The sequence below is a fragment of the Janthinobacterium sp. KBS0711 genome, from assembly GCF_000988085.1.
GTDB lineage: Bacteria > Pseudomonadota > Gammaproteobacteria > Burkholderiales > Burkholderiaceae_D > Janthinobacterium > Janthinobacterium lividum_E.
Map to the genome: position 1 here is coordinate 825,374 of NZ_LBCO01000033.1, position 57,671 is coordinate 883,044.

Here is a 57,671-nt window from a genome sequence, read left to right on the forward strand (position 1 = left end):
TGTTGTTTGCCGCGCCCGCCACCAGCGTCGCCGCCGCCCAGACGCAACTGGCCACGTTGGAACAGGCCGCAGGCGGACGCCTCGGCGTTGCCGCCTGGCGCCAGGGCAGCGAGCTGCGCGTTGCCTATCGCGCCGACGAACGCTTCCCCCTGGCCAGCACCTTCAAGGCCATGCTCGCGGGTGCCGTGCTGGCGCGCAGCGTCAGCCAGCCGGGCTTGCTGGACCAGCACGTGCGTTACGAGAAAAAAGAACTGGTCACCTACTCGCCCATCACGGAAAAGCATCTGGCCGACGGCATGAGCGTGGCCGACCTGTGCGCCGCCACCTTGCAGTACAGCGACAATAGCGCGGCAAATTTCTTGATGACATTATTAGGCGGGCCGCAAGCCGTGACGGCGTTTGCGCGCAGCATCGGCAATACGGTATTCCAGCTGGAACGCTGGGAAACGGAATTGAACAGCGCCATCCCCGGCGAAGTGCGCGACACGGCCAGCCCCGCGTCGATGGCGCACAGCTTGCAGCAATTGTTATTGGAAAATAGCTTGCCGGCACCGCAGCGCCAGCAACTGGACGCCTGGATGCGCGGCAACACGACGGGCGACAAGCGCATCCGTGCCGGCGTGCCTGCCGGCTGGCAGGTGGCCGATAAAACGGGCTCGGGCGCGTATGGCAGCGTCAACGATATTGGCGTGGCCTACCCGGCCAGCGGCGCGCCGCTGGTCATCGCCGTGTACTACACGCGCGAACAGAAAAAAGCGGACACGAATCAGGACATCATCACGGCCGCCACGCGCATCGTGACGGCCGCGCTGGTGTAATTACTTCGGCAGTGCTGCCATGAAGCCGGCATACGTGGACCAGGCGGGGTCGGCGGCGCTGCGGATTTCGATCGGGAACTTTGGACGCGGCGCCAGCGCCGTGTTCAGGCGATTGAAAAACTCTTCACCCGACTGCGTGTAATAAATCCATTCACGCAAGTTTTCACCGGTGGACACCAGCGCCAGGGTGGCGAAGCCGTCTTCTTCCACCACGGGCGCCAGCGCCGCTTCCAGCTCTTCCATGTGCTCGCGCTCGTTCGGCGCGGGCATGCCCGTTTCGTCCTCGTAACGCCAGGCGATGATGATGCGGTCGGGCTGCGACGACAGGTCCCAGTCGTCATGGAAAGTATCGACATAGCGATAGATGATGGCCATCTCGTCGCTATGCGTGACGATGGTGCCCCAGCTGCGGGCGGAAGTGGAATTTTCGTTCATGGTTGCAACAGTCAAAAAAATAAATCGAGGGTGCGCAGCTTACAGCACTGGCGGGCAAGTCACATTCCACGCATCATATTGGGCACCGCTCTTGCGCAGCCAGACACGGGCGTAGCTGTCGCGATCGCTCTTGAACACGAGCGCATAGCGCTCTTCGGCACGCGGTGCGGCGGCACCCACGTCGACGGCCGCCAGCGAAAATTTCAGCGCCCGCAACGGGGCGCACGCCGTATTGCCAGCCATCAGCAAGCGCGCCCGTTCCAGCAGCGACTTTTGATAAAGCAACACACCTTCCAGTTCCCCATCAGGGACACGCTGCAGCATGCGCACGGGTTCGGCCACCGCGCGGCAGGCACCACGGTCGAGCCAGGCGTAATACTCCATCCCTGCTTCCTGCCAGCGCGCCTGCTTGCCTTCGCCATGCAGCACGAACTTGGTGCGCTGCGTCCGGCACAGCGCGCCATGGCCGCGATACGGCGACGTTTCGACGCTGCCCACCACTTCGCTGCCACGGCCCCCCACCACGGGCACGCTCTCGAACACGGTGCGCGCCGCCGGCTCGCCCGGATATTGCTGCGCATAAAATTCCAGCAGAGACGCGCGCTGCTGCGCATCGACCGCCACCGCCTCGGCGGCACTGGCAGAGAGGCACACGGCCGACACTACACACAGCGCCAAGGGGCGCACGAAATAAGCTGGCATGGATCCTGGCATGGCATTCCTTCATCGACGTTCAAGGGCGGGTATCGCCCAAGCGCAGATTATATAGTTACCAGGAAATGGCAGGCGGACGCGGCGTCAGGAGGTACGGAAGTTGACACCGCCAGCGAGCAACCTGGCGCCGCAAGTGGTGGTGTCGCCTTCGAAGGCGATGGCGATGCCGTTGATGCTGTGCCGGGACGAGCCGCTGGCAATCTTGCAGCCCTGATGCCCCTTGACGGGGCAGCTGCACAGGTCCCCAACGCAGGCGACGGCAATGCCATTGACCGTAAAGTGTGTGGCGGCACAACTGAGTACCTTGCCGCCGTGCGACGTGGCGTCCCCCAAACGGATGACTTTTCGCATGCTGCCTCCCGAGTTATTGTCCCGCCTGGCTTTCCAGGATGGCTTCCACCGATGGCGCCGCGTAGTTGGCCGGATCGACGGACGGCGTGACGCGGCTGCGGAAGATATCGCCATTGGCGTCCTGCTGCTGGCGTTTGGCATCCGATGGCGGCGTAATGAAGATGATGCTGGCCTCATTGCTGTCGCGCAAATTAATCGCCGCACTCGCGCCGCCATCACGATAGCTGCCCATCACGCCAATGGCCATCTGCATGAACCAGGTGGCCGCACCGGTATTACCCAGGCGATGATCGGTATTGATGAATTGCGTGCTCTTGCTGCTCTCGATTTCCGGCCCGCCCTGTGACGCATAGTCATGCAACATACCTTCGAGCATCAGCAACTGCTCGGGCTGCTTGCCTGTGCCCGCCACGATGCGCGCGGGTCCCTTGCCGCGCTCCGCTGCAGGCAAGGTCTGCAGCGCCTGCTGCCAACCCGCATTGAACATCTTCTGGCGCTGCTCACGCCGCGTGACAGGCTTGCCCTCTTCATCTGCGAATTTGACGAATACGGGCCGATGCACGAAACCGAACGAGGGCAAACGGTCGAAGGTTTTCATCTGTTCCCGGTTCCACGGAATGGGAAACCACGGCGTCGGCTTCCAGTCACGCGGAGGGCGATTTTCCCAGGGATTGAGTTTATCAAAGGTATGCAAGCCCACGCCGCGGATATCGGGCCGCTGGGCGAAGGCAGCGGCAGCAGCGAGCCATTCGGCGACGGTGGGTTGACGAAGTATTGGAGGAAATTCCGCGCCTAATTCCTTATCTGGTTTTGCCAGAGATTCCATCAATTGATAATACATCGCTCTGAATTGCTCTTGTACGAACTTATTTTCCGGGTCGTCCCATATCGCTGACCGCAAAAGTTCAACACGTTCGCGCCGTGCCAGTACAAATGCCACGGTGGTATCAGGCATATCGGGTATGTAATACCCATCCTGCAGCATTTTTGCATCCCCTTTCGCGCGGATACCATCTCTCGTCCCTGCACTATCATCGGCCATCAGAACCACATACGGCACATCAGGATGGGTATCAAAAAACTCAAAGATGTTGAGCAGCAATTTATCAGGATGTTCAGCCAGACTCCAGGGAGCTATCGAAAACAAATGCCATGCCATGCCGGAAGTCCCCGCGCCGGCAATCAATCCAGCCGTAGGTACCCCAGCTTCAGGCTGTTGCTTAAAATCACGAATTGGTGGGCCAGCATAAAATGACGGCACTCCCCAGTACAGCGGTGTAAAGTTAATTCCATTCTCCATCGCATCGTATGCACGCCCTCCGCTGACCCCATTTTTATCCAAGGCACTCCACGCGTACTTGCTCTTGTCCTGTTCTCGGATAGAAGTAAAAGCACTACCTTTTTGTAAGGCATCCCATAGTCTGGCTTGCCGATACCGATCAAAGGTCACTCCAAGTCCTATCACTTCCAAGACATATTCGTCCCGCGATGTAGAACCATCGACACTCTCTTTCTGAACCTGCGCTGCTCTCTTTTTCGATGCCGACTCTCGTTCATTTGCTTGTGCCGACACACTGATCCACCTAACAAATAGGACAAGAAACAGTACTAGCAATGGAATGCCCATCCAACGAACGACGGTCATAATGACCTCCTATTCCAACTATTGAAAGGTATCGCTCCCAGTTAATCGCAGAGCGAGCAGAAAACCATAAAAATCTAAAGTCATTCAAGTTTTCGACTGCTTGATGTCAGAGGTCCTTTTGCCGCTTTTGGTCTCTGATATGACGATTTTCCACAAAGACCCGGTCAGCAACGGTAGATCAGCGGGTAAAACACCTGAGTTGTAATAAGATATGTTCCCTTTGATTACATTTTTTCTCCAACTATCTTCCGTATCAAAATACATACGAAAAGTCTCAAGAAACTCCGGCCATAAAAGGATTCCTGGCCGTCGCTTCCCACTTTCGTACGATATCTTCACCCGCCAATCCGCCACAGCACATAAATACGCATAGAACTGCGGATCAGAACTAGCCTTGCCGCTGCCAATCGCCACGTCATACGCAGTTACCTGGCTGTGATTTTTAGCGCTTCCGATAATCGAACTGTGGAAGGACTTGGCACTGACCTCACGTTGCCAGCGCAACCGCGCCTCATTCGGGCTTTCCTCGATGGTTGCCAAGACATTTCCTTCCGTGTAGCGGGTGGCGGCAATGACCTTGCGTTGATCGAGCGGTCCTTTGCCATCGAGTTTCTTTTCCTTGTTATAGGCTGTCGTCATCAAGACCAGTTCGGCCCCGCGTATGGCTTCGTCGCGCTCTGGGAAGCGGCGATAGCCGGCCGGATCAGGGCGATCCTCGGCGGTTGTGTGCAGGCCGCTTCCACTGGTAAGCGCCACTGACGCATCGCAGGGATCGACTTCTTCCGTAGGTCCCTGATCTTCAGGTTTGCGGTTTCGCATCATCGAGGTTTTTGGAATATTGAGCGGATCGATTTGCGAAGTGCCGCGCAAATCAGCCGGCACCGGATGTTTCAACGCCTCGCCATTGATGGTGCGTATGCCATTACGCTGTTCCGTCTTGCTCAATCTGGTATTGATAGGCCAGGCCACTGCTTTATGTTGCGCACGGTATTTTCGTAATGAAACATCGACGTGTGCCTGTTCGCTTTCTGTCATGAGGCGCAGTGGAAAATCAAATGGCGGCGGCTTGCCTACCAACGACATCGTGGTCTTTCCAGTAGCCGGATCCAGCCTGGTCTTGTTGCTGAATATCCGCTGATAAAATCTGCCACCCAGTTCCGCCAGCGCGCCACGTACCTGCTCGCGCTCCACCATCTTGGTATGTCCTGAGGAGACGCTAACCCCATCAAGACTGAGAGTCTCCTCCTCTTCCACCAATTCGCTTCCCGACGCATAATCGGGCACGCCATCCCAGCCTATGCCCTGGATGTTATCCAGTGCCACCGTCATGTCTTCAGGGCAGAAATATAGATAAACCTTGCGACGGTTGTCGCGGTCGTCAGCGCTCTGCCAGTGACTGCCGACCATGCCGCGATGCTCATCCTTTTTCAAGTTGGCAAACTGCGGCTGGCAAGCCTGGCCGTTGCCTTTCGCCACCCCGGCCACGATATTCACCAAAGTCTTCAGGCGCGCACCCAGAGTCTGCGCACCACTGAGCAAATGGTAATAGGGCTTCATCGCCGCATCCTCGCCGCCATCGAACCAGGCGGCCCCTCGCATCAACAGAGGCAGGCTGTCCACCAGGCTGTACGGCGGATGCGTGAGTATCAGATTATCGGCCGGTGCCAGCCCCTTTTCCATCAGCATGGCTTGCGCCAGCAGCGACAGCAGACAGCCCTGGCTGTGCGCAACGATGCTGACGGTATCATCCGCGTCGTAATCGCGGATCATGGAAATGAGCGCAGCCAATCGCTGGGCCGCCAATACCATGTACATGCGCCCGGGCGCCGTCTTCAGTGGCCGCAAAGCATCTCCCATGGGATCGCCAGGCGCATAGATACCCGGACGCCACATGTCGGGCAAGCTGCTGGTGGCGTTGCCGAAAGGACCTCCTTCCTTGGACAGATCCTTGTCCAGGCGATTGCCGTAGCGGTCGACGAACTGGCCGTTGATGGTTTTGCATTTCACTGCCACTTCACGGTAGCCCCAGTAAAACGGAATCACGGGGCTGTTGGTATCCTTGGTGATCGTGCGCTTGAAGAAGACGGCGTCGGGATCGTCTTCCAACTTGTCCTTGTCCGCCGCCACGGGCATGCGGTAGGTGGCCGGCGTAAATGGCCGTCCCAGCCTGGCGGCCAAACCGGTGCACAAGCCGTCTTCCACCGCCTTGTAGCTGACACCCACGTCGTTGACGCCATGGATGACGATGATATTGCCTGGCAGGTTGCGGCGTATCTTGACCTTCTTGCACACGCTGCGTTCGCAATGCAGGATCGCCACGTCCTCGCCGACGACGTACGGTATTTTCGGATAGCTGCCCATCGCACGCTCCTGGCGTCATCAATCCTTGTTGTTGAACACTTCGATGGCGGCCAGGTGCATCGCTGCGCGCTCCAGCACATCCGTCTTGCCGCCTCCATCACTGCGTCCATCTGCCGACGAGCCGTCGCCCAGCTTCACGGCAAAGTGCGCCTGCGGCGCCAGTTGCGGTGCTGGCGGCACGCCATCAGCGGGACTGTCATCGCCCTCATATTGAAAGATAAACTGCTGATCGGCCTTGCCCTCGGCAAAGCTTGGCAATTGCACCTCCATGCTCTGCGGGTCATGGAACACAAAGTTGGGTGCATTGAAGTTCAGCGGCGACTTGCTGCCAAAGGTAATGCCATCGGCGATGCGGATGAATGCGCCGTGCTTGGAAATCAACACAATTTCATCGGCCATCCCCGTCAACTTGCCCTCGCTGGCCGTCAGCTTCAGGTTTTTCCCCGCATTGAGCTCCATGTCGTCATGCTGGCTTTGCAGCAGGAACTTGCCATGGTGCGCGATGGCGCGGATGCCGTCGGCATGAGAAAACAGCGAGATGCCCTTGCCTGCGTTCACGCTGTAGCGCTGGCCTGCCACCGCTTGCAGGTGCTGCTGCGCCACCGTATCAATATTGCTGACGGCATAGCTGACGATAGCTTTCGAGCTGGCAAAGCTGATGCCGGCAGGCGCCGTCACGGTGATCGCCGCCGCACCGCCCGATTCGGCACGCGGTTCCGTATTGCTGCCGCCTTCCCAGCCTTTCAAGCTGTGCTGCAATTCCTGCTGCGCCTGGTCTTCCTGCTCCAGTGCCTGATGCGTCGCGGCATAGCTGCCCAGCGAGCGAAACAGTTCCAGGCAGTTTTCCATCAGGCCCAGATATTCGCTGCGCGCCATGTGCCCGCCGTCGCCGTTCAGGCGCTTCCAGGCCGAGATCAGCATGCCCTTGCCCGCCCGCATGGCCAACTGTTCGTCGGTGCGCAGTTCAGCACCCTCGCCACGTGCTGTCCCCTGGCCGTTGCGCCGGTCCTGCGTCAGCCAGCCCAGGTTGAGCTGGGTGGAACCATGATCGCTGGCAAGCTGGGCATTGATTTGTCCATGGACATCATCAAAGCGTAATTGGTTGCCACGCGAGCCTTTGATCTCGCGGCTCTTGATACCGGACAAATAACGGTTGCCCGGCAAGTCGCCAGCCTTGCTCAAGGCAACTGGCTGCGCGCTATGGTTGTACAGCTGTCCCACGATAATGGGCCGGTCAGGATCGCCCCCGAGGAAGGCCAGCAAGACTTCGCTGCCCACACGGGGCAAGCCAAGATAGCCGCATTGCAGCATGCTGCCGGGACCGTTTCCCGCCCAACTCGACGCGACTCTTACCCAGGCCGAATCGGCATCGGTGTCGGAGGCGCCCGTGCCGCCGGCATGCTCGTGGTCCACCTTGCGCGTGGCTGGAAAGCGCACCTTGACCCGGCCCATCGCATCGCAATGGACTTCCTCATTGGCCGGCCCCACCACCACGGCGCTTTGCATCGGAACTGGCGGCAGGTCGATGCGTGTGTCGTAGGCCGGAACGATGGGCACGCCGCGCCGCACGACAGACACTTCAATACGCATGCGCAAGGGGCCGCCGTCCACTTCGGCCGCCAGCTCGCGCTGCTGCAGCACACCCTCACCGTCCAGCCAACGGTTGCGCGCGAACAGGCGTGCCACTCTGGCGGCCAGCTCCCTGGGCAAGTTATTTTGCGCCGCCACCTGCAGCGACGTGACGACAAAATCGCGCTCTGCCGCTGGCAAGGTGTCAATGTCGGGGTGCTCGGCCAGAGTAAAATATTCGCCGGGGCACAGGTCGCGTACGCTGCCTTCGGCGTGAAAGCAATGGCTCTCGTAATCGTGCTGCTGCATGGCCAGCATGCCAAGCTGGCACAACGCCTCATGATCCACGCCCGCACGCGGCGGCAGCACGTGGTAATCATCGAGGGTGGCGGCAATGGCATTGCCATGCATGCCTTGCAAACCCTGGCCTAATGCATCGGCAGTCATGAACGGCCGCGCGCGCGGGTGTTCTTCATTCCAGCTATGGCGCGTCACCTTGCCCGACTGCAGCTTGCGCACTTCGCTCCACGAGGTGAGCGTGTCGCGTTCTTCCGTTGCCCGGTCCGCGTGATAGCGCACGGTGCCCGCCATGTTTTTTCGCAAGCCGTCGGCATGATTGAACAGCACCAAGATATGCGCCGGCTCGGCATGTGCATCCGTATTGCCCTCCGCACGGAAAAACCAGGCGACGCCGCTGCGTTTGAGCAGACGCCGTACAAAGGCAGCATCGGACTCATTGTGCTGCATGACAAACTCGCGCTGCGGATACGCTTGCGCCTCGAAGAAATCGGCAAACGCATACTGGAAGGCGTGTGCCAGCACGGTATTGCTGCGTATCCATTCATCGAGCAAGGTCTTGACGATCTCGATATCCGTCAGGCGCCGGAAGACGCGCGTATTGCAGCGTTTTTCCATGATGGCGAAGGCGTCCGTCAGCACCAGCTGGTAGCTGGCCAGCGCACCGTCACTATCACCGACGCTCGCTTGCGTGACGATGCCGCAGATACTACGCAGCTGGCCCTGGTCGGTGACGATATCGAGCGCGACGGGCAAGGCAATCAAACTGCTCAGCGGCAAGTCGGCATGCGTCGAGACGCACAGCACGCGGTACTCGACGCCGCCACAGATGGCCTCTCTGCCGGCAATGCGCTGCGGTATCAGCACGCCTGCCGGCACCTTGGGCGAAACACCCAGGCGCAGGCGCAAGGGACGCTGGGCACCCGATATCGACTCGTCACTGTCCATGGCGTTCTCCTCGTTCACACTTGCCTCTAGTCAAGCTGGAGAACCGACAATGCCATGGGATGACAGAGAAATACTTGATATTTAGTAAGAACCCGTCAAGGTTCCCAGTACTTCCATCAAGCCTTACCGCTTGGTTAACAGGGCGAGCCTTGAGCAGCACCATGGGGCGCAATCGCTGCGCCCCATGGTCCAAGCTGCCAGTTCCTCACGCCATCAGCGCTGGTAATTCTTGAAGAAATTCCAGCTGATTACGGTCGCGTCCGGGCCCAGTTCATCGCTGAAGGGCCAGCCGGGAGGGCCGCCGCTCCAAGCATGGTTCATGCCTTCGACCGTGTACTTTTGCGCGATGACGGCGCCGTTGCGCAGGTACGTGTCGATGGAGTAGCTGCGGCCGTACGGCACCGTCTGGCGCACGATGCTGTCGGCACGGTAGCGCACGCTGTCATTGTCGAGGCCATCGTCGCCATAATCGCTGGTTTGCAGGAATTGCTCGATGGTTTGCTCGCCATTGACGGGATTGACGACGATGTCGGACGTGCCGTGGAATACCATCGCCGGCATCAGGCGGCGCGGCGAGCCGGAGCAGCGCCACGCATCCTTGCCGCGTACTTTCGGGTCGAACGAACTGCCATTGAAGAGGGAATCGGCGGCCGTGACCAGGCCGGTGGCGCCCTTGTACATGCCGCCCGAATGCACCATCACGGCGGCGAACACGTCCGAATAACAGGCGGCCATGATGGAAGCCATGGCGCCGCCGGCCGAGATGCCCGTCACATACACGCGGCTATCCTGCACCGCATATTGGTTCTTGACCTTGTTCAAGATGCCCATCAGCACGGCTGGCTCGCCCGTGCCCCGCTCCTGGTTCAGCGGCAACATGAAATTCCAGCAGCGCATGGGATTGGCCGTGACGTTCTGGCGCGGGTAGACGACGATGAAGTTTTCGCTGTCGGCCAGCTGGTTGTAGCGGCTGACGGCGGCCATGCTGTTGGGCTCGGAACCACAGCCGTGCAGCATCAGCACGACGGGCAGCGGCGTGTTGGCGTTGTAATTGCTCGGTAGCCAGACCTGGTATTCGCGCGATCCCCACAGGCTCGCATACAGGCCGAAGTCCCACTGCCCGGCGGCAGCCGGCAGCGCGGCCAGCAAGCCGCAGGCGGCGATGAGTGCGGATACGAAGTGACGCAGTTGGTGATGCAGATGTGCCATGCCAGTCTCCTGATTGTTATTAAGGACGAAAACAGCGACAACAAACCAGCCTGGCGCTAACCAGACTGGCACTTCAACAACCTTTTAGAACTTGTAGCCAACCTTGGCGATGATCTGGCGCGGCGGACCATAGAAACCGTCGAGAATGAACACGGCCGGAATGTTGTAGCCATCCGTGCGATAGCGTTTATTACCCAGGTTGCTGCCGTGCAAGCTGAAGGTCCAGTTCTTCGGCGCTTCCCACACGACGCCAGCCGTCCAGATGCTGTAGCCGCCCTGTGCCAGGGTTTCGCTCAAGTCCGTGGTCGGGTAGACCTTGCTGCGGTAGCCATAGCCGACCATGCTGCGCAAGGCGCCGCCGAAGACGTCGCGGTCCGTGCGCGTCAGGTTCAAGCCCACTTGGCGGGCTGGCGTGTTGCTGAACTTTTGCGTATCCGCGATGTTCTTGCCGCCGCTCATGTACTCGTCATAGCTGGCATTGAGCAGGGCGAGGAAACCGTTGACTTCCCACTGGCGGTTGGGCCGCCACGAGAATTCGAACTCGGCGCCTTTCACGGTGGCCTTGCCCGCATTCGTGAAGTCGCCATAGAAGCCCGGCACGCCGCCCGGCTGCACGTAGCTGGTAAATACGGACAACTGGATATCCTTGTAACGGTTGTAGAACAAGGCCACGTTGGCGTCGAACGTATCGTCCGGCGCCGCATATTTCATACCCACCTCCAGCGCGTCGAGTTTTTCATCCTTGTACGGCCGCGCCGAGTCCGGCACCACCAGGTTGTTGGCGCGCACGTTGTAGCCGCCCGACTTGAAACCGCGCGACAGGTTGCTGTAGAAATTCGTCGTCTTCGACGCTTCGTAGCGCACGGACAATTTCGGCGAGGTATTGCTGACGGATAGCGACTTGTCGAAATCGGCCGCCGTCTGGATGGGCCGCGTAAAGCCCACGTCAGCAAAAGCGCGGTTGAGCACGATGGCGCGCTTTTCCTCGCGCGTGTGGCGCAAGCCCGCATTGATGCTCCACACCTTGCCCAGCGGCCAGGTCCAGTCCGTGTACAGCGCCGTGCTGTCCGTCTCCACCGTGCTGACGGCGGCCGTGAACTGGCGCCCCAGGAAATTGTTGTAGATGCCGCCGCCGGCCGTGCCTTCGAAGCGGTACAGGCCGATCACGCCGGCGCCGTAGTCGCTGCTGTATGAGGCCTGCAATTCCAGGCTCTTCTGCTCGTCGCGCGAGTCGCCAAACACGTCGGCAATCGGCTGCGGCAAGCCGTCGAAATCGATGGTTTGCTCGGACGTGCTGCGCCGCTTGGCGCCGATCACTTTCACGGACCAGTCGTTCGACAAGGTGTAGTTGGCCACCAGCGAGCCGCCCCGGTTGTGCGTGAAGTTGTTGCCAGGCATGCCGCTCTGGATGTCGTACGCATCCGTGCTGGCCGGCCGCTTGAGCGGGTCGAACGCGCTCACGCCCATGCGCTGGAAGCCGCGCACGCCGGACTTATCATCCGTGGCGTCCAGGCTCAGCACGACGGTCAAGGGGATGTCTTGCGGAAAGTAGCCGACGGACAGGCGCGCGGCCGTGCTGTCCTGGTCGCTGACCTGTTCGCCATTGAAGGTGTTGCGGCCGAAACCGTCGCGGTCCAGCTTGGCGGCCGCCAGGCGCGCGCGCCAGGTGCCGCTCTCGTTGGCCAGGTTGAAGGCGGCCTTGAAGTTGCGCTGGTTGTAGTTGCCGATGCCCACTTCCGCCGACGCGCCGTTTTCCTTCGCCAGCGGACGCGAGATGTATTTGATGGCGCCGCCGATGGTGTTCTTGCCGTACAGGGTGCCTTGCGGGCCGCGCAGCACTTCGATGCGCTGCACGTCGAACACGTCGAGCAGCGCGCCTTGCGGCCTAGCCATATAGACGTCGTCAAAATAAATGCCCACGCCCGGGTCCACGCCCCAGACGGGGTCAGCCTGCCCCACGCCGCGGATAAACGCCGTCAGGGTGGTGTTCGTGCCGCGCGAGGCGTATACGGTCAGGTTCGGCACGCGCTCCTGCAAGTCGGCCAGGTTCTGGATATTCGCCCGTTCCAGGGCCTTGGCGGAAAACGCCGTGACGGCCAGCGGCACGTCCTGCAGGCGCTCGTCGCGGCGGCGGGCAGAGACCGTCACGGTTTCCATGCGCTCTTTCGCCTCGCTGGCTTCCTGGGCAGTGGCGGCGGTGGCCGGGCTGCCATCCTGCGCCTGCGCATGAGTGGCAAAGGCGCCGGCAACGGCAAGGGCGGCGGGCATCAATTTCAAAGCAAGTTTCATAGCGTCTCCAATGTCAGGCTTGCCTGCCGCCAGGGAAGACGGCCGGATGCCAGGATCGCAAGACGTAACGGTACCCGCGCGCGCAATGCGAGCACCTGCCCTGCGATGACTGTTTCCCGGCCCTCGGCCCGTGCGGCGAGTGGCCTGTTTATTTTGAATTTATGGTAAGGAAGGACTGCAACAAGGTATTCACACGCTGCGCCTGGTCCAGAGGCGTGGCGTGGCGCGAGTTCGCGATGATCTCGATCTCGCACTGCTGAAACTGTGCGGCAAAGGCCCGCTTGCTGGCGACGGGCGTGTAATCCTGGTCGGCCGCCATGATGAAGACGGGCATGGCCAGGGTCTGGAAGTGAATGTCAATATCCCAGTGGAAAATGGCGTCCAGCGCGGCCAGATAGGCGCGCTTGTCCATGCCCGCCATCTGCGTGGCGAAGCGCTCCACGAGCGCCTGCTGGGCAGGATCGGGAAACAGCTTCTTGCCGATGATCTTGCCCATGGTTTTCAGGCCGAAGGTGGCGATCACGGTGCGGCGCAGCCAGTAGGCAAACAGCAGCGAGGCCGGTTTGCTGCCTTGGAACGGCTGGGAATTGATCAGGCACAAACTGGCCACCCTGCCCGGTGCGCGGTTGGCCATTTCCAGGCCCACCATGCCGCCCAGGGAAAAGCCGACGATGTGCGCGCGCGGCACATCGAGCTGGTCCATCAGGTTGAAAAGGTCGTTGGCGAAGTCGCCGATCTGCCAGTCGCCGTTGGGCGCGGGACTGGCGCCATGGCCGCGCAGGTCAGGCACGATCAGGCGATAGGTGCTGCCGAGGGCGTCGATCTGCGGGCGCCAGTCTTCGGCGCAGGAACCGAGGCCGTGCAACAGAAAAACGGGCTCTGACTGCGCGGGCTCGCCCTGCCCCGTCTCAGTTCCGAGACCCAGGTCGAGGTAATGCAATGGAACATCGGATGTCGTGTGACGCCGCATTCTGTCTCCTTGCTGTTGAACATGCTTTGTGTTCAGGTGCAGGAATATGTTTTCCCGCTGTTGGAAAACATAATACGGAATCCGAATTCCGATTTCAAGTTAAATCGCTAAATAGTTCAAGTCAGGTAATTTAAAGCAACACGCACCAGTTCATCCTCGAGCGCGGCGCCCGACAAAAAGGACAGCGAACCCGTCAGGGTGTGCTGGTTCAGGATGCCCAGCAGCACGGGCGGCACCACCATCATCGCCTGCGTGGGATTCGGGTGGCGGATGCTGGACGACTTGCTGGCCAGCACGGCCACCGTGCGTTGCGAGATCAAATGATTGATCTGGTGCACCCTGTCGCGAAATTGCGCATCCTGCGACGCGCGCGTGATCAAGGCCCGCAAGACGCCGCTGCGCCCGCCATTCACGGCCACGAACATGGCCACCATGGCGCGGATGAACTCTTCCAGGCTGCGCCCTTCCCACTGGCGCAGCTCCGTCAGGGTTTCGACCTTTTCCACCATGTCGGAAAAAAAGCGCTGCAGCAGCAAACGGCTCAAAGTGTCCTTGTCGCCCAGCAGACGGTAAAACGTGCCCACCGACGTTTCCGCCAGTTTCGCCAGGTCGGCCACGCCGATTTCATCGAAACGGTTTTCCGCGAGCAACTGTTCACCGACCTGCAGCAGGCGCTCGAACGCCTGCTTGCTGCGCGCCTGGGTGGGCTCGGGGGGAACGATCATTTGCGGGAAGGGCATCGGAAAGGAAGGCATGCGGCGTCGGCGTCTCTCGATAGTGGAACCGTGGTTCCGTTATGGGTGCGCGTATTGTAACGCGGGAGACGGCCGATGGGTGCGTTCAAGTGTGCTACCTGCCCTGCCACTCCATGTAGACGTCGGCGCGCTGGTAATGGGCGTCGCCGGCCGGCCGCGCCACGTGGGTAAAACCGCTGCTTTCATACAGGCGGATGGCGGGCGCCAGCTTGCTGTTCGACTCCAGGAACAGCAGTCGCGCGCCGGTGGCCTCGAAGGCATCGAAAGCCCGTTCGATCAGTCGGCGCGCGATGCCCAGGCCCTGGCACTCCGGTGTGACGGCCATCTTCGACAGCTCGATACTGCCATCGCCGGCGCGGATCAGAGCGCAGGTACCGACGATCCTGCCATCGAGGCGCGCGAGGAAAATCTGCCCGCCAGCGTCGAGGATCGAGCTTTGCGGATCGGACAGCACCTTGTCATCGAGCGCCTCGACATAGAAATAACGTTCCAGCCATGCGATATTCAGGCGCTTGAAGTCGGCAGCATAGGGCGCCGCGTAATCGATGATCTCCACGGCGGCCCGCTCGCGCTGGCGCCGGCAGGCGGCGATGGTTTCGCCGAAACCTTGCGCCTGCAAGCGCGCTTCGGCCCGGTCCAGGCTGGCCATCAGCTGCGGCGTACCGTGCTCGAACACGGTGTCGACGGCCGCGCGCACGTCGTCCCACAGCGGTGCCATCTCGCGCAGCAAGGCTTGCCCGGCGTCGGACAGCGCCAGCAGGCGGCGGCGTTCATCCTTGGCGTCCGGCATCTCCACCACCATGCCCGCATCGAGCAGCTTGCGTCCCAGCTGCACCACCACCGGATGCGTCTGCCCGATCTGTGCCGCCAGTGCCGTGATCGAAGTGGGGCCGTTGTCGCGCAGCAACAATAACAAAGGGAAACAGCGCGACGTCAGTTCGACGCCGGCCGCCAGATAGCTGGTATCGACGCCGGCATACAGTTGATCGGAAAGACGGCGAAGGCGGCTGGCCAGCATCAGGGAGCCGTAGGTTTGCAAGGTGGAGGACATGTTAGCCAGCATATATGTAAGTAGTTACGTATACTCTAACGCAAACCGCTTTCCCCGGTTAAGAAGAAGTAGCCACCGCACAACAGGCCACGCTGAAGTCAGAACACGCCAGCCTCGCCCGCATCAAACGCTTCCTTCCACAGATGGTAGCCCTCCAGCTCGCTTTCATGAACGGGTTCATGGCCAATCAATGACTGCCCCGCCGCCGCGCCCGGACTGCGATTAGGAGCGTGGCCAATACGGACCGTCCAGCTGCCGTCCAGCGCAGCGGCCTGCGCCTCCTCGGCCGTGTCGAACTCGTATTCGCCGTACGCACAGCCGATGATCAGCAGGTAATCGTCCTCCGTTGCCACGATGTCCTTGCCACCCATGTAAATCGCCTCGCCGCGCCCGACTTCGATCGCATCGATCGTCAATACCTTGGAAACAGAGAGCTTGCCGTCCTCGCCTTGGGAAAGCAGCAGATCTCCTTGTTTGAAAGGAAAAGTTTTATAGTCGGAAGGGAAGAAATTTCCTGCAATCATTTGCATTCCTGTCAATTTATATTTACATTAATCTTCATTGGCCAACGCCGCTTGCAGCCTGGCCCGGAACACGGCCCCGGCCATCTCCCCCAAGCCCGGCCACACCTGCGTCAGCCAGCGCCTGCCCTCCTCGCTCGGCTTCACATACGGCGCGTCGCGCGTGGCGCAGTCCAGGCCGATTGCGATGACCTGCCCCGCATCTTCCAGGCCCCCCGCAATCATGGCGTCGATGGGCAAGGCGATCAGCTCGGCGGTCAAATGCGGACGCAGCAGGCAGGCGGGCGCGATGATGGCGAACGACGCTTCCACATAATTCCAGCAGTTGGTGGGCCAGTGGGCATTTTTCACGTTTTCCAGGAAGACAGCATCACTGAACGTTTCAGGATGGGCTTGCGCCTGTGCATAAAAGGCGGCCAGGGCGACGAGTTGGGGTGGGGAAGTCCAGGTGGGCATGGGAACACAGACAAGAAGGGCTGGCGAATGCGGGACCGAAGCCCCGCGTTCGCCATATTACATCACTTAGTTTGATGTGAAGTCTGCGTTATAAACGAAAGACTGGCCCGTTTCCGCCACAAAGAACTTGTACGTCAGTTTGGCAGTTGCGCCATTCGTCTTGGGCGACACCAGCGAGAAGGTGACGCTGCTGCTGGCAGGAATGACCTGACCCGACACCAAACCGACTATGGCTGGAACGACACGGCCCGTACTATCGACGGCCGTCACATTGGTAATCATGAAGCTCATCCCTGCAGCGGCCACCTTGAATGTATCGACCGTAAAGTTGGGAGCACACGAACCTGAGCACGATTTCTGTACCGTCGCATTGGTGATGTAAGGCAAACCGGCCTTCGTTTCAACCGGACCAGTCCCATTGTCTTGCACTTGGTACAAATTGAGCAGATTCGGCGTCGCCGTCACCGTGACATTATCTTCGCTACTATTCACCGAGCCATCGTTGACGATTAATGTCGCGACATAATCACCGGCCATATCCGCGACAAATGTCGGCTGCGCGGCAGTCAGCGATGACAGCACGGCCGTGCTGCCAGTAGGCTTGCTCTTCAATTGCCATCGATATGTCAAGACATCACGTTCTATATCTCCACTGCCAAGTCCCGTCAAACGCACGGTCGTTCCCGGAGAGACAACCTGGTCTATGCCCGCATTGGACATCGGCGGCGCATTGTTCAAGCCGGCAGTGGCAATAATGGTGGCGGTCGATGGTGCACTGTCGACCGTACCGTCATTGACGACAAGGCTGACGACATAGGTTCCCGGTACATTCGCCCAAAAGCTGCTGACTGCCTGGCTGCGGTCCCATGCGCCAGGAAATGGTTGCAACATGCTATTTGCAGGCACGGAGATGAAGGTCCACTTATAACTGAGATTGTCGCCGTCCGCATCCGAACTTCCCCTGCCATCGAGGGTCACGATATCCGCGCCGGCCCTTACATGCAGATTCACGCCGGCATTCGCCACCGGGGCGGCATTCGTGGACGTCGCCGTTATCGTGACGTTCATTGGATTGCTCGTTACCTTTCCATCGTCCACACGCAAGGTGGCGACATACGTACCAGCCCTGTCCGCGATAAATGAGGGCTTCACCAGAGTGGTGGACGACAGCGTGGCAGTACTCATGGGCGGACGGGAAGTCAAGGTCCAGTAGTATGTCAGGGTATCGCCATTCGCATCGGAACTTGCGCTGCCGTCGAGAATGACGGTACTCCCTTTGAGGACGTTCTGCACCACGCCCGCATTCGCCACTGGTGGGGCATTGGCGGCAACCGCCGTCGTCGTCACGAAAGCTGGCACACTAGCGACCTTGCCGTCGTTGACCACCAGGCTCGCCTCGTACGCACCAGGCACATCCGCACGCAGGAACGGGCGAGCCGAGTTAACGTCCGCCAGCTGCGCAATACTGCCGGCCGGTTTTGATACCAGGGTCCATTGATAAGTCAGGCTATCGCCATTCGCATCGCTGCTTTCGCTACCGTCCAACATGATGCCCATGTTCACAACGACGGTCATTGCAAGGCCTGCGTGAGCGACCGGCGGGGCATTGGCTACCGACACGGTAATCGTGACCGAAGACAGCTCGCTACTGATCTTGCCATCGCTGACCTGCAAGGTGGCTACGTAAGTGCCAGCCACATCAGCGGTGAAAGTCGGTTTCACGGCGGATAAGGAATCCAAGACGGCGGCGCTGGAGACGGGTTTGGAGCTCATGACCCATTTGTAGGTCAAGGCATCGCCATTGGCGTCGGAACTGGTACTCGCGTCCAGGGTCACGACGCTGCCAACCACCACACTCTGGGCTGGCCCAGCTTGCGCGACTGGCTGCGTATTAACCACGGTAACTGGGGGAGTAACGGGTGGCGTCACTGCGCCGCCATTGTCCGCCGTGTCATTACTCCCGCCACCACAGGCCGACAAAGCAGCAAAAACCAGCGCACAAAATAAAATTCTACTATTCACGTGATATTCCGATCAGGTTAATGACATTTCACTCGACCCGAATTATTCACGATAACTAAAAAATATGATAGGCAACAACTGATTTGAACAGCAGAAAAATATTCTAATTCCAGTGCCGTTTTTCATTCGCCATTCCAGGCAAGGAAAAACAACCGCTTTGAAACCATCGGCCAACTTTAAATTGTAACGATGAGTCAACGCTGGCAGCCAAATTGATAAATGCGAGAAAAATAATGATTCTTTTTCGTCGAAAGAAATTTTTCATCATTATAAATTACAGACGACACAAGTCATAATGACAGCCACATCGCAATTATTCATTCCACGCTCCCCCATTTGAACGCTGGAAAGCGGACCTTTTAAATCTAGGCGCCTGAGCCCATGGCCGCATGCTAAGCTTCGCGCCGTTTTATGCAAGATCCCGCGCGCCTTTCTACTCTTTGTCAGCATAACTGCTTGAGGAACTCCATGTCGGTCTACGCCATTACCATCCCCTGCTTTGCACAGATGCTGCGCTCCCTGACGACGCTATTAGCAAAAGGCGAAGAGCGCGCCCAGGCACTGGGTTTCGATCCGCAAAACCTGCTCGACGCGCGCCTGGCGCCCGACATGCACACCTTGGCGCGCCAAGTGGAATTCACGTGCACCCAGGCGCAGGAAGCCGTGTGCCGGCTGACGCGGCAAGCGCTGCCCCAGCTTGCCACGCCCGCCAACATGCGAGAAGCCAAAGCGCTGATCGAAGATACCCTGGCGATACTCGCCTCGGCGGACCGTGCAGACATCGACGCTGGCGCAGAGCGGCAAGTGTCGATCACCCTGGCCGGCGGCTTGACCTTCGACATGACGGGCCAGGAATACGCGGTGAACTGGGCCACGCCGCAATTCTATTTTCATCTGGTGACGGCCTACAACATCCTGCGCCATAACGGCGTGCCACTTGGCAAGGCCGAGTATGTACAACATATGTTTGCCTATGCACGCCCGGCATAAGACCGAGGGCGCCATCGCGGGCGAGCGCTATGCCGGCGTCATGCCTGGCCACGATGGCGGCGCCAGCTCCCAGCTGTTCCTGCTGCCCGGCGAAGCGGACGCCCTGTCCTGGCAAGCCGCACTCGACTGGGCCGCGGCGCGCGGCGCCTGTCTGCCGACGCGCAGCGAACTGGCCTTGCTGCACGCAAACTTGCCCCACGCCTTCCCGGATGCATGGTACTGGTCGTCGGAAGCGGACGCCATCCTGCCCCGCATGGCCTGGAGCCACGATTTCGATAACGGCACCCAGTACAACTTTCGCAAGACCTATTCAGGCCGCGCCTGCGCCGTGCGCCAGGTCGACGTGGCGCCATCGGCCGCTGCGCCCATTCCCCTGCAGCAGGGCGAACGCTATGCCGGGCTGATTCTTGGCACGGATCGCGCGCCCGATTACCACTTGCTGCTGCAGCCAGGCGAGTTCGAACTGGAATGTCAGACGTGGCAAGCCGCATCGGCCTGGGCTGCCAGCCTCGGCCACAGCCTGCCGGATCGGCGCGAGCAGACCTTGCTGTACGCGACATTGAAAGATGCGTTCCGCCCCAACTGGTACTGGTCGTGCGAGCCGGGCGACATCGAAGATGAAGCGTGGTGCAAGGATTTTGACACGGGCGTCAGCTACCAGAATGCGCGCGAGTTTGACGGCTATGCGCGCTGCGTGCGCCGGGTGTTTGCCTGAAGTCTACGACGCAGACGCGTAAAACCTAAAAGCGCTCGTCGCGCAGCGCCGGCATCACCAGTTCGCGCACGAACGAAGCATTTGACAGGCTCAGCAGCATGCGCACGACGGCGACAACGTCATGCACAGGGATCAGCTCGCCTTCGCCCCGCGCGGCGGCCTCCGCCAGCGGCACGGACAAGCCATCGTAGGTATTCAGGTAACCCAGCTGCAGCGCCGTCACGGCCAGCCCCTGTTCGCGGAAACCTTCGCGCAAGGCGTCGGCGATGCCGTTCAGCGCGAATTTCGACGCGCTGAACGTCACTTCCGGACGGCCGCTCTGGCGCAGGCCGGACGTGGACCCCGTGAGTATCAGATGCGGCTTGCTGCTGGTCAGCAAACGGGGCACCAGACGCTTGAGCAGCAATATCGTCGCCGTAATGTTGGTATTGACCATATCGACGATGGCATCGTCCGCATCGCCGAGGAAAGCATAGTCATCGCTGAAGGCCTTTTCTTCCCACACGCCCAGGTTGTAGATCACGGCGTCCAGCGCGGCGGGCGCTTCGTGCGCGATGCATTCGACGGCTTCCGCAGGTGCGGCCAGGTCCGCCGCAATCCATTGCAGCTGCGTGCCCTGGCCGGCGGGCAAGTCGGCGGGTTGCTGGCGCGATACGCCGATGACGGCATGGCCGTCCGCGAGCAAACCGTCGACCAGTGCGCGTCCCAGGCCCCGGCTGGCGCCCACGATCATGATGTTCATGCAGTATCCTTTCCAATGAAGCCAACGCTGATGATAGCGACGTTGTATTAAGCACAGCTGAGGCTGCTCCCCCTACGCGCCGCGTTTACTCATGCGGCGGAAATGCGTATGCTAGCTCTGGCAATCTCCGATAACACACAAGAACGAGACACATGCCTACTTCCAACACCGCCGCAATCAACGCCGCAAGCCGCCCCCTCACCAAACAAGACTACAAAACCCTGTCGCTGGCCGCCTTGGGCGGCGCGCTGGAATTCTACGACTTCATCATCTTCGTCTTCTTTGCCAACGCCATCGGCCAGCTTTTCTTCCCGCCGGAAATGCCGGAATGGCTGCGCTTGCTGCAAACCTTCGGCATCTTTGCCGCCGGCTACGTCGTGCGTCCGCTGGGCGGCATTGTCATGGCCCACTTCGGCGACTTGCTCGGCCGCAAGCGCATGTTTACTCTCTCCATCCTGATGATGGCCGTGCCGACATTGCTGATCGGCCTGCTGCCCACCTACGCCACCATCGGCCTGGCCGCCCCGCTCCTGCTGCTGTTGATGCGCATCTTCCAGGGCGCGGCCGTCGGTGGTGAAGTGCCGGGCGCCTGGGTGTTTGTGTCCGAACACGTGCCGAGCCGTTTCACGGGCTTTGCCTGCGGCGTGCTGACGGCGGGCCTGACGGTCGGCATCTTGCTCGGTTCGCTCGTCGCGACGGGCCTGAACACCGTCTACACGCCTGCGGAAATCACCGATGGCGCCTGGCGCTATCCATTCCTGCTGGGCGGCATCTTCGGCTTCGGCGCCATGTATCTGCGCCGCTGGCTGCATGAAACGCCCGTGTTTGCGGAAATGCAGCAGCGCAAGGCCCTGGCCACGGAAATGCCCTTGAAATCCGTGCTGCGCAGCCACCGAGGCGCCGTCGTCGTGTCCATGCTGCTGACGTGGATGCTGTCGGCCGGCATCGTCGTCGTCATCCTCATGACGCCTGCCCTGCTGCAAAAGATCCACCACATCGCGCCGCGCACCACCCTGGTCGCCAATACCGTGGCAACGCTGTGCCTGGCTTTCGGCTGCATCATCGCCGGCATGCTGGCTGACCGCCTGGGCGGCAAGCGCGTGATCTTCGTCGGTTCCGTGCTGCTGGCCATTTCCACATATATCTTCTACACCACCGTCGGCAGCCGCCCCGACCTGCTGCTGCCCCTGTACGCGATGACGGGCCTGTTCGTCGGCGTCGTCGGCGCCGTACCCTACGTGCTGGTGCAAGCGTTCCCGGCCCAGGTGCGCTTCTCCGGGCTGTCGTTTTCCTATAACTTGTCGTATGCGATTTTCGGCGGCCTGACGCCCGTGGTCGTGACCCTGATGTTGAAGAACAACGTGCTCGGTCCCGCCTATTACGTGATCGGCGTGTGCGTGGTTGGCATGCTGACGGCGCTGTTCATTAAGGATCAGCGGCAGACAGTAGGCCGTTAAATCAGCCACCTGCCGGCCAAGCCACCTTCGGGTGGCTTTTTTTCGTCCCGATTTGTCGCGCTGCACCAAAATCTGAAAAGGCGTTTCACATCGCGGGATTTCCGACAGCGGACTCATCCAGAAACTCTCTCACTTTTTGAAAATTCATTTCACATCATGAAAAATATTAATTAATACCATTAAAAACAAATACTTAATTTAAGTTATATGTCTTATATAAGACTTGAACATCGACACGGATAAGCCTACTATTTAGTCATGCAGTTCGCATCGACACAGCGGCGCACTCGACGATTTTCTCAAACTTAGTTTTTCTTTAGGAGATACACATGTCCCAATATCAAGACGACATCAAGGCTGTTGCCGGTTTGAAAGACCAACAAGGTAGCGCCTGGAACGCCATCAATCCCGAGTCCGCCGCCCGCATGCGCGCCCAGAACAAATTCAAGACGGGCCTGGACATCGCCAAGTACACGGCGAAGATCATGCGCAACGACATGGCCGCCTACGATGCGGACCCATCCAAGTACACCCAGTCGCTCGGCTGCTGGCATGGTTTCATCGGTCAACAGAAGATGATCTCGATCAAGAAGCACTTCAACAGCACCGACCGCCGCTACCTCTACCTGTCCGGCTGGATGGTCGCCGCGCTGCGCTCCGAGTTCGGCCCGCTGCCAGACCAGTCGATGCATGAAAAAACCGCCGTCACCAGCTTGATCCGCGAGCTGTACACCTTCCTGCGCCAAGCCGATGCCCGCGAACTGGGCGGCCTGTTCCGCCAGCTGGACGCTGCACAAGGTGCTGAGAAGCAAGCCATCCAGGCCAAGATCGACGGCCACGTCACCCACGTCGTACCCATCATCGCCGACATCGACGCCGGTTTCGGCAATGCCGAAGCAACCTATTTGCTGGCAAAACAGTTCATTGAAGCGGGCGCCTGCTGCATCCAGATCGAAAACCAGGTGTCCGACGAGAAACAATGTGGGCACCAGGACGGTAAAGTCACGGTGCCGCACGAAGACTTCCTGGCCAAGATCCGCGCCATCCGCTACGCCTTCCTGGAACTGGGCGTGGACGACGGCATCATCGTCGCCCGCACCGATTCGCTGGGCGCCGGCCTGACCAAGCAGATCGCCGTCACCAATGAACCAGGCGACCTGGGCGACCAATACAACTCCTTCCTCGACTGCGAAGAAGTGTCGGCCGACGCGCTGGGCAATGGCGACGTCATCATCAAGCGCGAAGGCAAGCTGCTGCGTCCTAAACGCCTGCCGAGCAACCTGTTCCAGTTCCGCGCCGGTTCCGGCGAAGAGCGTTGCGTGCTCGACTGCATCACCTCCTTGCAAAACGGCGCCGACCTGCTGTGGATCGAAACGGAAAAACCGCATATCGCGCAAATCGGCGGCATGGTCAGCGAAATCCGCAAGGTCATCCCGAACGCCAAGCTGGTGTACAACAACAGCCCGTCGTTCAACTGGACCCTGAACTTCCGCCAGCAAATCTTCGACGGCATGAAAGCGGCAGGCAAGGACGTGTCCGCCTACGACCGCGCCCAGCTGATGAGCGTGGAATACGACCAGACGGAACTGGCGATCGCCGCCGACGAGAAGATCCGCACCTTCCAGGCCGACTCGGCCCGCGAAGCCGGCATCTTCCACCACCTGATCACCCTGCCGACCTATCACACGGCAGCCTTGTCGACCGACAACCTGGCCAAGGAATACTTCGGCGACCAGGGCATGCTGGGCTACGTGGCCGGCGTGCAGCGCAAGGAAATCCGCCAGGGCATCGCCTGCGTGAAACATCAAAACATGTCCGGCTCGGACATCGGCGACGATCACAAGGATTACTTCAGCGGCGAAGCGGCGCTGAAGGCGGCTGGTAAAGACAACACCATGAACCAGTTCTGAGATTTTGGCTTGGCTGTAAAGTGAAAAACCCGCTTCGGCGGGTTTTTTTTCGTTAACCGAACGGCAATCCCGCTTGCTGATGGATGTTAATGCTTGATAGGCATACCGCGAATCGATAGCGCCGATGCTAACGGCAATCGATATCGTTCTACCCGGCCGTGCTGCCATTCCTGTCATTAAATTCGTAAAAATTAATTAATACTGTCGTTTATCCAGCTCGACAATGTTACTTCACCGCTGCATTGCCGCCCCTTCCTGCATTTCCTCTATTTGCCGATGGCAAAGCCTTAAAAAATTCTCGATCATTTATTTCTCCGCAAGGTCTGGTCTGGCGCAGCCGAAGATACGGTGGAGGGCGGGCATTGCCTGCCGGCCCAGAAGGAGTTTATTGGGACGCCATGGCCGGCTGGAAGCGGGTCTCCCTTATCCAGTGCCCGCCTCCCTGCTGCCGGGTTTATGCAAGCGGCTGGCTGAAAATTGGCCGCACCGGAAAGTATCGAGGATTTTCCCCGAAACTTTATGTGAAATATCGGCTTGACCGCCCTTGATAGGGTCTCATCCTTCAAGATATGATGACAAAAAAATTAATTTTGGGAAATATTACACAATACACCGACATTTCGCTCCCGCACTTAAGGAAGCGCTGATCAATTCGGTTTTCTGGCGAGGCTGGCGCGCCAAATGCTCGACCGGTGAGCCGTCCAAGCCCGTTTTTCTTTCAATTTGACGCGATGTTGCGCGTCTTTCTGCAATCAAGACGGACTACGGGATTCAGTGATCGTAAAGCGCCGTCCAGCCAGCACCAGATTGGCAAAGGCGAACAAGGTAAAAATCTGTGCAGTGTTCTTGGCCAAGCCGCGATAGCGCGTCTTGCGATGACGGAACAGGTTCTTGATGACATGAAACGGATGCTCGACTTTTGCCCGCACGCTGGCTTTCAGATGCTCCAACTTTTCCGTCAGGCGCCCCAGTTTGTTATTGGGCAGCGCCTTGCGTTTGGAGCGCTTCATGGCCACGTGCCATGTCACCGATTTGCCGATGTTTTCGGGCCGCTTTTCCACGCCCTGATAGCCGGCGTCGCCGAGCGCGGCGGTCTCGTCGCCATGCAGCAGCGCGTGCGCCTGGGTCACATCGGCGACATTGCCGGCCGTGCCGATGACCGTATGCACCAGGCCAGAAGCGGCATCGACGCCGACGTGGGCCTTCATGCCAAAGTGCCAGTCGTTGCCTTTCTTCGACTGGTGCATTTCCGGATCACGTTTGCCGTCCTTGTTCTTGGTCGACGGCGGCGCGGCGATCAGCGTGGCGTCGACGATGGTGCCTTCGCGCATCATCAAGCCTTTCTCGGCCAAGTGCCCGTTGATCGTGTCGAAGATCTGGCGCGTCAGCCCGTTGGCCTCAAGCAGGTGGCGGAACTTCAGCAAGGTCGTCGCGTCCGGCGCCGATTCGCGGCCCAGGTCGATGCCGACGAAAGCACGAATGGACTGGCTGTCATAGATCGCGTCTTCGATACCGTCGTCCGACAAGCCAAAGCATTGCTGGGCTACGTACATGCGCAGCATGCGCGCCAGTCCAATCGGTGGCCGGCCGGCACCTTCGACCTTCGGATAGAACGGCTCGACGGCTTTATGCAGCTTGCCCCACGGCGTTACGCTGTCGATCTCGGCCAGGAATCGGTCGCGCCGCGTCAGTTTCTTCTTGGCAGCATATTCAAGGTCAGAAAAGCTCTTTTGCATGGTCGATGGCGGACGGTGGCGATACCGTTATTGTCTCAGGTCGGACCACAGCAGGGAACGGTGCCAGATGAATAAATCAGTGCTTCCTTAAAAAGCGAAAGCGAAATATTTTGCAACCGAGCGAGAGACGCTCAATAAGAAACACTCAATACAAAGGATTTTCAAGCATGGCAAATGATTTGGACGAAGTAACTGGCCCGATAAATGAGCAGGGGCGCGACATCAACGTCATCAGCAAGCAGATTTCCGTCCAAGTCGGCACCGGGTCGCTAATATTTGAAATCGCCCTGTGGACCGTCCTTCCGCTGATCGGAGGCTTGGCGCTGCTGACCGGTGCGTTGCCGCAAACGTACAGCTTGGCACTCCTGGTGCTGGGGGCACTGCCAGGCCTGGTCTTTCTGTTCATGAAGATCTCCGCCCTGGCGTATCTGCGCAAGCTGCAGCAGAAAATCCAGGCCGATGCTTCACAGATCGACAATTACCTGGAACAGCGCGTCGTCGTCCTGAACAACGTGGTTGGCCTGGTCGCAAAAGCGATCGACCTCGACAAGGACGTGATGAAGTCGGTAGCGGCTTACCGGAGCGGACAAAACCCCGATGCCGAACGCAATCAGGCATCCCAGAAAATCGACGGGATTTTTTCCCGCATCAGCCTGGCGTGCGAAGCCTATCCGGATCTGAAGGCACAAGCCGTCATCGCCGATGCCATGCGCCAGAACAGTTATCTGCAAAAGGAAGTGACCGCCGCGCGCACGCTGTATAACGATACCGTCGGCATGTGGAACCAGGACGTCTTTGCCTGGCCGACCAAGCAGATCGTTGCGGCGCGGCAAGGTTATACCACGCGCATTCCTTTCACTGCCTCCGCCGAAACCAAGGCTGCCGCCCGGAGCGTCTTCTTTTGATCAACGACGTCCATGAACCATTGGAGCAGTATTCTTTCCACTTCAAAAATGCTCACGCCAGCAATACGTCGGACTTTTTCGAAGACCTCGTGCACCAGTCCGGCGTGGACGAGAACGCCAACATCACGACGGTGCAGGAACTACGCGTGCTCGAAAAGCAGGCCGCGGGCGCCAGTTCCAGCAACAAATGGTGGCGTATCCTGCGCGGCGCCAGCATCGTGGCCGCGCTACTGGCGGCACTCTATATCTACGCCTATCACGCATGGCCATGGCTCATGGTCCCGGCGATTGCGCTTGCCGCTGCGATTCATACGCTCAACCGCATCATCAACGATTCCGACGCGCAGTTAAAGCGGCTGCAGGAAGCCTGCGACGAAAAGCGTGCCGTGGCCTGGGGCCAGATGGTGCCGCTGAACCGCCTGTACGACTGGGATATCGTGGCGAAGCTGATGCAACAAACAGTGCCTCGCATCGCATTCGACCCGTATTTCAGCAACGGCCGCATGGAAGAGCTGCGCAACAGCTTTGGCTGGTATGGCAATCTTGGTGAGAACCACTCGATCGAGTTCTCGCACAGCGGCGTACTGAACGGCAACCCGTTCATTCTCGCACGCACCTTGTCACACTCGATGGGCAGCAAGACATACAACGGCTCGCTGGCTATCAGCTGGACGGAACAGTACCGCAATTCGCAAGGCAAATCGGAAACCAGAACCCGCCACGAAACTCTGCGGGCATCGATCGAGCGTCCGATGCCCGAGTACGAAAACCAGACGTTTATCGTCTACGGCAACGAAGCGGCGCCGGATCTCGTGTTCAGCCGCCACCCGTCAAAACTCTCCGGCCTGGAAGACGGCTTCCTCGACAAATGGCGGAAGAATCGCGCCATCAAGAAGCTGGAAGAAAAGTCCCGCGATGTCGACGAGGGGCATACTTTTACGGTGATGGCCAACCGCGAATTCGACGCCTTGTTCGATGCCACGGACCGCAACCATGAAGTACAGTTCCGGCTGTTGTTCACGCCACTGGCGCAACAGGAAATGCTCAAGCTGCTCAAGGATAGTCAAACAGGTTTTGGCGACACCTTCGTATTCGAAAAAACCCGCATGATCAACGTCCTGGAATCGGCACACATGCGTGCTACCGATATCAGCGGCGCCCCGGAGAAATTTCTTGCCTACGAACTCGCCCAGGCGCGCATGTTTTTCAACGCCTATCACAACGATTTCTTCAAGTCGTTCTACTTCGGGATCGCCCCGCTGCTTGCCATCCCCTTGTACCAACAGCATCGACCGCACTCGGACATCTATAAAGACACGTATTCGCACAAACCCTGTTTCTGGGAGCATGAAGCGATTGCCAATTACCACGGCGAGGCGATGTTCAAGCATCCCGAGTGCGTCACGCGAAGTATCCTGAAGACATCCATGCAACAGGAGGCCGACGGATCGCAGAAAGTGCATGTAACGGCCAGCGGCTTCCGCAGCATCGCGCGAACCCACTACGTCTCGGTGAGAGGCGGAGATGGCCGCTCCCATCAAGTTCCAGTGCATTGGGACGAGTACTTCGAGGTCGAGAATAGCGCCAACATGCTGGTAAAGGAAACGGCTTCGCCAGGCAACACTGCTGCGGATGAAGTCGCGTTACCACCGGCGTTTTCACAGCGTGGCATCGATGCCGAGAAGACAGTGCTTCGCCGCTCGATTGTTTCGGCGGTTTTGGCTGGTTAGGGCAGCTTCGCGGATTACAGTGGCAGAAGTTGGCCGCTTTAGTATGCAATCATAAAGCTGTGTGCCGGCATAGACGCGGGTCAGGTCCACCATTTGGACACGAACTGTTGCACTAGGCGCCGTAAAAGCATGCTCATTCATAAAGCTGATTAGAACCACGAACGCGCGCCACAGGCGCGCGGGGCTGCCGCGCAGCGGTAGCAGTTGGTCGATTCGGAAAGGGCCGGTAGGCCCGATCCTTCGAATCTCCCGCGCAGAGCGCGCAGGGTGAAGCAGGAAATTCGCAGGGCATCGCCCTGCGCCTGCGGAACGAAGTGCTTCTCTCCGCGTACAGATGAAAAAAAGCTACCCGAGGGTAGCTTTATGTTTTTTGAGAGGGGGATTCAAATCCTAGCCCGGAACCCGTATATATTCCGGATTTTGGCAATTTGAAATTTCAACATAACCCAAAACATACCCCTTCTGGCAATATACGTTAGCCGCTCGGGAATCTTCGTCAGTGTTTTTAAAGCATTCCTACCTCCTTACTTACCTGCTGCGACGGCACTCCAGGGCGATGCAGGCCAAACAGCTTCTAATATATGAGAGTAAATGCTACTCATTTCCTGTCCTCTGAAGGCACATCCCAGCGCTCACGATACGCCTAACTCACCACAACTGTACTGTTCGTGATAATTTGTGATTTTTCTAGTCATTAGGACATGCTAATATGCAACATCCGAGTGTCTTCGATAATACTTAGGTCCGCCATGCAGCCACGGCTTTACGTCGCAATTTTTGTCTATCTCGGATCATATCTCCCATTGAGTCTTATTCTTCTGGTCCAGGAATACGATTTCGATGCGCCAAGTCTCCCGTTTTGCAAAATATGGCAGAACGCCTCATCCTGCTACATACCATTCAGCAACAGCAAAGCCGCTCTTTCTTTCGTAATCCTTTGTTTTTCTGCATTCCTCGTGACTTTATTCATCCTAATGACGATTAAAGGCAGCAATAAAATAAAGATTATTGAAAGCAAACACATTCCTGCCGATTTAATTAATTACGTTTTCCCTTACGTAGTCTCATTTATGAGTCTAGATTATAAGGGAACTGGAAAAATGATTGGTTTTTTAATATTTTTAATCTGGATGTTTTTGGTCACTTACAAATCGGGCCAACTCATGTTAAATCCACTTCTTATAATATTTGGCTGGCGTTTGTACGAAATAAAGTATCAATACTTAGGTGGCACCAATATTCACTCTGGACGAGCTCTTTCAGATGACGAACTACAACCCAATGTCACCTACAGCAAAAACGATATTCAAGACATATTAACTATAAAACAAAGGAGTGTATAGATGCCGACTGCTCTTGAAACCCTTCTCGCATTCGATGTCGAAAATTCCGAGATCATATTATGGACGTTCAAAAAGACGTTGTACACTGGTGTAGATGCACCGGTCTACACCGGTCATTGGGTTGAGATAAGCGAAAATCTAAAAGACGCTATTCGAGATGCACTTGTATACGAAATAGTTCGTATAACAGAGGTGTTGGAGTATGGGATACTTGCTCAAAACAACGAAGGAAGCGCCCTTTCAATTGAGGCAGATGAAACGTATGCCGGATTGATTTTGGAGAAAATTGGCGATGAAGTGCTCAACAAAAAAATAAAAAATTTAAAGGAAATAAATAATTCTGCTTTTTATGTGTTGAAGGTTGTTGCGCCAGATCGCACAAAATTTTATGCAGCGAGAAAAACGGACGACTCTTGGCATTCAAGAAAAAGCAATGGTACGATATCTGCCCTCTTTGGTGATGATAGTCTTGATATAAATTATCAAAGAAATTTCAATATTTCTAATCACGTAGATTTTTTCATCGTAGAGGACAAGTTAATTATTTCAGGAAAAGCAAATTTCGAATCTGTTCTCAGCTATAAGCAAGCTCATCTTGAAGATTTTACTGCGTTAACCCAGCAAGTTGATTTTTCAAATATTTTTTCCAATGTGGCGCCGGTTGTCGAATATGTTGGAAAAAATAAAATCAGACTCAGACGTGCCCTAGCCATACACCAAAAAGGACATTATAAGGATCCAGCTTTCATGGGTCACTTGCGCATTAACTACACCGATTATGGTTTAGCACTACAATTCGATCAAAATCTTAAATTAGTCGTTACGGAAATAAATTGCCGCGACGTATTTACAGCCTTACTTGACCACAGATTAAAATCACCGTTTTCGCAAAATGTTTATGACGTCCAAGATACAAACAACGTGGTTATTTAGTCAGGACGCGATGTGTTTTATTTTCAGGTGGAGTAGCTTTCATTGGCTATGACAATTCCACTAATAGAAAGGTATTTATAAAATACCTGATCGGTTATCGTGGAGAGCCTGAACTTGCGAAGTTCCTTATGGAAAAAGATGCGCTTGAGCACTTTTAAACATTTCGCGGCACGAAGGTTGCGCCAAATTTGCTACATTTCGAATGTATTTCCAGAATACTACACATCGTAAAACAAGCATCGTAAAAGCTTACGTGTACAAGAAAAAAACAATATCCTTCCAAAAAAGATCTTTTTAATAATAACGTTAAGAGTGAAAAATGATTGAGTATGCTTTCACGAGAAGAAATCTAACGTCAACGATCCTGTATAAGGATATAGCATCAAATATTAACCTTGAAGACAAGCAACATCGAAGATGCTTGGGTGAGAAAGCCATGTCGAAAATCGCAGACGACACGATTTTTAACTCACCGTTAAAGAAAATTCTTGTAGCTGGAAAATCCGCGTATCGATTCGGGGAACTTGAGTCAGAATTAGTATGCCGATTGATTTCAAAGAACATTCGAGCAAATTATCGAATTCGGCCAGAAAATCGCCACTCCATAATAAATAATACATTAACCTTCCTAAAAGAAGGATCACCCTACAACCTTTACAGATTTGATGTGCAAAATTTTTTCGAAGAAATTTCTACAAAAGACATAATAAAAAAGCTTTTAAATGATGGAAAATGTCCACGTCACACTATCGTTCTACTGAATAATTTCTTTAATTCCTTAGACGCACAAACTATTTCTGGGCTACCACGGGGCATCGGACTCAGTTCCACGCTTGCTGAGTTTGTCCTTTTAGAATTTGATAGTTTTTTTAAGACGCGACCGGAAATTTTCTATTTTGCGCGTTTCGTAGACGATATTCTTATTATTACATCACCGAGTCAGACCTCATCAAACTTAAATACCCTAGTAGATCAAAAACTAGCCCCCCTAAAAGCGCATAAAATTGGAAAAAAATCAGCGGCAATTCATATTGGAAAAATTAGTACCGATAGCAAAGATCAAGAAAATTTTGATTACCTAGGCTACAAATTCAAAGTATATGGAAAACCCTCATCTACGGACAAGGTTATGGGTACTATGCGTAGAAAAATTGATGTGGAAATTTCACCAACAAAAATACTAAAGATTAAAAATCGAATAATTGATTCATTTATTGAATACATTAAAAACCCTCCAACCGCGAAAAACTACGACCTCCTCATCAATCGAATAAAGACATTAACCGGAAACTATTACATCACGGATGCAACAACCGGTATTCCGATAAAAACAGGAATCTTCTTTAACTACGCAGCCAAGAATTCTTTCGAATCATGCAGTCTTAGCAATTTAGACGCTTTTCTGCGTGGCTTGCTTTATTCGAAACGACATAAACTTTCTTTACGAATAAGCAGTCATCTCAAGCCAGCTCAGGTTAGCCAACTGATTGGATTAACATTCTCGAGAGGTTTTCATAAACGAATTTTTCATTCGTTCACTCATCCGCAACTGCGCGAAATTAAAGAAGGTTGGAAAAGATGAAAAGAACCCGCCGTAGGGTCGAGAAGGAAGATTTCAGCAGAATATTGCTTACTGAGACCTCCACATATGATGCACCTATAATTTTCTCAAATCTCGGATTTTACTGGCATTGGAAAAAGCATAGCGAAGGCAAAAGCTTTTTTCCAAAATTAATGGAAACCTTATTCTCAAATCCAAACTTATCGAATTACACCATTCCTTATACCTATAAGGTTCGGAAAAACTCAGACAGTTTTCGGTTAGTTTCGTTAATTCATCCGCGCAGTCAGTTGCCTTTCATTCATTTTTACCAATCATTTGACAGTCAAATTCTCCTTGCTTGCGAAAAAAGCCGTTTCAGCATTCGCTACCCAGAGAAAATTGGTAGCAAATATTACGTAAAAAACCAGGATGAAAATAGAGACAAGTATAAGAATCGTGCTACGTCAAATGTCGAATTCGAATCAAGAAGCAAACATCTGAGTTCATATTTTTCTTATCGAACACATACACGGCTTCACAATTTCTTCGATTCAATTGACTTCCTCAAACTGGAAAAACAATTCAACGTTTTCTGGACTCTTGATGTCGCTAGGTGCTTTGACAGCATTTATACCCACTCAATAACTTGGGCGATTAAAAATAAACCATTCTCAAAAATTCACAGAAGTGTAAACAATAGCTTTGGTTCTATTTTTGACAGGCTTATGCAAAGCACAAATTATAATGAAACCGCTGGCATCGTAATTGGCTCTGAGGTTAGCCGACTTTTTGCAGAAGTAATATTTCAACAAATCGACAAGAATATTTTCGACAATCTCTTAGAATTAAAACTTGTCAACGAAAAACATTACACGATCAGACGTTATGTGGACGATATATTTATTTTTTCGACTTCTGAAGAAAATGCAAAAATAGTCCAAACTGTAGTTATCGATTGCCTAAATGAGTACAAACTTAGCATAAATTCCAATAAGACAACAAAAACAACTAGGCCATTCATAACAGAGCAGTCAAAAGCTATAAGGTTAGTAAAAAATAGCTTCACTCGTTTTCTGGATCAAATACTTGAATATGATTCAATCGATGGAAAAAATCGTCGCGTCCCTAAATCTATATATAACAGAAAACGTCTACTAGTAGCTTTCATGCAAGAGGTTAAACTGGCGTGCTTCGATTCGCTAGTAAGTTACTCCCTAGTATCTGGATATTTAGTTTCAGCATTTTCAAATCTACTAATTGAATTTATTGAAAAAAATAAGGACATGTGTCCTATAGGGAAAGAAAGGTCAAAATTCATCACATTCATTTTCACCATTATTGAAATCATATATACACTTTACACTGTCAATCCAGGTCAAAATGGATCAATTAAAATTGCAATAATTATCGACTTAACCTCGAAGTACTTTGATTCACATATTCCAGATGAGTCAAATGCCATCCGAAGTCTTCTATATACACTTTCAAACGATTTTTTTGATAGCGCTGCCTTTAGCGAGACTTCTAAAGATGACAACAATGTTGCAACCATAGAGACTCTTAATATCCTCTCTGCAGTCAGAACACTTGGAAGTAACTTTCTTTTATCTAAGGAAGTTTTAGAACGAATTGTAGTTTTTTCCGATGATAGAAAAGCGACTTATTTTGAAATAGTGGCACTCTTATTTTACATTCGCGATGATAAGGAAGGCTCTTATTTCTCCCTATCAAAGAAAATCAAGTGCTCAATAAATTCAATGTTAGACGACCTTACCGACTTAAAAGAAAACTCGGAGAAAATATATTTGCTTTTAGATATTTTAGCCTGCCCCTATCTTGATAGTGTTTTCCGGAAAAAGATCGCACGTCGTTTATACAAAATAGTTGAAGCTAAAGAGCCTACCGATGTTGAAGCAATTGCTTTTGCTGAAGCCCTTTCTCGCTTTCCTTGGTTCACATCGTGGGATAGCGCAGCGATGATTAATTCTCTTGAAAAGAAAACTTTACTTAAGAGCTACTAATGATGTAATATTAAGTTGCAAGATACACCGGTGATTTTACATTTCAGCTTATCGAAATGGCTAATTGATAGTTGAAGAGGTGCTTTAAGATCTCCACGTTGTCAATATCGCCGTATAGCTATGCTTTGTGGTTAGGCGGTGGCAAAAAATAGAGTTGGTAGCTAAATTTTGCACACACTATATTTGCTGGGTATCTTGCACTACATAGTAATGTCTATGATTGCTCCCGTTCATCCTGAGAAGACGCGAATAATTTCCATAGAGATAACTCTCTAAATATTCGCTTTGCTGTGCAATTTTTCGTACACCATTTCCGCTTATACCTACCGATTCATTAGCTATCATCAAGAAGGTCGCCAGGGTCAGGTCCGCCATTCGGACACAGACTGATGCATTGGATGCCGTAAAAGCATGCTCAGTCGATACCTAATTAGAACCACGAACGTGCGGGGCTGCCACGTAGCGCCAGCAGTTGGACGATTCGGAGAAGGCCGATAGGCCCGCCCCGTGACGTCTTACGAGGTGGGGCGCTCCTATCCAGCCACTAAACTCCCACTCAAGCGACTCCACGCCTAGCGTCAATACAGCGCTGTTGCCATTGAGCGATCTCCTCTGCATCCCAAGCGATGGACTTGGGGCCGATGTGAATAGGCGCTGGCAACACACCTGCCTTCACCTTGCGCCAGATTGTGGCGCGGGACCAGCCGGTGGCCTCGATGACCGCAGGCAAGCGGAGGAATTTTTTGGTCGTTGTCATAAGATTCTCCTTCGATTGATGAACAGCAAACAATGGAGAGTCATGCAGCCTCTCCGCGATAGTTCCGGCAGCGCCAGGGCTGCCCCCTTGCATATCTTCTGTTCCATGAACTTCGGACCTGATACAGGCGGGCCGTCATCTGCCCAGATAGATGGACGTAACCTGCTCACGCCCATGCCCCATCTCCGCCGAAATCTTCAGTCGCGCGGCGTGATCTACCAATTTTTGTGAAGCATCCAGTTGTTTGGACGTCGCGCCGCCACAAGCTGGACAAGGTCGGCCAGTCAACTCGGCATAGCGCCGCTGCGCATACTCATGGCGCAGACCATGCACGCCATGGATGCCAGCCTTGTCGCACTGCGCCCGAAAGCGGTTCAACTGGTCCCGATACCGCAACTGCGCCGGAATCAAGCTGCCTTTTCCCGACAGCGCCTTGGCCGCTTCCAGCACGGCGCGCTGCTGCATGGTCGCAATCGGCACCTCCCGGTATTTGCCACCCTTGGTCCAGCTATCCTGCAGCCGCAGGATGTTCCCGCCATCGGCCCATCCCGGCTTGATCTTGATGCTTTCCTCGCGCCGCAAACCAAACGCCGCCTGCAACTGCAGGGACATGCGCGTATACGGATCATTCACGCGGGCCAGCGTGTCGGCGTCCAGCACCTTCGCCTTCGAGACGTTGGTGACAAACACCCGCTCCGCGATGCCATATTCGCCGTTGGTGCGCGCAATGATGTTCTCCTTGCCGATCTTCTCGGCCCACCAGCGCAAGGCGCTCATGCGATTCTTGATCGTGCCGGTACTGACACCATCCTGCTTCCACTTGTCTAGCAGCGCCGCCACATGCTTCGGTTTCAGACTGTCCACGCTCATATGCTGGAAGCCCCGTTCCGCCAGGTCGTTAGCGCACAGGTTTAATAGGCGCTCGCGGTCAGCCTGCGTCGCAAAGCTGCCATCCCGGTTGCGGTGACACAGTTGCTTGAGCTGGTAGTTCAAGTCGCGCATGGCAAAGTCATCCCTTCGATCTTGGGTTTGCACGTCGATGTTGCGTGGTGTAATCCTGTCTGGTAAGTGTTTCTGGCCACCCTCACTGCCTCGGCAGAAAAGGTTGAATCAAGGGCCTCGGGACACCACTCCCGTGTATGCGGTTGCTGTTACTGCCTGCCCGCGCCGCATGCGCGTGTGGCACCGCTGCGCGCTCCCGGGGGAAGCTGCCGCAGCGGGGACCAATCACCCAGGGTCCATGGAGTGCACATCGTGCACGGATCAACTTCTACTAATCAGCCCGTAGCGGGCAAAGGACATCGCAGGGCTTGCCTGCGATGCGGGGCGCCTGGCCCCGTCACTGAACAACATCACGCGGTGGAATTCCGCTTGCCGCCTGGGCCTATGCCGTTGGCGGCGCGTCGTCACTGGCAGCACGCCGCCAGTAACGACGCGCGCACGTAGCCATGGCATGTGACGGCATACATGCCAGCATCGCACTCACGGTGACGATACTGGCGACTCTGAAGCACACGCGCTGGCGGCAGCCGCGATGGCATCGCATCGCAGGCATTTCTGCTAACGGTGCGGCTTGCGGCAAAGCCATGCTGTGCTTCATACGGTGCGCTACCTCGCGGGGCATGCGAACCAATCGGGGCAGGAGTCTTGCTCCTGTTTGAAGAAGCGCCCACCGGGCGCAATCATCCAGGCAATCCGTCTTGCGGACTGTGGGATATGTAGACGCTGAAGGCAGCGCTTTATCGTGCCGAGATGTGCATGCTTCTGCATGGCCCGGCGATATATCTAGCAGAAACTGCTATGTATCATGGTGGCGGGTGACGACCGCAACGCCTATGCCGCTAAGCATAGGGACATGCTCGATGCATGCCCTCGTGGGAGCGATTCCCACATAAGAGAGCTTCATTCTATGCCTGATATCGACGTTTGCAAGTGGTTCGTTTCGTCAAGTGCGCTTTTCGTACTACGCAGAATTGGGACCCGGTCAAAGACTCCGATAGCTACTGCATGTTGTCGCCCTGGCGACGTACCCGCCTCCTTGACTCCTTCATCGCACTAACCAATTGGTCCATGCTCATACCGTTACGTAAATAACTGGCAGCGAGCGCCGTCGCGACACCCTCCAGCTGACGGGAGACGACCTGCAAACCAGCCTGTTCAATTTGCCGAATGGCTGCTTGCTGGATACTGTGCTGTGCTTCACTGATGGAAATGCGCTGCAATGCCGGAAATAAGGCGGTTTCGAGGTGACGGATAGCGAGCAGGGTCGCCCGCCGAATACTGGTCTGCACATGGCCCCACTCCGGCTCATCGAATATTTCGTCGATTGGAATAGGCTTTGGCAGTGGATGCAATTTTTCTCGATTGAATTCTGTGTGCGGGTCCTGCTGCTGCTCCAGCAGCTGATGCGCTGCAAGCCTGTGTTCTCTCGCTTTGGCAATGGAAACTTCAGGGTACCGGCCAAAAGTCAGAACGCTTTCGCCACCGCTTTGCTGGAGATACTTCATGCGCCAGACCTTGCTGCCGCTGGGCTGCACTGCGATGTACAGACCAGCCCCATCGAATAGTTTATATATTTTGTCCTTCGGAGCAGCTTGCTTGATAAGCTCATCCGTGAGGCGCAATACATACTTAGACATGGTGCCCTCCTGTTCCGCCATCCCGGCTGAATTCGCCACTGACCAGCGTTAATCTTGGCGTCTGCGGCGGCGCTCCCTTGCCGCTGACGGCATCGATATAGTCGGCCCAATCCTGCATCATCCGGCGCCGCTCCGCCAGGAACTGGGCGCGGTCATAGGCGCTGGCCACCTTATCCTTCGGTGCATGTGCCAGCTGCCGGTCCACGACTTCATGCCGGTAGCCCAGGCGCTCCTTGATGGTGCTCATGGCCAGCGCCCGGAAGCCATGGCCGGTCATCTTGCCCTTGTATCCCATGCGTCCAAGCGCCACCAGTATCGTGTTATTGCTGATCGGCTTTTCGTGGTCGCGCTGATTCGGGAACAGGTACTTGCTGCGGCCCGTGATCGCGTGCAGTTCGCGCAGCAGCTCCAGCGCCTGGCGCGACAGGCATACGTGATGGTTGGTCATATCCGGATTGACGGTCAGCTTGCCGCGCTTCATGCGCTGCCATGGAATGATCCACTCGCCGCGCTCCAGGTCAATTTCACTCCAGGGCGTTTCAATCAACTCGCTGGTACGCACAAAGCACAGCAGCATCAGCCGCAGCGCAATGCGGGTCGGCGCGAACATACGTGCTTCGTTGCGGTCCAGAATGGCCAGGAACTGCGGTAGCTCGTCGGCGTTGATGGCGGCGAAGTGTCCGGCGCGGACGGTCTTCAGCACATCCTTCATATCGGTGACCAGATTGCGCTCTGTGAATCCGCACTGAATCGCGTAGCTGAAAATTGACGCACATACCGCTCTCTGGCGATGGGCGACCTCGCTTGCGCCGCGCTCCTCGATCTTGCGCAGTGCGGCGATCACATCGAGGTGCTTGAGTTCATCGATGGGCTTGCGGCCAATGGCAGGAAAGATATCTGCCTCCAGCCGTTGCAGGACGTTCTTGGCGGTGCGCTCGCTCCAGGTCGGAACCCTGTTGGCATGCCACTCGCGGGCGATTTTTTCAAAAGTATTGGCGGCGCGCTCTTTCAACAGTCGTTTGGCGTCGTCGCGATGCTTGGCCGGGTCGATCCCTTGCAGCATCAGGCGCCGCGCTGCCAAGCGCTTTTCACGCGCATCCTGCAACGTAATTTCCGGATAAGGACCAAACGTCAGTGCGTTCTCCTTACCGTTGGCCTGGCGAAACTTCCAGCGCCAGATGCGAGACCCGCTCGGCATGACTTCTACGAACAGGCCGCCGCCGTCGGATAACTTGTATGGTTTATCCTTTGGTTTGGCGTTTTTGACCTGAAGTTCGGACAGCGGTACGATGAGCTTTGCCATGGTGGCCTCCTTCGCAAATGCGTCTGAAACCACTATAGGACAGTTATGCGGGAATGGTAGTCAAGGATGGGGGAATCCGGCCCGGCGCTTTCCCTCAAAAAAGTTAGACGTACTGAAACGTCTTGGCACATTTCGAGACGCCGAAAAACGAAAAAACCGCTTAGAATCAATGATCTAAGCGGTTTTTGAGGGACTTCCTGAGACGTCCTGATCTTACTTAATTACTATCCGTGGCGGAGAGAGGGGGATTCGAACCCCCGATAGGCTATGAACCTATACACGCTTTCCAGGCGTGCGACTTCAACCACTCATCCACCTCTCCTGCAGGCAACGTGTCTTACTTACATTGCGTACTATTTCTCGCTTGTCGCGAAGCCGCAGATTATAGCAAAGAATCTACGGACTGCCAAAGTTATTTACCGTGGGGTAAAAGTAGCGCTTCTACAGTAACCCCGTAAGGGCTGGGGTCGGACCCGGCGGGTCCGACCCCGGATGTTGGTTTGGGTTTTGGCTACCCAAGCAACATCAGGACGCTTCCTTCAACTGATCCAGAATCGCCGGATTCTCCAAGGTCGACACATCCTGCGTAATCGTCTCGCCCTTGGCCAGCACGCGCAGCAGGCGGCGCATGATTTTGCCGGAGCGGGTTTTTGGCAGATTGTCGCCGAAACGGATTTCCTTCGGTTTCGCGATCGGGCCGATTTCCTTGCCGACCCAGTTGCGCAGCTCCAGGGCCAGCTTCTTCGCTTCCTCGCCTGTCGGACGGGCTTGCTTCAGCACCACGAAGGCGCAGATCGACTCGCCTGTCGTATCGTCCGGACGGCCCACCACGGCGGCTTCGGCCACCAGCGGGTTGGCGACCAGGGCCGATTCGATTTCCATCGTGCCCATGCGGTGGCCCGACACGTTCAAGACGTCATCGATGCGGCCCGTGATCGTGAAGTAGCCGGTGTCCTTGTTGCGGATGGCGCCGTCGCCTGCCAGGTACATCTTGCCGCCCAGTTCTTCCGGGAAATAGCTGGACTTGAAACGCTCGGGGTTGTTCCAGATCGTGCGGATCATCGATGGCCATGGGCGCTTCACGACCAAGATGCCGCCCTGGCCGTTCGGCACGTCCTGGCCCGCCTCGTCGACGATGGCGGCCATGATGCCTGGCAATGGCAGGGTGCAGGAACCGGGAACCATTGGCGTGGCGCCAGGCAGCGGGGTGATCATGTGGCCGCCCGTTTCCGTTTGCCAGAATGTATCGACAATCGGGCATTTCTCGCCGCCGATGTTTTTGTAGTACCACATCCACGCTTCCGGATTGATCGGCTCGCCGACCGTGCCCAGCAGGCGCAAGCTCGTCAGGTCGTAGTTGCTTGGATGTACTTTCGGGTCCACGTCGGCCGCCTTGATCAGCGAACGGATGGCCGTGGGGGCTGTGTAGAAAATGCTGACGTTGTGTTTTTTGATGGTTTCCCAGAAACGGCCCGCGTTCGGGTAGGTCGGGATGCCTTCGAACACCACTTGCGTGGCGCCCACGGCCATCGGGCCATACGCGATGTAGCTGTGGCCCGTCACCCAGCCGATGTCGGCCGTGCACCAGAACACGTCGTCGGGCTTGATGTCGAAACTCCACTTCATCGTCAGCGCGGCCCACAGCAGGTAGCCGCCGCTCGAGTGCTGCACGCCCTTCGGCGTGCCCGTCGAGCCGGACGTGTAGAGAATAAACAGTGGATGCTCGGCATCGACCCATTCCGGCTCGCATTGCGCGCTCTGGCCTTCGACCAGCTCGTGCAGCCACGTGTCGCGGCCGGCCACCATCGGCAGGTCGCTGCCCGTGCGTTTGTACACGATGACGTTTTTCACGCAGTCGCAGCCGCCCAGCGCCAGCGCTTCATCGACGATGGATTTCAATGGCAGCTTCTTGCCGCCGCGCAATTGCTCGTCGCCCGTGATGACGGCCACGGCGCCTGCGTCGATGATGCGTTCCTGCAAGGATTTCGCCGAGAAGCCGCCGAAGACGACGGAGTGGGTGGCGCCGATGCGCGCGCACGCTTGCATGGCGGCTACGCCTTCGACGGACATCGACATATAGATGATGACGCGGTCGCCCTTGGCGATGCCCTTGGATTTCAGGCCGTTGGCGAACTTGCAGACTTTTTCGTGCAGTTCTTTATAGCTTGCCTTGGTAACGGTGCCGTCGTCCGCCTCGAAGATGATGGCCGTCTTGTCACCCAGGCCGTTCTCGATGTTGCGGTCCAGGCAGTTGTACGACACGTTCAGCTGGCCGTCTTCGAACCATTTGTAGAATGGGGCGTTGTCTTCGTTCAGGGTGCGGGTAAACGGCTTTTTCCAGCTCAGGTTTTCGCGCGCCAACTTGGCCCAGAAGCCTTCGTAGTCGCGTTCGGCCTCGGCCACCATGGCGCGGTAAGCGTCCATGCCGGAAATCGTTGCCTGTGCGGCAAACGCTGCCGACGGCTCAAATACGCGTGACTCTTCTGGTCCCTGCTGCTGTGTGCCCTGCCCTTGGTTCTCTGTAGCGCTCATGCTTGTCTCCAGTGTAGTAATTGTTTGCTAACACGATAGGCCCCATGTCTTACGGACGCCTTACATGTCGCGTTTATGCAGCGTTTACCCCTATCAAGGCTAACCATAAGCGCCTTCAGCAATAGGAGTCAAGGGGACGCCGTACAGTATTTTCGCTGGGAAAATACGCGGTGCGCCGAAGGTTCAATACCACTTTGTGTTTCATCAAACCTAATAATCAGGAGCAAGGCCATGCGCAGTAATCAACAGCAAGTGTAAAATGTCGGGCATGCCAAAAATTGGTATTTACTCCCCCAGGAAACCCCACATGATCGACCACCTACCACCGACTACCAAGCATACCAAGCTGCATCCGCTGTCCGCCTTCATCTTCATGTCGCGCTGGCTGCAGTTGCCGCTGTACCTGGGCCTGATCCTCGCACAATGCGTGTATGTATTTCATTTCTGGGTGGAATTGTCCGACCTGATCGGCGCCGTGTTCGGCAATGATGCGGCCCTGCAGCACGTCATCAGCGCCGTGACCGTGCCCGGCGTGCCGCCTCCCGTGAAGCTGAACGAAGCGACCATCATGCTGGTGGTATTAGGCCTGATCGATGTGGTGATGATTTCGAACCTGCTGATCATGGTCATTATCGGCGGCTACGAAACCTTCGTTTCGCGCATGCACCTCGATGACCACCCAGACCAGCCGGAATGGTTGTCGCACGTAAATGCTTCCGTGCTGAAGACGAAATTGGCGATGGCCATCATCGGCATCTCGTCCATCCACCTGCTGAAGACCTTCATCAACGCCACCGCGTATGCCAAGGAACCGAACGTGGTCATCGCGCAAACGGTGATCCACATGGTCTTCATCCTGTCAGCCATGGCGATTGCCTACACGGACCGCATCATGACGGTGACACAGAACCAAGCCAGAGCACCACACTAAAGAAACAAGCCCATGGCTGCCAGCGGCGGCCATGGGCTTTCAGCAAAGAGTCCTACCCTTCTTATCCACCGCGAGAACACCATGACTGTCATAAAGCAAGAAGACCTGATCGAATCCGTCGCCGCAGCGTTGCAGTACATTAGCTACTACCACCCTGCTGATTACATCGAGCACCTGGCGCGCGCCTACGCGGCCGAGCAAAGCCCGGCGGCAAAAGATGCGATCGCGCAAATCCTGACCAACTCGCGCATGTGCGCGGAAGGCAAGCGTCCTATCTGCCAGGACACGGGTATCGTCAACGTCTTCCTGAAAATCGGCATGGGCGTGCGCTTCGAAGGCTTCTCCGGCACGGTCACCGACGCCGTCAACGAAGGGGTGCGCCGCGCGTACAACTTCGACGACAACAAGCTGCGCGCTTCCATCGTGGCCGACCCGCATTTCGACCGCAAGAACACCAAGGACAACACGCCAGCCGTCGTGCACATGGAACTGGTCGAAGGCAATACCGTCGACGTGAAAGTCGCTGCCAAGGGCGGCGGTTCGGAAAACAAGTCGAAGATGATCATGATGAACCCGTCCGACTCGCTGGTCGACTGGGTCATGAAGACCGTGCCCACCATGGGCGCCGGCTGGTGCCCGCCAGGCATGCTGGGCATCGGCATCGGCGGCACGGCCGAAAAAGCCATGCTGATGGCAAAAGAAGTGTTGATGGAAGACATCGACATGTTTGAGCTGAAACAACGCGGCCCGCAAAACAAGCTGGAAGAACTGCGTATCGAGCTGTGCGACAAGATCAACTCGCTGGGCATCGGCGCGCAGGGCCTGGGCGGCCTGACGACCGTGCTCGACGTGAAAATCATGATGCACCCGACGCACGCCGCGTCGAAGCCTGTCGCCATGATCCCGAACTGCGCCGCCACGCGCCACGGCCACTTCGTGCTGGACGGTTCGGGCCCTGCCTACATGGAACCGCCATCGCTGTCGTCGTGGCCGGAAGTGCACTGGACGCCGGATACGGAAAAGTCCAAGCGCGTCGACCTGAACACCCTGACGAAAGAAGAAGTCGCTTCGTGGACGCCGGGCCAGACCTTGCTGTTGAATGGCAAGATGCTGACCGGCCGCGACGCCGCGCACAAGCGCATCCAGGACATGCTGGCCAAGGGCGAAGAATTGCCAGTCGATTTTAAAAACCGCGTGATCTACTACGTCGGCCCGGTCGACCCGGTGCGCGACGAAGCCGTCGGCCCGGCCGGTCCGACGACCGCCACGCGCATGGACAAGTTCACCGACATGATGCTGGAAAAAACCGGCTTGATCGCCATGATCGGCAAGGCCGAACGTGGCCCGGTCGCCATCGAATCGATCCAGAAGCACCAGTCAGCCTATTTGATGGCCGTCGGCGGCGCCGCCTACCTGGTGTCGAAAGCCATCAAGCACGCCAAGGTGCTGGGCTTTGCCGACATGGGCATGGAAGCGATCTACGAATTCGACGTCGTCGACATGCCGGTCACGGTGGCCGTGGATGCGAAAGGCACCTCGGTGCACAACACGGGCCCGAAAGAGTGGCAGGCGAAGATCGAGCAACTCAATAGCGTGAGCAAGATTCCCGTGACGGTTGTTTAAACAAGCTCTACCATTAACGCCGCGCGGCAATCAGCGCGGCGTTTTTTTATCTACTCCGGTTTCCCATGACTTCTATTGCAAGCAATGCTCACCCTGACGCGCCCATCGGCATTTTTGACTCCGGCGTGGGCGGCCTGTCGGTGCTGCGCCATATCCGCGCGCAGCTGCCGCAGGAAGACCTGATTTACTTTGCCGATTCCGGCCATGCGCCGTATGGCGACAAGACGGAACAGCAAGTGATCGACCGTTCACTGGCAGTGGCCAGCTATCTGCTGCAGCAAGGCGCGAAAGCACTGGTCGTCGCCTGCAACACGGCCACGATCGCCGCCATCAAGGCGCTGCGCGCGCGCTACCCGGAGCTGCCCATCGTCGGCGTCGAACCGGGCCTGAAGCCGGCTGCCGCGATCAGCCGCAACGGCAAGATCGGCGTGCTGGCCACCGAGCGCACCTTGCGCGGCGACAAACTGCTGGCCTTGCGCGAACAAGTCAGCAGCGCGACGGGCGCCACGTTCATCTTGCAGCCCTGCGTCGGCCTGGTCGAACGCATCGAACAGTCCGCGATGGGCAGCGACCCGCTCGACGCCACCAGCGTCATGCTCGAGCGCTATATCGCGCCCCTGCTCGCGCAAGGCGTCGATACCCTCGTGCTCGGCTGCACCCACTACCCTTTCGTGCAGGACGCCATCGCACGCACGGTGCGCGCGCATACGCAGGAACAGATCACCCTGGTCGACACCGGGGAAGCCGTGGCGCGCCAGCTGACCCGCCTGCTCGACGCTGCCAGCCTGCGCCGCAGCGGCAACGATGCGCCGCAACTGCAGGGCTACACGACGGCCAAGGTCGAAGCCCTGGCGCAAGCCTTCGCCGGTTTGCTGGACTTGCACCCGCCCGTCGAACACCTGTCCGTGTAAGCAGTGTGAGAGCAAAAGCGACCGTTTTCATGCAATCTTTCGATTCTTTAAAAAAGACTGCATTTAGATTTGCCACTTTGCCGAGTTCTTTGTATAATTCGGCACCTGTTCAGCAAAACAGCTAAACAGGTAAGTAAGACAGTGGTGGCTGTAGCTCAGTTGGTAGAGTCCAGGATTGTGATTCCTGTTGTCGTGGGTTCGAGCCCCATCAGCCACCCCACAGAATAAAGAAGAGCCCGGTTTTCGAACCGGGCTTTTTCTATTCCAGGCCAGCTTTTTTCTTTTTCAGATACCCGCCCCGGTATCGCTTCCTGTAAAAAATTCATTAGTGCAAATTTGACCATCACCCTACTCTGGGGTGCGGCCTGGACCGCCCCATAAAAACAGTACGGAGACAACGATGAAGCAAATCCTGGCAGCACTGTGCCTGATGTTCTGCGCCCATGCGGCGCAAGCGGTCAACCTGACGGGCGTGCCCAACGCGCACGACCCCGGCACCCTCACGCGCGACGGCGACACGTATTTCAATTTCACGACGGGCGATGGCATCTGGTATTCCACCTCGACGGACCTACTGAAATGGTCGGCCGGCCCCGCGCCCGTGTTCAGCACGCCGCCGGCATGGATCGCCAATAAAATCCCCAACTTCAGCGGCTCGTACTGGGCGCCGGACGTGATCCACATGAACGGCTATTACTATTTGTATTACTCGGTGTCCACCTTCGGCACGTCCGTGTCGGCCATCGGCGTGGCCCGCTCGGCCTCGCTGAAAAATCCCAGCTGGACGGACCTGGGCATCGTCGTGCAATCATATGGGGGCGGCGCGGAAATCAATGCCATCGATCCAGCCCTGTTCCGCGATTACGACGGCAAGGTTTACATGTCGTATGGCTCGTTTTTCGGCGGCATCGGCGTGACGGAAATCAACCAGGCCACGGGCAAAACCACGGGCAACGTCACCACCATCCTCGGTGGCGGCGGCAAGGATATCGAAGCGCCCTACATCACGCGCGATGGCGACAATTACTATCTGTTCGTCAACCGCGGCAAATGCTGCCAGGGCGCCGCCAGCACGTATTACGTGGAAGTGCAGCGCGCCAGCAGCGTGACGGGGCCGTACAGCGGCACGCGCACGGTGCTGCCCAACCTCGACGGCAGATACAAGGGCCCGGGACATATCGGCGTGCTCAAGCAGGATGGCTGCAACTACACGTCGATCCACTACTACGACGTCAACGACAATGGCGCGGCCAAGCTCGATATCTTAAAAATGACGTATGAGGGCGGCTGGCCCAGCCTGACGCGCAATTTCTCCATCGCCAGCTGCGGCGGCATCTCGGACGGCCCCACGGTGCTGCGCTCACGCCTGAGCGGCAAGGCGCTGGCCGTGGCGGGCGCCGGCACGGCGAATGGCGCGCTGGTGCAGCAGCAAACGTATACGGGGGCAAAACACCAGCAATGGTATGTGGTGGGACATGGCGACGGCTACTATAGCCTGATCAATGCGAACAGCCTGCTGGGCCTGGACGACTACAACAACTCGACCACGGCCGGCACGAATATCGCACAATGGAGCTATTGGGGCGGACTGGGCCAGCAATGGCATTTCGCCAGCCCCGTTGCCGGCTACCAGACGATCAACAACCGCTACAGCAACCTGACCCTGGATGTCTTAAATCTGAGCACGGCGGAAAACGCGCAGATCATCCAGTGGAATCTGACCAACGCGAACAACCAGCAGTGGTCGCTGAGCCGGCCGTAGGTCAGCGAACTACCCCGCCAGCACCGACTGCACCGTCGTCGCCAGGTCTTCCAGGCGCACGGGCTTGACGAGGAAGTGGCGGAAGCCAACGGCCAGCGCGTCGTCCATGTACATGGGCAGGCTGTGGCCGGTGACGGCGATCAGCACGGCGTTGGCCGTCTCGGGATTGTGGTGCAGGCGGCGGCCGATTTCGATGCCGCTGATGCCGGGCATTTCGATGTCGAGGTAGACGGCGTCGGGCACGCACAGCTTGACTTGCTCGACGGCCATCTGCCAGTTGCGCACCACCACGGCGTGGTGGCCCAGCGCTTCGAGCAGCATGGCCAGCGATTCGCCCACTTCCTGGTTGTCGTCGACCACCAGCAGATTCAATTTGCGCGCAGCACTTGCCGGCTGGTCGCCCTGGCGGCGTTCCACGGAGGAAATGCCTGGTGTCGTTTCAGTTGTCTGGCTCATTGTACGTTCACGTCTGACGGCTGCAAAAGCGGGAGTATACAAGAAGCGCACGCAATGCCGCCGCACCCGAGCAATGGTGCCAAGCGGCAATCCGGGCGACTCGCTGTACCGGATCAACAACACTTGCTTGCTACTCACAGGGAAAGCCGGCACTACGCAGTGTTCGCAATTGACGGATAAAATGAGAATCATTATCATTCTTATCCCCTTGCGCCGGATGTCCACGCCACGATGTTGTCGCGCCGCCCGATTGCCCGCGCAAACATTGTCATTACGGAGATCCATGCATGGCCGCCACATTTTCCACACTGCCCTTTTCGCTGCGCCCGTGCGCGCTGGCCATCGCCCTCGCCTGCCTGAACGCGCCCATCGTCGCGCAGGCACAGCAAGCCAATACGGCTGATAACGCCGGTCCCATCCTGGAATCGATCCAGGTCAGCAGCAATCTGCTGGGCACCAGCATGGCCGCCAGCACGAAGAATTTCGCGGGTGCCCGCACGGTAGTGCAAAAGGATGACATCGAGAACTCGGGCGCAACCAGCCTCAGCGACGTGATGCGCCGCATTCCCGGCGTGCAGATCAGCGACAACTCGGGCAGCGCCGGCAGCGCCATCTCGCTCAATATAGGCGTGCGCGGCCTGGCCGGGCGCTATTCGCCGCGCAGCACGGTCTTGCTGGACGGCATCCCGATGTCGGTGGCGCCGTATGGCCAGCCGCAACTGTCGTTCGCGCCCGTCAGCCTGGCCAATGTCGAGGCGGTCGACGTGGTGCGCGGTGGCGGCGCCGTGCGCTTCGGCCCGCAAAACGTGGGCGGCATCATCAACTTCAAGACGCGCCGCGTGCCCACCACGCCAGGCATCACGGGCGACGCCACCGTACGCTACAACTCGTACAGCGAAGTGGGCCACAACACGCAGGCCAGCGTCTTTGCCGGCACCCAGCTCGACAGCGGCCTGGGCCTGGCCGTGCTGTATTCCGGCATCCGCGGCAGCGACTGGCGCGTGGGCAGCGATGAGAAGGTCAACGACTTCGCCCTCAAGTTCCGCTACGACCTGAGCCCGACGGCCGAGGTGTACGCCAAGCTGTCCTACTACGACGTGACGTCGCGCACGCCGGGCGGCCTGACCGCCGCGCAATACAAGCAGGACCCGTTCCAGAACACGCGCCCGACCGACTTCTGGAGCGGCGAGCGCAAGGCCTTCGACATCGGCTACCTGAACGCGCTGTCAGGCACGCAGGAATTCGAGGTGCGCGCCTATTACAACAAAAGTTCGCGTGAAAGCACCCTGATCAGCGGAAAAAACCTGGGCCGCCAGCCGCGCAACTATGAAACGACGGCCATCGAGCCGCGCTACACGCAGCGCTTTACGACCGGCAAGGTGTCGCAGGATGTCACCGTCGGCTACCGCTACCTGGCCGAACGGGCCGACGAGAGCATCTATAATGTCGTCATCGCCAGCGGCGTGCGGCAGGCGCCGACGCGCTTCGCCGACAACTCGACCGATGCGCAAGCCGTGTATATCGACGACAAGATCGCCATCGACGCGTGGCGCATCACGCCGGGCGTGCGCTACGAGCACATCAAGACGGAACGCTTCAACCACTTGCCGACCGACCAGAAGATCGATCTGCTCAACAACAAGGCCCTGCCCTCGCTGAACGTGGCCTACTTGCTCAACAACAACGTGACCTTGTTCGGCAATTACAACAGCTCGTTTGGCGCCGTGCAAAATACGCAGCTCAATGCGCAATCGAGCAAGAACCCGCTGCAGCCGGAGCTGGCGAAAACGGCCGAACTGGGCGCGCGCTGGAAGAGCGGCCAGCTGTCGGCCGAAGCAACCTTGTTCAACATCAAGTTCGACAACCAGATCCAGTCCGTCGGCAGCGGCGAAAATGTCGTCTTCTACAACGTGGGCGCCACGCACCACCGGGGCCTGGAATCGGCCGTCGACTACCACTTCGACAAGTCCGGCCCGCTGGCCGGCTTGAACGCCTACGCCACCTATACCTATACCAAGGCGACCTTGCAGGATGGCGTGAACGCGGGCAACGACGTGCCCTTCTATTCGCGCACCACGGACACCATCGGCGCCCACTACCAGCTGAGCGCCTGGGGCTTCGACCTGTCGAGCAGCCACCAGAGCCGCCAGTTCGCCGACGAAGCCAATACCATGGCGGAAAACGCGGCTGGTAACTTGGGCGTGATTCCCGGCTTCCGTACCTGGAATACGCAAATGAAATGGAAAGTGCCAGGCCAGAACGGCCTGGAACTGGTTGCCGGCGTCAACAACCTCGCCGACAAGCGCTACTTCACGCGCACCTCGGATGGCAACCTAGGCAAGCTGGTGGGCGCGCCGCGCATGGTCTACCTGCAGGGCCGCCTGGCCTTCTGACCTAATCCGACGCCCCGCCTATCGCATCGATAGGCGGGGACGCACGCTTGCGGCAGACAACAGCCTGCACCATTGTTGTAATGGTGCAGGCTTTTTTTTACGCACTCGATGTCACAAAAATTCTTTGCTGCAAGCACGCTCAAGGCCGTGTTCGCTCTGGAGCAAAATTGCAATTAGTTCATCATGGAAATCAATTGCAGTACAGACACAAATGATTTCACAGTTACAAATATTTTCAGCGAGCGAATGTTCTTTATGTGATTTTTGGTGATATTCTTTAAATGTCATTTAAGAAATTGAATGATCTTTTAATCAACTAAAACGAGAGCTCACATGAACACGCCTGCCACCTTGCTGAAAATTGCCGCACTGGCCACCCTGGTCACCGCCGGCGCCGCCAACGCCGCGACCGAACTGGTGGTCAACGGTAGTTTTGAAAGCAACGCCATTTCCTCGTCCTACGCCCAGCTGAGCGCCGTCACGGGCTGGAGCTCATCCGTCAGCGGCAACACGGCGTTTGAAATCCAGAAGGGCGCAACGCAAGGCGGCCAGGGCGGCTTCAACCCTGTCGCCGCCGATGGCATCCAATATCTGGAACTGAACACGGAAAGCCTGTCGTCCACCTACCAGAGCATCGCTACCACGGCCGGTGGCACCTACGCGTTGTCGTTCGCCTATTCGGGCCGTCCCGACACGCCAGGCGGCGCCAGCAGCCTGATGAATGTCTACTGGGGCTCGACCCTGCTGACGCCAACGGCACTGGTCGGCAACACGGGCGGCACCTGGCAAACCTACAGCCAGAACCTGACGGCGCTAGGTTCGTCCACCGTACTGCGCTTCGAATCGATCGGCCCGGTCTCCGCACCGACCTATGGTTCCTACCTGGACAGCGTTTCGGTGACGGCCGCCGTGCCGGAACCGGAAACCTACGCCATGATGCTGCTGGGCCTGGGCTTGCTGGGCTTCATGGCACGCCGCAAGACTGCCGCCTGAGTCCCGGCAGTCGCTGCGCAACAGCCGTCCCGCCGTTTGGCCGGACGGCTTTTTCACGTTTGAAAAAGCATGCACAGCCGCATTAAATGTTGCCAAAAAGAATTAAATTAGCGCTACAATAGCGGGGTATCAAGCAATGCCAAGCATCGCTCCGCCAGGGCCCCTACCCCGCCCTGATCATCAGCACGCATTTTTTGAACAGGATGACTGGCGCTGCCGGGCCCGATCGCGCTCCCGGCACGGCCACCACACACGCACCATGTCTGCAGAAAAAACCATTACCGAAACGAGTTCCTACGGCAAGGAAACGCCCGTGGGACGTCCCGACATCGATGGCCGCGCCGGCATTTTCGTGCCCACGGCGGAATTCGACATCAGCAACACCACCACCATCCGCAAGGGCGCGGGCATTGTCGGCTTCGGCAACCTCGATGGCACCCTGACCGTGTATTTCGAAGCGAACCGCTTCGACGAAAGCAATCTGCACAAATGGGAACACAAGGCGCGCAAGGCGTATGACCGCATGGTCATGGGCGCGCCCACGGTGTCGAAAGCGAAAATCGATGCGCGCATGCTGGAGCAGGTGGGCATCATCGATGGCATGGGCATCAACCTCAAGCATCCGGAACGCCTGACGCACTGGCTGGCGATTTCGAACGTGCCGGACACGGCGCCCGAAGAGCCGGTAGTGCGCTGGAAAAACCGCTAAGTAATCCTCAGGAAATTATTGTGAAGTTATGACAAACAGAACCTGATGCTATGCAAGGCGCCCGCTGCGACGCAGTGCGAGCACTGCTAGCAGTGGGCAACGCCGCAGAGCGCAGGTTATGGAAGTCAGAAATCGCAATAATTTATTGGGGGTTACTCAGACGCCGGAGAGCGAGGCGGGGCGCCAGGCGCGAGGTGTTGTCCTACAAGGTGGCGGACATTCATCCGATGCCCAAAGGCATCAACTCATCCTATGATGAAAGCCTGACAACACACCTCATCCCACTCAGGAGTACGACATGTCCCGCCTCATCCCGATCAGCTTTGGCGCCTTGCAAATAGGTCTGGCAGCGGCGGCGATGTACATCCTGTGCTCGGCGGACGTGCTGCACCAGGGCTCGGTGTATTTCCACTAGTAAAATGACAAAGCCGGACAAGCAGCGCTTGTCCGGCTTTGTCCTGCACGCCACCGCAATAGACTAGCGGCGGCCGTGGTAGCGGCCATGCCCGCCCCAGCCGCCGCGGTGTCCACCGTAGCGCCCAAAGCCAAACATGAAGTCCAGCCCGATCGTCACAGGTGGATTGTAATAATACGGTTGCGGCGCATACACGGGCGCCGGCACATACACGGGCTGCTGCACGTAGACAGGCTGTTGCTGCACATATACGGGCTCATTCGTGTATTCCACGCGAGGCGCGCTCATCACGCGGCCCGACTGCACCGGCTCGGACGAGACCGTATGCCATTCATAGGGATTGTAGGCCCCCTGTGGCGCGCGCGAACCGTAATACGCGGGGCCGGGCGGCGCCACGGCACAGCCACCCAGGGCGGCCAGCGAAATTACTGCCAACAGGGTTTTCATCGCAATTCTCCTAATGTGTACTACTTAATTAAGTACTATAAGAAATTACGTGGTGCTTTGCTGCGCTTTTACCGATTGTTACACCCCGACGCACGCCGCAACATAAAATGTGGCAAAGCCGCCACAAGCGGCCCACGCCGCATGTTTCCTCAAATAAACGGAATCGCGCACGTATCGATGGCCTTGCCGGCCGCATCGTAGCGCTGCACGCACACCTGGTAGCGCACGCCGTAATCGAGCTCGACCTGCTCGACCTTTCCATACTTCAATTTCCAGCTGGGCTGCACCTGTTGCCGCCCCGTCAGCGCGGCCACATCCTGGGGAATCGCCATCGCCGTTTGCGTCTCGCCCTGGCGCGCATCCTGGCGCCGCGCCACGTCGATCGACACATTTACGGCCAGGTCGACGCCGCCGTCCGCATAGCTCAGCGTGGGCGCGCCGCGCTGCGCCCGCATCACGCCCCAGGCGCAAGGCTTGCCGGCCTCGCATTGCTTCAGCTGCGCCAGCGGAAAATATTCAGGGGCAATCTTGCCATTCTTGATGGGCCAGCTGGTGCGCACGCCGTCGCGCTTGCCCGTCAGGGGATTGTCCCAGCTCAGGCTATTGACGACGGCGACGGTCTGCCCCGCCTGCAAGCCCACGGGCGTGCCCAGCGATGCGCAGGCGGAAAGCAACAAACCGGTGGCGGCCAGGAAAGAAAGTGTCAGGATGCGCTGCATGATAGGCCTCTTGTAGTGGGAGATCCCGAAGATATGTTTCGAGGGTAACAGAATCGGCGGCAACAGTGCCGTTGGCTGGCGCACATAACACTACGGGCGGCACCCTTGCAGGCGCCGCCCGTAGCGGATACGGCCATGCCGGGAGCTCGGCTCCCGGCGATACGTGGATCAGTCCAGTTTCCAGGCGTAATCGACCTTGGTCCAGGTTTGCGCCGCGGCGCCATCCTTGGTGCCCGGCTTGAACTTGCACGCGGACAGGGCCTTGATGGCGGCCTTGTCCAGGTTCTTGAAGCCGCTGCTCTTCTCGACTTTCGAATCGGCAACGGTACCATCGGCATTGACCAGGAAGGACATCGACACGGTGCCCTGCTCTTCGTTCATCAGCGAGGCTTTCGGATAGTCGGCCTTGCAGTTCTTGGCATCGAACGACGCCGGCACCTCGGCCGCGAAGGCGGCGGAAGAAACGGACACCAGCAAGGCTGCTGCAACACTCATCAAACGCTTATTCTCAAACATGTGCTTCCCCATGATTATTATCAAATACGGTAGTTACAACTTCCTGTGCGCTGTTGGCCGCGCTTAAAACTCTTCCCACTCGTCATTGCTGCCGGCGCCTGCCGCCTTGCGTGGCGCCGCAGCCGCCACGGGAGCGGCCGCTTCCGTCTTGCGCGTCAACGACTTCACCGGGCGCAATGCCGGCGCCGGCTTGCGCACGGCCACCGGTGCGGCGGCCACGGGTGCCGGCACATATGCCACCGGCTTCTCTTCGCCTTCGACCAGTTTGAAGATGCTGACCACGTGGGCCAGTTCGGCCGCCTGGTCCTGCAGGCTTTGCGCCGCGGCGGCTGCCTGCTCCACCAGGGCGGCATTTTGCTGCGTCATGCCATCCATCTCGATGATCGACAGGTTGACCTGTTCGATGCCGGCGCTTTGTTCCTGGCTGGCACTGGCGATCTCGCTCATGATGTCGGTCACGCGGCGCACGCTGTCGACCACTTCGCCCATCGTCACGCCGGCCTGGCCGACCAGACGCGTGCCGCGCTCCGTCTTCTCGGCCGAGTCGTCGATGAGGATCTTGATTTCCTTCGCCGCACCAGCGGAACGCTGGGCCAAGTTGCGCACTTCCGACGCCACCACGGCAAAGCCGCGGCCTTGCTCGCCGGCACGGGCTGCTTCAACGGCCGCGTTCAGCGCCAGGATGTTGGTCTGGAAGGCGATGCCATCGATCACGCCAATGATGTCGACAATCTTCTTCGCCGACTCATTGATCGAGCTCATGGTGTCGACCACTTGCGACACGACGGAGCCGCCCTTGATGGCGACATCCGAGGCCGTGGCGGCCAGCTTGTTGGCTTCCCGCGCATTGTCCGCATTCTGTTTCACGGTCGAGGTCAGTTCTTCCATGGCCGACGCTGTTTTTTCCAGCGCGCTGGCCTGCATTTCCGTCCGCGACGACAGGTCGATATTGCCGTCGGCAATTTCGCGCGAGGCCGTGCCGATGGTTTCCGTACCAACGCGCACCTGGCCGACGATGCCCACCAGGCTGTTGCGCATTTCCTTCATTTCCGCCAGGAGGCTGGACGTGTCGGAAGGCTGTGTATGGATGCCGATCGACAGGTCGCCATTGGCGATGCTGCCGGCGATCGATGCCGTGTAGTCAGGCTCGCCGCCCAGCTGTTTCAGCAAGCCGCGGGTAATCACCAGTGCCGCCGCCACGCCCATCGCCACAGCCAGTACGCCGAGGATGATCATGAACAGGCGCGCGCTGTCGAAGGCCTTGCGGGCGTCCGCTTGCATCTGCTCGTTGAGCTTGTCTTCCAGCACGGCCAGTTGCTCCAGCGCTTCCATCCATTTTTTCTGTACCGGGCGGATTTCCTTGATCATCACGCGCGTGGCGCCTTCCGCATCGTTGGCCATCCACAGTGCGGATGCCTTGGCGATGGCCGGCATGGCGGCCGCTTCGTATTCCTTGATCGAGGCCAGCAGGGCTTTTTCTTCAGAAGTGGACTCGACGGCGAATTTCTCTTCGAGCTTCTTCTGCGTTTCCTGATAGGTGCTCGTCTGCGTCTTGATACGCGCCATTTCCGGCTCCATATCGCTCGCGTCGGTCATCAGGGTCAGGATGCGCAGCGAGGTGATGCGGTCGCTGACGTTGCCACGCATGTCGATCACCAGGCGGGTGACGACGTTGTTGACATTGATCACGTGATCGAGACGTTCCTGGATTTGCGCCATGCGCGCGATGCCGAGGACGGTCACGGCCACCAGCAGAACCAGTACCAGGGCGAAACCCAGGCCCAGGCGGGTACCAACCTTCATTTTTGCTAAATTCATTTCGGCTCTTCGTAAATGAAACTATTGATAAGGATTTTTGCCCGGCACGACAAGACGAAGGCTGCGCAACACCGGCATCCGCCCTTACCCATTGGTATGCTGGCGGTATCCGGCCGCACGCAGCCCGGGGTACTTCCTGGTCTTTCTGCAGCCCTGGAAATGCCAGTGACTGCGAATGCAAACTTGTTCCGCACGCTGAATTTTTGACACCGTTGATGTGAGATCAACATCAAACATTCATATGAGAAATATTTGTCTATAATCAATTATAGGTGTAAATTTTGCCTCAAAGCAAGCAATATGTACCCGAATAAATGGCTGATTAACTTTCTTCGGGGAAATGGCAACAACGCCGTTTCTTGCCTCTTAGAAATGCCCCACGACAGTGCGGGCATGCGCCGAAACAGCGCATTTACAACACATGGCATAGCCATATGACATCGTTTTGGGAGGGGGACTCAGAGGAAGGGGAAGTGCGGACAATACCAGTGCGAAGTAGCACCGGTATAGACAAGTTGACTCAGCTGTCCCAGCTGCAATGCATCACATAGGCGTGGCACTCTGTGCCGAAGACAAAGACGCTCCAGATGGCGCCCAATTGACCGGCCAGGCTGCGCTGGCTAGACGATACCAGTTGATACCAGTTCGGCTCGCTGCCCAGCAGTTCGGCCAGTTCGCGCTCGAAACCGTCATATAAACGGGTGTCGAGCGGCTGGCGGTCCGCCTCGCTCGTCGGATGCAGGCGCTCGAGCAGCCACTGGCGCGGCGTGCACAAGGCGCCGCTGCACACAACCGTTTCGAGCGGCTGCAGACGCAAGCCGTCGGGCGTCACATCCAGCGCGCGGCACAGTGCATCGAACGATGCCTGCGGCGGCCATGGCCCCAGATACGTGCAGAGCAAGTCGCTGCCGTCATCCTTGAGCGCGCTGACGGCTTGCAGGTAGCCGTCGATGTGGCGCGCATGGCCGTGGAAATCGTCCATTACGCAGGCAGCGACAAGCGCGCCGCCGCTTCCAGCAGCAAACGCGGATCGCCCGAGGCCAGCTTCTTGGAATCGGACAGGGTCTGGCGGAAGCCGCGCGCGCCAGGCAGGTTTTGCATCAGGCCCAGCATGTGGCGCGTGACGCTGTTTAGTTTTAATCTTCCCGCTTCCTTTTCCAGCTGCGCGCTGATATACGGAATCATCGCTTCGAGCACCTGTTCGCGCGTTTTCACGGGCGCATCGTCGCCGTAATAGCGCTGGTCGAACTGCGCCATCACATACGGGTTGTGATACGCCTCGCGGCCCAGCATCACGCCATCGAGGTGCTGCAGGTGCAGGTCGATTTCATCGAGCGTCTTGATGCCGCCATTGATGATGAACTCGAACTGGGGAAAGTCGCGCTTCAGGTGGTAGGCGTAATCGTATTTCAGGGGCGGCACTTCGCGGTTTTCCTTCGGGCTCAGGCCTTTCAGGATGGCGTTGCGCGCATGCACGATAAACGTCTTGCAGCCGGCGTCGGCCACGGTACCGACGAAATCGCGCACGAAGTCATACGACTCGCTGTCATCGATGCCGATGCGGTGTTTCACCGTGACGTCGATATCGACCACGTCGCGCATGGCTTTCACGCAGTCGGCCACCAGTTGCGGCTCGGCCATCAGGCAGGCGCCGAATGCGCCCTTCTGCACGCGCTCGGACGGGCAGCCGCAGTTCAGGTTGACCTCGTCGTAGCCCCATTGCTGGCCCAGCTTGGCGCTCGTGGCCAAGTCCTTCGGATCGCTGCCGCCCAGCTGCAGGGCGACGGGATGCTCTTCCTCGTTGAAGCGCAAATGGCGCTCCACGTCGCCGTAGACCAGCGCGCCCGTCGTCACCATCTCGGTGTAGAGCCAGGTGTGGCGCGTGATTTCGCGGTGGAACTTGCGGCAATGGCGGTCGGTCCAGTCCATCATCGGGGCGACGGACAGGCGGCGGGAAGGCAAAGAAGAGGAAGTCATGGTGTATACAAAAAACAGGAGCTGCAAATAACAAACCCGTTGCGCGCCTCACCGGTGAAGGAAAGGCGGAGCAACGGGCTTGAGCGTGGCATGGCCCGCAGGCCATGCGCTACAACAGATTACGAATCGCGCGACGCTTTTTTACGCTCGTGCTCTTTCAGGAAGCGCTTGCGCAGACGGATCGATTTAGGCGTGATTTCCACCAGTTCGTCGTCCTCGATGAATTCGACTGCGTATTCCAGCGACATCTGAATTGGCGGTACCAGGCGCACCGCTTCGTCGGTACCCGACGAACGCACGTTGGTCAGCTGCTTGCCCTTGATCGGGTTGACGA

Annotated in this window: 47 protein-coding genes and 2 tRNA genes (1 of these 49 cut by a window edge); 19 read left to right on the plus strand and 30 right to left on the minus strand. The window is 57.3% G+C overall.

The features are described from left to right. Nucleotides 1-2: 2 nt before the first annotated feature. On the plus strand, nucleotides 3-818 hold the full coding sequence (bla, locus tag VM94_RS22320) for a class A beta-lactamase (protein ID WP_082127848.1): 816 nt from the start codon (nucleotides 3-5) through the stop codon (nucleotides 816-818). Here bla and VM94_RS22325 read toward each other — a convergent pair whose 3' ends face one another. From VM94_RS22325 to VM94_RS22390, 14 genes are all read right to left on the minus strand, one after another. Further along, nucleotides 819-1,253 carry a DUF695 domain-containing protein gene (locus tag VM94_RS22325; protein ID WP_052755885.1) on the minus strand — a complete coding sequence of 145 codons (435 nt, stop codon included), beginning with the start codon at nucleotides 1,251-1,253 and terminating at the stop codon, nucleotides 819-821. Between the two features lie 39 nt (nucleotides 1,254-1,292). Further along, nucleotides 1,293-1,967 (minus strand): hypothetical protein, encoded by a 675-nt coding sequence (locus VM94_RS22330; protein ID WP_138828910.1) that lies wholly within the window; start codon nucleotides 1,965-1,967, stop codon nucleotides 1,293-1,295. 84 nt (nucleotides 1,968-2,051) lie between these two features. Continuing rightward, entirely contained in the window at nucleotides 2,052-2,318 is a 267-nt protein-coding gene (locus VM94_RS22335) for a PAAR domain-containing protein (protein WP_046685371.1), read from the minus strand. 13 nt (nucleotides 2,319-2,331) lie between these two features. Then, a complete protein-coding gene (locus VM94_RS27930) occupies nucleotides 2,332-3,963 on the minus strand; it encodes a type VI lipase adapter Tla3 domain-containing protein (protein WP_082127849.1) in 1,632 nt (543 codons plus the stop codon). Nucleotides 3,964-4,047: 84 nt separating this feature from the next. Then, entirely contained in the window at nucleotides 4,048-6,324 is a 2,277-nt protein-coding gene (locus VM94_RS22345; protein WP_046685373.1) for a T6SS effector phospholipase Tle3 domain-containing protein, read from the minus strand. A gap of 18 nt (nucleotides 6,325-6,342) precedes the next feature. Continuing rightward, nucleotides 6,343-9,138 (minus strand): type VI secretion system Vgr family protein, encoded by a 2,796-nt coding sequence (locus VM94_RS22350; protein ID WP_046685374.1) that lies wholly within the window; start codon nucleotides 9,136-9,138, stop codon nucleotides 6,343-6,345. A gap of 213 nt (nucleotides 9,139-9,351) precedes the next feature. After that, nucleotides 9,352-10,347: an extracellular catalytic domain type 1 short-chain-length polyhydroxyalkanoate depolymerase gene (locus VM94_RS22355; RefSeq protein ID WP_046685375.1), complete on the minus strand. Its 996-nt coding sequence runs from the start codon at nucleotides 10,345-10,347 to the stop codon at nucleotides 9,352-9,354. 84 nt (nucleotides 10,348-10,431) lie between these two features. Next, nucleotides 10,432-12,636, minus strand: coding sequence for a TonB-dependent receptor (locus VM94_RS22360; protein WP_200899252.1), 2,205 nt, complete (start codon nucleotides 12,634-12,636; stop codon nucleotides 10,432-10,434). 148 nt (nucleotides 12,637-12,784) lie between these two features. Then, a complete protein-coding gene (locus VM94_RS22365) occupies nucleotides 12,785-13,606 on the minus strand; it encodes an alpha/beta fold hydrolase (protein ID WP_082127850.1) in 822 nt (273 codons plus the stop codon). Nucleotides 13,607-13,722: 116 nt separating this feature from the next. Beyond that, a complete protein-coding gene (locus tag VM94_RS22370; protein ID WP_035825265.1) occupies nucleotides 13,723-14,361 on the minus strand; it encodes a TetR/AcrR family transcriptional regulator in 639 nt (212 codons plus the stop codon). Nucleotides 14,362-14,455: 94 nt separating this feature from the next. After that, nucleotides 14,456-15,412 (minus strand): bifunctional helix-turn-helix transcriptional regulator/GNAT family N-acetyltransferase, encoded by a 957-nt coding sequence (locus tag VM94_RS22375; protein WP_046685636.1) that lies wholly within the window; start codon nucleotides 15,410-15,412, stop codon nucleotides 14,456-14,458. A gap of 98 nt (nucleotides 15,413-15,510) precedes the next feature. Beyond that, a complete protein-coding gene (locus tag VM94_RS22380; RefSeq protein ID WP_235432986.1) occupies nucleotides 15,511-15,936 on the minus strand; it encodes a hypothetical protein in 426 nt (141 codons plus the stop codon). Nucleotides 15,937-15,963: 27 nt separating this feature from the next. Further along, nucleotides 15,964-16,389 (minus strand): hypothetical protein, encoded by a 426-nt coding sequence (locus VM94_RS22385; RefSeq protein ID WP_046685377.1) that lies wholly within the window; start codon nucleotides 16,387-16,389, stop codon nucleotides 15,964-15,966. Between the two features lie 66 nt (nucleotides 16,390-16,455). Next, nucleotides 16,456-18,411 carry a PKD domain-containing protein gene (locus tag VM94_RS22390; protein WP_138828911.1) on the minus strand — a complete coding sequence of 652 codons (1,956 nt, stop codon included), beginning with the start codon at nucleotides 18,409-18,411 and terminating at the stop codon, nucleotides 16,456-16,458. Between the two features lie 468 nt (nucleotides 18,412-18,879). On the opposite strand from VM94_RS22390, the gene VM94_RS22395 reads away from it, so the two are divergent. Beyond that, complete coding sequence (locus tag VM94_RS22395) at nucleotides 18,880-19,401, plus strand: DUF1993 domain-containing protein (RefSeq protein ID WP_046685378.1); 522 nt, start codon at nucleotides 18,880-18,882, stop codon at nucleotides 19,399-19,401. Then, complete coding sequence (locus VM94_RS27450) at nucleotides 19,385-20,116, plus strand: DUF1566 domain-containing protein (RefSeq protein ID WP_052755889.1); 732 nt, start codon at nucleotides 19,385-19,387, stop codon at nucleotides 20,114-20,116. Before VM94_RS22395 ends, VM94_RS27450 begins: the two co-directional genes overlap by 17 nt. Before the next feature lie 25 nt (nucleotides 20,117-20,141). Here the strand turns inward: VM94_RS27450 and VM94_RS22410 are convergent, their stop codons facing one another. Continuing rightward, nucleotides 20,142-20,858 (minus strand): SDR family oxidoreductase, encoded by a 717-nt coding sequence (locus tag VM94_RS22410; RefSeq protein WP_046685379.1) that lies wholly within the window; start codon nucleotides 20,856-20,858, stop codon nucleotides 20,142-20,144. A 152-nt stretch (nucleotides 20,859-21,010) separates the two neighbouring features. Here VM94_RS22410 and VM94_RS22415 point away from each other — a divergent pair, with 152 nt between their 5' ends. Both VM94_RS22415 and VM94_RS22420 read left to right on the plus strand, forming a co-directional pair. Continuing rightward, entirely contained in the window at nucleotides 21,011-22,315 is a 1,305-nt protein-coding gene (locus VM94_RS22415; protein ID WP_046685380.1) for an MFS transporter, read from the plus strand. Nucleotides 22,316-22,644: 329 nt separating this feature from the next. Further along, nucleotides 22,645-24,225 carry an isocitrate lyase gene (locus VM94_RS22420; protein WP_034760061.1) on the plus strand — a complete coding sequence of 527 codons (1,581 nt, stop codon included), beginning with the start codon at nucleotides 22,645-22,647 and terminating at the stop codon, nucleotides 24,223-24,225. Between the two features lie 752 nt (nucleotides 24,226-24,977). Here the strand turns inward: VM94_RS22420 and VM94_RS22425 are convergent. Next, nucleotides 24,978-25,961 carry an IS5 family transposase gene (locus tag VM94_RS22425; RefSeq protein ID WP_046685381.1) on the minus strand — a complete coding sequence of 328 codons (984 nt, stop codon included), beginning with the start codon at nucleotides 25,959-25,961 and terminating at the stop codon, nucleotides 24,978-24,980. A 167-nt stretch (nucleotides 25,962-26,128) separates the two neighbouring features. Between VM94_RS22425 and VM94_RS22430 the strand changes: the two genes are divergently transcribed. From VM94_RS22430 to drt3b, 6 genes are all read left to right on the plus strand, one after another. Beyond that, nucleotides 26,129-26,866: a LemA family protein gene (locus VM94_RS22430; protein ID WP_046685382.1), complete on the plus strand. Its 738-nt coding sequence runs from the start codon at nucleotides 26,129-26,131 to the stop codon at nucleotides 26,864-26,866. Next, a complete protein-coding gene (locus VM94_RS22435; RefSeq protein WP_052755890.1) occupies nucleotides 26,863-28,596 on the plus strand; it encodes an MAG1210 family protein in 1,734 nt (577 codons plus the stop codon). Before VM94_RS22430 ends, VM94_RS22435 begins: the two co-directional genes overlap by 4 nt. A 956-nt stretch (nucleotides 28,597-29,552) precedes the next feature. Then, nucleotides 29,553-29,939, plus strand: coding sequence for a hypothetical protein (locus tag VM94_RS27935; protein WP_138828912.1), 387 nt, complete (start codon nucleotides 29,553-29,555; stop codon nucleotides 29,937-29,939). Next, the gene (locus VM94_RS27940) at nucleotides 29,940-30,872 is read left to right on the plus strand and encodes a Kiwa anti-phage protein KwaB-like domain-containing protein (protein WP_082127852.1); all 933 of its coding nucleotides are present in this window, start codon (nucleotides 29,940-29,942) and stop codon (nucleotides 30,870-30,872) included. A gap of 319 nt (nucleotides 30,873-31,191) precedes the next feature. Continuing rightward, the gene (gene drt3a / locus VM94_RS27945) at nucleotides 31,192-32,454 is read left to right on the plus strand and encodes an antiviral reverse transcriptase Drt3a (protein ID WP_082127853.1); all 1,263 of its coding nucleotides are present in this window, start codon (nucleotides 31,192-31,194) and stop codon (nucleotides 32,452-32,454) included. Beyond that, nucleotides 32,451-34,436, plus strand: coding sequence for an antiviral reverse transcriptase Drt3b (gene drt3b, locus VM94_RS27950; protein ID WP_082127854.1), 1,986 nt, complete (start codon nucleotides 32,451-32,453; stop codon nucleotides 34,434-34,436). The genes drt3a and drt3b overlap by 4 nt, the downstream gene beginning before the upstream one ends. A gap of 556 nt (nucleotides 34,437-34,992) precedes the next feature. On the opposite strand, the gene VM94_RS22445 is transcribed toward drt3b, so the two are convergent. The 6 genes from VM94_RS22445 to acs all read right to left on the minus strand — a co-directional run bounded on the left by VM94_RS22445 (nucleotide 34,993) and on the right by acs (nucleotide 41,667). Further along, nucleotides 34,993-35,193 (minus strand): helix-turn-helix transcriptional regulator, encoded by a 201-nt coding sequence (locus tag VM94_RS22445; protein ID WP_082127876.1) that lies wholly within the window; start codon nucleotides 35,191-35,193, stop codon nucleotides 34,993-34,995. Between the two features lie 135 nt (nucleotides 35,194-35,328). Next, nucleotides 35,329-36,195 (minus strand): phage integrase N-terminal domain-containing protein, encoded by an 867-nt coding sequence (locus VM94_RS22450; protein WP_046685383.1) that lies wholly within the window; start codon nucleotides 36,193-36,195, stop codon nucleotides 35,329-35,331. A gap of 998 nt (nucleotides 36,196-37,193) precedes the next feature. Beyond that, nucleotides 37,194-37,832, minus strand: coding sequence for a DUF4102 domain-containing protein (locus tag VM94_RS22455; RefSeq protein WP_160309316.1), 639 nt, complete (start codon nucleotides 37,830-37,832; stop codon nucleotides 37,194-37,196). Then, nucleotides 37,825-39,135, minus strand: a complete 1,311-nt coding sequence (locus VM94_RS22460; RefSeq protein ID WP_046685385.1) for a tyrosine-type recombinase/integrase — start codon at nucleotides 39,133-39,135, stop codon at nucleotides 37,825-37,827. The genes VM94_RS22455 and VM94_RS22460 overlap by 8 nt, the downstream gene beginning before the upstream one ends. Before the next feature lie 231 nt (nucleotides 39,136-39,366). Further along, a tRNA-Ser gene (locus tag VM94_RS22465) sits at nucleotides 39,367-39,457 on the minus strand. A gap of 203 nt (nucleotides 39,458-39,660) precedes the next feature. Next, complete coding sequence (gene acs, locus VM94_RS22470; protein WP_046685386.1) at nucleotides 39,661-41,667, minus strand: acetate--CoA ligase; 2,007 nt, start codon at nucleotides 41,665-41,667, stop codon at nucleotides 39,661-39,663. Between the two features lie 307 nt (nucleotides 41,668-41,974). On the opposite strand from acs, the gene VM94_RS22475 reads away from it, so the two are divergent. The 5 genes from VM94_RS22475 (at nucleotide 41,975) to VM94_RS22495 (ending at nucleotide 46,894) form a co-directional block, all read left to right on the plus strand. Continuing rightward, entirely contained in the window at nucleotides 41,975-42,598 is a 624-nt protein-coding gene (locus tag VM94_RS22475; RefSeq protein ID WP_046685387.1) for a YqhA family protein, read from the plus strand. Between the two features lie 81 nt (nucleotides 42,599-42,679). Then, nucleotides 42,680-44,221 carry a fumarate hydratase gene (locus tag VM94_RS22480; RefSeq protein WP_046685388.1) on the plus strand — a complete coding sequence of 514 codons (1,542 nt, stop codon included), beginning with the start codon at nucleotides 42,680-42,682 and terminating at the stop codon, nucleotides 44,219-44,221. Between the two features lie 65 nt (nucleotides 44,222-44,286). Then, nucleotides 44,287-45,132, plus strand: coding sequence for a glutamate racemase (gene murI, locus VM94_RS22485; protein WP_046685389.1), 846 nt, complete (start codon nucleotides 44,287-44,289; stop codon nucleotides 45,130-45,132). Nucleotides 45,133-45,276: 144 nt separating this feature from the next. After that, nucleotides 45,277-45,352, plus strand: a tRNA-His gene (locus VM94_RS22490). Between the two features lie 180 nt (nucleotides 45,353-45,532). Continuing rightward, on the plus strand, nucleotides 45,533-46,894 hold the full coding sequence (locus VM94_RS22495) for a family 43 glycosylhydrolase (RefSeq protein WP_052755892.1): 1,362 nt from the start codon (nucleotides 45,533-45,535) through the stop codon (nucleotides 46,892-46,894). A 9-nt stretch (nucleotides 46,895-46,903) separates the two neighbouring features. On the opposite strand, the gene VM94_RS28620 is transcribed toward VM94_RS22495, so the two are convergent. Continuing rightward, complete coding sequence (locus VM94_RS28620) at nucleotides 46,904-47,350, minus strand: response regulator (protein WP_081368151.1); 447 nt, start codon at nucleotides 47,348-47,350, stop codon at nucleotides 46,904-46,906. A gap of 287 nt (nucleotides 47,351-47,637) precedes the next feature. Here VM94_RS28620 and VM94_RS22505 point away from each other — a divergent pair, with 287 nt between their 5' ends. From VM94_RS22505 to VM94_RS22515, 3 genes are all read left to right on the plus strand, one after another. Then, nucleotides 47,638-49,743: a TonB-dependent receptor family protein gene (locus tag VM94_RS22505; RefSeq protein ID WP_046685391.1), complete on the plus strand. Its 2,106-nt coding sequence runs from the start codon at nucleotides 47,638-47,640 to the stop codon at nucleotides 49,741-49,743. 333 nt (nucleotides 49,744-50,076) lie between these two features. Continuing rightward, the gene (locus VM94_RS22510; protein ID WP_046685392.1) at nucleotides 50,077-50,736 is read left to right on the plus strand and encodes a PEP-CTERM sorting domain-containing protein; all 660 of its coding nucleotides are present in this window, start codon (nucleotides 50,077-50,079) and stop codon (nucleotides 50,734-50,736) included. 259 nt (nucleotides 50,737-50,995) lie between these two features. Continuing rightward, the gene (locus VM94_RS22515; protein ID WP_046685393.1) at nucleotides 50,996-51,445 is read left to right on the plus strand and encodes a hypothetical protein; all 450 of its coding nucleotides are present in this window, start codon (nucleotides 50,996-50,998) and stop codon (nucleotides 51,443-51,445) included. A 478-nt stretch (nucleotides 51,446-51,923) separates the two neighbouring features. Here VM94_RS22515 and VM94_RS22520 read toward each other — a convergent pair whose 3' ends face one another. From VM94_RS22520 to typA, 7 genes are all read right to left on the minus strand, one after another. Further along, nucleotides 51,924-52,307 (minus strand): hypothetical protein, encoded by a 384-nt coding sequence (locus tag VM94_RS22520; RefSeq protein WP_034782540.1) that lies wholly within the window; start codon nucleotides 52,305-52,307, stop codon nucleotides 51,924-51,926. A gap of 149 nt (nucleotides 52,308-52,456) precedes the next feature. Next, entirely contained in the window at nucleotides 52,457-53,026 is a 570-nt protein-coding gene (locus tag VM94_RS22525; protein WP_046685394.1) for a hypothetical protein, read from the minus strand. A gap of 168 nt (nucleotides 53,027-53,194) precedes the next feature. Continuing rightward, nucleotides 53,195-53,542 (minus strand): energy transducer TonB, encoded by a 348-nt coding sequence (locus VM94_RS22530; protein WP_046685644.1) that lies wholly within the window; start codon nucleotides 53,540-53,542, stop codon nucleotides 53,195-53,197. A gap of 63 nt (nucleotides 53,543-53,605) precedes the next feature. Next, entirely contained in the window at nucleotides 53,606-55,345 is a 1,740-nt protein-coding gene (locus VM94_RS22535) for a methyl-accepting chemotaxis protein (RefSeq protein WP_046685395.1), read from the minus strand. 535 nt (nucleotides 55,346-55,880) lie between these two features. Beyond that, nucleotides 55,881-56,342 (minus strand): hypothetical protein, encoded by a 462-nt coding sequence (locus tag VM94_RS22540; RefSeq protein ID WP_046685396.1) that lies wholly within the window; start codon nucleotides 56,340-56,342, stop codon nucleotides 55,881-55,883. Then, complete coding sequence (gene dusA / locus VM94_RS22545) at nucleotides 56,342-57,292, minus strand: tRNA dihydrouridine(20/20a) synthase DusA (RefSeq protein WP_442905230.1); 951 nt, start codon at nucleotides 57,290-57,292, stop codon at nucleotides 56,342-56,344. The genes VM94_RS22540 and dusA overlap by 1 nt, the downstream gene beginning before the upstream one ends. Before the next feature lie 164 nt (nucleotides 57,293-57,456). Continuing rightward, a protein-coding gene (gene typA, locus VM94_RS22550) for a translational GTPase TypA (protein WP_034760139.1) crosses the window boundary here: on the minus strand, nucleotides 57,457-57,671 show its 3' portion. The gene runs 1,618 nt beyond the window's last position; only the last 215 of its 1,833 coding nucleotides appear in the window; its start codon lies beyond the right edge, outside the window; the stop codon is at nucleotides 57,457-57,459.

What these genes read in the sequence shown, in the direction of transcription:
- VM94_RS22325 (WP_052755885.1), bottom strand. Translation starts at nt 1,253, where the DNA reads ATGAACGAAAATTCCACTTCCGCCCGCAGCTGGGGCACCATCGTCACG.
- VM94_RS22330 (WP_138828910.1), bottom strand. Translation starts at nt 1,967, where the DNA reads ATGCCAGGATCCATGCCAGCTTATTTCGTGCGCCCCTTGGCGCTGTGT.
- VM94_RS22335 (WP_046685371.1), bottom strand. Translation starts at nt 2,318, where the DNA reads ATGCGAAAAGTCATCCGTTTGGGGGACGCCACGTCGCACGGCGGCAAG.
- VM94_RS27930 (WP_082127849.1), bottom strand. Translation starts at nt 3,963, where the DNA reads ATGACCGTCGTTCGTTGGATGGGCATTCCATTGCTAGTACTGTTTCTT.
- VM94_RS22345 (WP_046685373.1), bottom strand. Translation starts at nt 6,324, where the DNA reads ATGGGCAGCTATCCGAAAATACCGTACGTCGTCGGCGAGGACGTGGCG.
- VM94_RS22350 (WP_046685374.1), bottom strand. Translation starts at nt 9,138, where the DNA reads ATGGACAGTGACGAGTCGATATCGGGTGCCCAGCGTCCCTTGCGCCTG.
- VM94_RS22355 (WP_046685375.1), bottom strand. Translation starts at nt 10,347, where the DNA reads ATGGCACATCTGCATCACCAACTGCGTCACTTCGTATCCGCACTCATC.
- VM94_RS22360 (WP_200899252.1), bottom strand. Translation starts at nt 12,636, where the DNA reads ATGAAACTTGCTTTGAAATTGATGCCCGCCGCCCTTGCCGTTGCCGGC.
- VM94_RS22365 (WP_082127850.1), bottom strand. Translation starts at nt 13,606, where the DNA reads ATGCGGCGTCACACGACATCCGATGTTCCATTGCATTACCTCGACCTG.
- VM94_RS22370 (WP_035825265.1), bottom strand. Translation starts at nt 14,361, where the DNA reads ATGCCTTCCTTTCCGATGCCCTTCCCGCAAATGATCGTTCCCCCCGAG.
- VM94_RS22375 (WP_046685636.1), bottom strand. Translation starts at nt 15,412, where the DNA reads ATGTCCTCCACCTTGCAAACCTACGGCTCCCTGATGCTGGCCAGCCGC.
- VM94_RS22380 (WP_235432986.1), bottom strand. Translation starts at nt 15,936, where the DNA reads ATGATTGCAGGAAATTTCTTCCCTTCCGACTATAAAACTTTTCCTTTC.
- VM94_RS22385 (WP_046685377.1), bottom strand. Translation starts at nt 16,389, where the DNA reads ATGCCCACCTGGACTTCCCCACCCCAACTCGTCGCCCTGGCCGCCTTT.
- VM94_RS22395 (WP_046685378.1), top strand. Translation starts at nt 18,880, where the DNA reads ATGTCGGTCTACGCCATTACCATCCCCTGCTTTGCACAGATGCTGCGC.
- VM94_RS27450 (WP_052755889.1), top strand. Translation starts at nt 19,385, where the DNA reads ATGCACGCCCGGCATAAGACCGAGGGCGCCATCGCGGGCGAGCGCTAT.
- VM94_RS22410 (WP_046685379.1), bottom strand. Translation starts at nt 20,858, where the DNA reads ATGAACATCATGATCGTGGGCGCCAGCCGGGGCCTGGGACGCGCACTG.
- VM94_RS22415 (WP_046685380.1), top strand. Translation starts at nt 21,011, where the DNA reads ATGCCTACTTCCAACACCGCCGCAATCAACGCCGCAAGCCGCCCCCTC.
- VM94_RS22420 (WP_034760061.1), top strand. Translation starts at nt 22,645, where the DNA reads ATGTCCCAATATCAAGACGACATCAAGGCTGTTGCCGGTTTGAAAGAC.
- VM94_RS22425 (WP_046685381.1), bottom strand. Translation starts at nt 25,961, where the DNA reads ATGCAAAAGAGCTTTTCTGACCTTGAATATGCTGCCAAGAAGAAACTG.
- VM94_RS22430 (WP_046685382.1), top strand. Translation starts at nt 26,129, where the DNA reads ATGGCAAATGATTTGGACGAAGTAACTGGCCCGATAAATGAGCAGGGG.
- VM94_RS27940 (WP_082127852.1), top strand. Translation starts at nt 29,940, where the DNA reads ATGCCGACTGCTCTTGAAACCCTTCTCGCATTCGATGTCGAAAATTCC.
- drt3a (WP_082127853.1), top strand. Translation starts at nt 31,192, where the DNA reads ATGATTGAGTATGCTTTCACGAGAAGAAATCTAACGTCAACGATCCTG.
- drt3b (WP_082127854.1), top strand. Translation starts at nt 32,451, where the DNA reads ATGAAAAGAACCCGCCGTAGGGTCGAGAAGGAAGATTTCAGCAGAATA.
- VM94_RS22445 (WP_082127876.1), bottom strand. Translation starts at nt 35,193, where the DNA reads ATGACAACGACCAAAAAATTCCTCCGCTTGCCTGCGGTCATCGAGGCC.
- VM94_RS22450 (WP_046685383.1), bottom strand. Translation starts at nt 36,195, where the DNA reads ATGCGCGACTTGAACTACCAGCTCAAGCAACTGTGTCACCGCAACCGG.
- VM94_RS22455 (WP_160309316.1), bottom strand. Translation starts at nt 37,832, where the DNA reads ATGTCTAAGTATGTATTGCGCCTCACGGATGAGCTTATCAAGCAAGCT.
- VM94_RS22460 (WP_046685385.1), bottom strand. Translation starts at nt 39,135, where the DNA reads ATGGCAAAGCTCATCGTACCGCTGTCCGAACTTCAGGTCAAAAACGCC.
- acs (WP_046685386.1), bottom strand. Translation starts at nt 41,667, where the DNA reads ATGAGCGCTACAGAGAACCAAGGGCAGGGCACACAGCAGCAGGGACCA.
- VM94_RS22475 (WP_046685387.1), top strand. Translation starts at nt 41,975, where the DNA reads ATGATCGACCACCTACCACCGACTACCAAGCATACCAAGCTGCATCCG.
- VM94_RS22480 (WP_046685388.1), top strand. Translation starts at nt 42,680, where the DNA reads ATGACTGTCATAAAGCAAGAAGACCTGATCGAATCCGTCGCCGCAGCG.
- murI (WP_046685389.1), top strand. Translation starts at nt 44,287, where the DNA reads ATGACTTCTATTGCAAGCAATGCTCACCCTGACGCGCCCATCGGCATT.
- VM94_RS22495 (WP_052755892.1), top strand. Translation starts at nt 45,533, where the DNA reads ATGAAGCAAATCCTGGCAGCACTGTGCCTGATGTTCTGCGCCCATGCG.
- VM94_RS28620 (WP_081368151.1), bottom strand. Translation starts at nt 47,350, where the DNA reads ATGAGCCAGACAACTGAAACGACACCAGGCATTTCCTCCGTGGAACGC.
- VM94_RS22505 (WP_046685391.1), top strand. Translation starts at nt 47,638, where the DNA reads ATGGCCGCCACATTTTCCACACTGCCCTTTTCGCTGCGCCCGTGCGCG.
- VM94_RS22510 (WP_046685392.1), top strand. Translation starts at nt 50,077, where the DNA reads ATGAACACGCCTGCCACCTTGCTGAAAATTGCCGCACTGGCCACCCTG.
- VM94_RS22515 (WP_046685393.1), top strand. Translation starts at nt 50,996, where the DNA reads ATGTCTGCAGAAAAAACCATTACCGAAACGAGTTCCTACGGCAAGGAA.
- VM94_RS22520 (WP_034782540.1), bottom strand. Translation starts at nt 52,307, where the DNA reads ATGAAAACCCTGTTGGCAGTAATTTCGCTGGCCGCCCTGGGTGGCTGT.
- VM94_RS22525 (WP_046685394.1), bottom strand. Translation starts at nt 53,026, where the DNA reads ATGCAGCGCATCCTGACACTTTCTTTCCTGGCCGCCACCGGTTTGTTG.
- VM94_RS22530 (WP_046685644.1), bottom strand. Translation starts at nt 53,542, where the DNA reads ATGTTTGAGAATAAGCGTTTGATGAGTGTTGCAGCAGCCTTGCTGGTG.
- VM94_RS22535 (WP_046685395.1), bottom strand. Translation starts at nt 55,345, where the DNA reads ATGAAGGTTGGTACCCGCCTGGGCCTGGGTTTCGCCCTGGTACTGGTT.
- VM94_RS22540 (WP_046685396.1), bottom strand. Translation starts at nt 56,342, where the DNA reads ATGGACGATTTCCACGGCCATGCGCGCCACATCGACGGCTACCTGCAA.
- dusA (WP_442905230.1), bottom strand. Translation starts at nt 57,292, where the DNA reads ATGATGGACTGGACCGACCGCCATTGCCGCAAGTTCCACCGCGAAATC.